Origin of the sequence: Microbacterium sp., from assembly GCF_049650565.1 — a bacterium.
Lineage (GTDB): Bacteria > Actinomycetota > Actinomycetes > Actinomycetales > Microbacteriaceae > Microbacterium.
Genome location: NZ_JBASAK010000022.1, coordinates 1 through 49,926 on the forward strand (window position 1 = coordinate 1; position 49,926 = coordinate 49,926).

At 69.9% G+C, this 49,926-nt stretch carries 50 protein-coding genes; 31 read left to right on the forward strand and 19 right to left on the reverse strand.

Annotated features, from left to right (window positions below; genetic code table 11):
• Window positions 1–321 precede the first annotated feature (321 nt).
• On the forward strand, window positions 322–753 hold the full coding sequence (locus WA967_RS03405) for a DUF1761 domain-containing protein (RefSeq protein ID WP_424419495.1): 432 nt from the start codon (window positions 322–324) through the stop codon (window positions 751–753).
• Between the two features lie 144 nt (window positions 754–897).
• Here WA967_RS03405 and purQ read toward each other — a convergent pair whose 3' ends face one another.
• Window positions 898–1,605 carry a phosphoribosylformylglycinamidine synthase subunit PurQ gene (purQ, locus tag WA967_RS03410; protein ID WP_424419496.1) on the reverse strand — a complete coding sequence of 236 codons (708 nt, stop codon included), beginning with the start codon at window positions 1,603–1,605 and terminating at the stop codon, window positions 898–900.
• A complete protein-coding gene (gene purS / locus WA967_RS03415) occupies window positions 1,602–1,850 on the reverse strand; it encodes a phosphoribosylformylglycinamidine synthase subunit PurS (RefSeq protein ID WP_298863214.1) in 249 nt (82 codons plus the stop codon). The genes purQ and purS overlap by 4 nt, the downstream gene beginning before the upstream one ends.
• Before the next feature lie 288 nt (window positions 1,851–2,138).
• Between purS and WA967_RS03420 the strand changes: the two genes are divergently transcribed.
• Window positions 2,139–2,834, forward strand: a complete 696-nt coding sequence (locus WA967_RS03420) for a MerR family transcriptional regulator (RefSeq protein ID WP_424419497.1) — start codon at window positions 2,139–2,141, stop codon at window positions 2,832–2,834.
• A 9-nt stretch (window positions 2,835–2,843) separates the two neighbouring features.
• On the opposite strand, the gene WA967_RS03425 is transcribed toward WA967_RS03420, so the two are convergent.
• Complete coding sequence (locus WA967_RS03425; protein ID WP_424419498.1) at window positions 2,844–3,362, reverse strand: adenine phosphoribosyltransferase; 519 nt, start codon at window positions 3,360–3,362, stop codon at window positions 2,844–2,846.
• Window positions 3,363–3,439: 77 nt separating this feature from the next.
• On the opposite strand from WA967_RS03425, the gene WA967_RS03430 reads away from it, so the two are divergent.
• Together WA967_RS03430 and WA967_RS03435 are read left to right on the forward strand one after the other, a co-directional pair.
• Complete coding sequence (locus WA967_RS03430) at window positions 3,440–4,861, forward strand: GH1 family beta-glucosidase (RefSeq protein WP_424419499.1); 1,422 nt, start codon at window positions 3,440–3,442, stop codon at window positions 4,859–4,861.
• A gap of 128 nt (window positions 4,862–4,989) precedes the next feature.
• Window positions 4,990–5,991, forward strand: coding sequence for a LacI family DNA-binding transcriptional regulator (locus WA967_RS03435; RefSeq protein ID WP_424419500.1), 1,002 nt, complete (start codon window positions 4,990–4,992; stop codon window positions 5,989–5,991).
• Window positions 5,992–6,091: 100 nt separating this feature from the next.
• Here WA967_RS03435 and WA967_RS03440 read toward each other — a convergent pair whose 3' ends face one another.
• The gene (locus WA967_RS03440) at window positions 6,092–6,730 is read right to left on the reverse strand and encodes a GntR family transcriptional regulator (RefSeq protein WP_424419501.1); all 639 of its coding nucleotides are present in this window, start codon (window positions 6,728–6,730) and stop codon (window positions 6,092–6,094) included.
• A gap of 103 nt (window positions 6,731–6,833) precedes the next feature.
• Between WA967_RS03440 and WA967_RS03445 the strand changes: the two genes are divergently transcribed.
• Genes WA967_RS03445 through WA967_RS03465 form a run of 5 tightly spaced genes read left to right on the forward strand, consistent with a single transcriptional unit; the run spans window position 6,834 to window position 13,142 of the window.
• Window positions 6,834–8,108: an NRAMP family divalent metal transporter gene (locus WA967_RS03445; protein ID WP_424419502.1), complete on the forward strand. Its 1,275-nt coding sequence runs from the start codon at window positions 6,834–6,836 to the stop codon at window positions 8,106–8,108.
• 25 nt (window positions 8,109–8,133) lie between these two features.
• The gene (locus WA967_RS03450; protein WP_424419503.1) at window positions 8,134–8,904 is read left to right on the forward strand and encodes a LamB/YcsF family protein; all 771 of its coding nucleotides are present in this window, start codon (window positions 8,134–8,136) and stop codon (window positions 8,902–8,904) included.
• A gap of 1 nt (window position 8,905) precedes the next feature.
• Window positions 8,906–9,706 carry a putative hydro-lyase gene (locus WA967_RS03455; RefSeq protein WP_424419504.1) on the forward strand — a complete coding sequence of 267 codons (801 nt, stop codon included), beginning with the start codon at window positions 8,906–8,908 and terminating at the stop codon, window positions 9,704–9,706.
• Window positions 9,706–11,430 (forward strand): carboxyltransferase domain-containing protein, encoded by a 1,725-nt coding sequence (locus WA967_RS03460; protein ID WP_424419505.1) that lies wholly within the window; start codon window positions 9,706–9,708, stop codon window positions 11,428–11,430. Before WA967_RS03455 ends, WA967_RS03460 begins: the two co-directional genes overlap by 1 nt.
• Window positions 11,427–13,142 (forward strand): acetyl/propionyl/methylcrotonyl-CoA carboxylase subunit alpha, encoded by a 1,716-nt coding sequence (locus WA967_RS03465; protein ID WP_424419506.1) that lies wholly within the window; start codon window positions 11,427–11,429, stop codon window positions 13,140–13,142. The genes WA967_RS03460 and WA967_RS03465 overlap by 4 nt, the downstream gene beginning before the upstream one ends.
• A 202-nt stretch (window positions 13,143–13,344) precedes the next feature.
• Here WA967_RS03465 and WA967_RS03470 read toward each other — a convergent pair whose 3' ends face one another.
• The 4 genes from WA967_RS03470 to WA967_RS03485 all read right to left on the reverse strand — a co-directional run bounded on the left by WA967_RS03470 (window position 13,345) and on the right by WA967_RS03485 (window position 17,152).
• Window positions 13,345–14,688 (reverse strand): uracil-xanthine permease family protein, encoded by a 1,344-nt coding sequence (locus tag WA967_RS03470; protein ID WP_424419507.1) that lies wholly within the window; start codon window positions 14,686–14,688, stop codon window positions 13,345–13,347.
• Between the two features lie 248 nt (window positions 14,689–14,936).
• Window positions 14,937–15,833 carry a phosphoribosylaminoimidazolesuccinocarboxamide synthase gene (locus WA967_RS03475; RefSeq protein ID WP_424419508.1) on the reverse strand — a complete coding sequence of 299 codons (897 nt, stop codon included), beginning with the start codon at window positions 15,831–15,833 and terminating at the stop codon, window positions 14,937–14,939.
• Window positions 15,834–15,874: 41 nt separating this feature from the next.
• A complete protein-coding gene (locus WA967_RS03480) occupies window positions 15,875–16,246 on the reverse strand; it encodes a PH domain-containing protein (RefSeq protein WP_424419509.1) in 372 nt (123 codons plus the stop codon).
• An 18-nt stretch (window positions 16,247–16,264) separates the two neighbouring features.
• Window positions 16,265–17,152, reverse strand: a complete 888-nt coding sequence (locus tag WA967_RS03485; RefSeq protein WP_424419510.1) for an Ltp family lipoprotein — start codon at window positions 17,150–17,152, stop codon at window positions 16,265–16,267.
• A 238-nt stretch (window positions 17,153–17,390) separates the two neighbouring features.
• Here WA967_RS03485 and WA967_RS03490 point away from each other — a divergent pair, with 238 nt between their 5' ends.
• From WA967_RS03490 to WA967_RS03510, 5 genes are all read left to right on the forward strand, one after another.
• The gene (locus WA967_RS03490; protein WP_424419511.1) at window positions 17,391–18,629 is read left to right on the forward strand and encodes a sensor histidine kinase; all 1,239 of its coding nucleotides are present in this window, start codon (window positions 17,391–17,393) and stop codon (window positions 18,627–18,629) included.
• A gap of 44 nt (window positions 18,630–18,673) precedes the next feature.
• A complete protein-coding gene (locus WA967_RS03495) occupies window positions 18,674–19,357 on the forward strand; it encodes a response regulator (RefSeq protein ID WP_424419512.1) in 684 nt (227 codons plus the stop codon).
• Between the two features lie 72 nt (window positions 19,358–19,429).
• Window positions 19,430–20,095: a PadR family transcriptional regulator gene (locus WA967_RS03500; RefSeq protein ID WP_424419513.1), complete on the forward strand. Its 666-nt coding sequence runs from the start codon at window positions 19,430–19,432 to the stop codon at window positions 20,093–20,095.
• Window positions 20,092–21,621, forward strand: coding sequence for an MFS transporter (locus WA967_RS03505; protein WP_424419514.1), 1,530 nt, complete (start codon window positions 20,092–20,094; stop codon window positions 21,619–21,621). Before WA967_RS03500 ends, WA967_RS03505 begins: the two co-directional genes overlap by 4 nt.
• Before the next feature lie 68 nt (window positions 21,622–21,689).
• A complete protein-coding gene (locus WA967_RS03510; protein ID WP_424419515.1) occupies window positions 21,690–22,220 on the forward strand; it encodes a GNAT family N-acetyltransferase in 531 nt (176 codons plus the stop codon).
• A gap of 98 nt (window positions 22,221–22,318) precedes the next feature.
• Here the strand turns inward: WA967_RS03510 and purD are convergent, their stop codons facing one another.
• A complete protein-coding gene (gene purD / locus WA967_RS03515) occupies window positions 22,319–23,596 on the reverse strand; it encodes a phosphoribosylamine--glycine ligase (protein ID WP_424419516.1) in 1,278 nt (425 codons plus the stop codon).
• A 51-nt stretch (window positions 23,597–23,647) separates the two neighbouring features.
• Window positions 23,648–24,334: an NUDIX hydrolase gene (locus WA967_RS03520; RefSeq protein WP_424419517.1), complete on the reverse strand. Its 687-nt coding sequence runs from the start codon at window positions 24,332–24,334 to the stop codon at window positions 23,648–23,650.
• A gap of 198 nt (window positions 24,335–24,532) precedes the next feature.
• On the opposite strand from WA967_RS03520, the gene WA967_RS03525 reads away from it, so the two are divergent.
• Window positions 24,533–24,889 carry a sterol carrier family protein gene (locus tag WA967_RS03525; protein ID WP_424419518.1) on the forward strand — a complete coding sequence of 119 codons (357 nt, stop codon included), beginning with the start codon at window positions 24,533–24,535 and terminating at the stop codon, window positions 24,887–24,889.
• A gap of 40 nt (window positions 24,890–24,929) precedes the next feature.
• Window positions 24,930–25,247: a potassium transporter Trk gene (locus tag WA967_RS03530; RefSeq protein WP_424419519.1), complete on the forward strand. Its 318-nt coding sequence runs from the start codon at window positions 24,930–24,932 to the stop codon at window positions 25,245–25,247.
• 23 nt (window positions 25,248–25,270) lie between these two features.
• Here the strand turns inward: WA967_RS03530 and WA967_RS03535 are convergent, their stop codons facing one another.
• Genes WA967_RS03535 through WA967_RS03545 form a run of 3 tightly spaced genes read right to left on the reverse strand, consistent with a single transcriptional unit; the run spans window position 25,271 to window position 26,928 of the window.
• Window positions 25,271–25,972, reverse strand: a complete 702-nt coding sequence (locus WA967_RS03535) for a YceI family protein (protein WP_424419520.1) — start codon at window positions 25,970–25,972, stop codon at window positions 25,271–25,273.
• A gap of 11 nt (window positions 25,973–25,983) precedes the next feature.
• On the reverse strand, window positions 25,984–26,583 hold the full coding sequence (locus WA967_RS03540; RefSeq protein WP_424419521.1) for a zinc-binding alcohol dehydrogenase: 600 nt from the start codon (window positions 26,581–26,583) through the stop codon (window positions 25,984–25,986).
• A gap of 45 nt (window positions 26,584–26,628) precedes the next feature.
• Window positions 26,629–26,928 (reverse strand): hypothetical protein, encoded by a 300-nt coding sequence (locus WA967_RS03545; RefSeq protein WP_424419522.1) that lies wholly within the window; start codon window positions 26,926–26,928, stop codon window positions 26,629–26,631.
• Window positions 26,929–27,172: 244 nt separating this feature from the next.
• On the opposite strand from WA967_RS03545, the gene purM reads away from it, so the two are divergent.
• Genes purM through WA967_RS03565 form a run of 4 tightly spaced genes read left to right on the forward strand, consistent with a single transcriptional unit; the run spans window position 27,173 to window position 32,380 of the window.
• Window positions 27,173–28,288: a phosphoribosylformylglycinamidine cyclo-ligase gene (gene purM / locus WA967_RS03550; protein WP_424419523.1), complete on the forward strand. Its 1,116-nt coding sequence runs from the start codon at window positions 27,173–27,175 to the stop codon at window positions 28,286–28,288.
• Between the two features lie 6 nt (window positions 28,289–28,294).
• Window positions 28,295–29,779, forward strand: a complete 1,485-nt coding sequence (purF, locus tag WA967_RS03555) for an amidophosphoribosyltransferase (protein ID WP_424419524.1) — start codon at window positions 28,295–28,297, stop codon at window positions 29,777–29,779.
• A gap of 57 nt (window positions 29,780–29,836) precedes the next feature.
• Window positions 29,837–31,165: an MFS transporter gene (locus WA967_RS03560; protein WP_424419525.1), complete on the forward strand. Its 1,329-nt coding sequence runs from the start codon at window positions 29,837–29,839 to the stop codon at window positions 31,163–31,165.
• A 60-nt stretch (window positions 31,166–31,225) separates the two neighbouring features.
• A complete protein-coding gene (locus WA967_RS03565) occupies window positions 31,226–32,380 on the forward strand; it encodes an ATP-binding protein (RefSeq protein ID WP_424419526.1) in 1,155 nt (384 codons plus the stop codon).
• 33 nt (window positions 32,381–32,413) lie between these two features.
• Here the strand turns inward: WA967_RS03565 and WA967_RS03570 are convergent, their stop codons facing one another.
• Window positions 32,414–33,238, reverse strand: a complete 825-nt coding sequence (locus tag WA967_RS03570; RefSeq protein WP_424419527.1) for an MOSC domain-containing protein — start codon at window positions 33,236–33,238, stop codon at window positions 32,414–32,416.
• Between the two features lie 95 nt (window positions 33,239–33,333).
• The gene (locus tag WA967_RS03575) at window positions 33,334–33,522 is read right to left on the reverse strand and encodes a DUF3073 domain-containing protein (RefSeq protein ID WP_298863132.1); all 189 of its coding nucleotides are present in this window, start codon (window positions 33,520–33,522) and stop codon (window positions 33,334–33,336) included.
• A gap of 154 nt (window positions 33,523–33,676) precedes the next feature.
• On the opposite strand from WA967_RS03575, the gene WA967_RS03580 reads away from it, so the two are divergent.
• The gene (locus WA967_RS03580; RefSeq protein ID WP_424419528.1) at window positions 33,677–34,216 is read left to right on the forward strand and encodes a universal stress protein; all 540 of its coding nucleotides are present in this window, start codon (window positions 33,677–33,679) and stop codon (window positions 34,214–34,216) included.
• Between the two features lie 109 nt (window positions 34,217–34,325).
• Here WA967_RS03580 and WA967_RS03585 read toward each other — a convergent pair whose 3' ends face one another.
• Window positions 34,326–34,955 carry a PadR family transcriptional regulator gene (locus WA967_RS03585; protein ID WP_424419529.1) on the reverse strand — a complete coding sequence of 210 codons (630 nt, stop codon included), beginning with the start codon at window positions 34,953–34,955 and terminating at the stop codon, window positions 34,326–34,328.
• Window positions 34,952–35,794 (reverse strand): DUF4097 family beta strand repeat-containing protein, encoded by an 843-nt coding sequence (locus WA967_RS03590; RefSeq protein ID WP_424419530.1) that lies wholly within the window; start codon window positions 35,792–35,794, stop codon window positions 34,952–34,954. The genes WA967_RS03585 and WA967_RS03590 overlap by 4 nt, the downstream gene beginning before the upstream one ends.
• A 197-nt stretch (window positions 35,795–35,991) precedes the next feature.
• Between WA967_RS03590 and WA967_RS03595 the strand changes: the two genes are divergently transcribed.
• The 4 genes from WA967_RS03595 (at window position 35,992) to WA967_RS03610 (ending at window position 40,631) form a co-directional block, all read left to right on the forward strand.
• Window positions 35,992–36,768, forward strand: coding sequence for a MerR family transcriptional regulator (locus WA967_RS03595; protein WP_424419531.1), 777 nt, complete (start codon window positions 35,992–35,994; stop codon window positions 36,766–36,768).
• Window positions 36,769–36,842: 74 nt separating this feature from the next.
• On the forward strand, window positions 36,843–37,631 hold the full coding sequence (locus WA967_RS03600) for an ABC transporter ATP-binding protein (RefSeq protein ID WP_424419532.1): 789 nt from the start codon (window positions 36,843–36,845) through the stop codon (window positions 37,629–37,631).
• A gap of 47 nt (window positions 37,632–37,678) precedes the next feature.
• Window positions 37,679–39,196, forward strand: a complete 1,518-nt coding sequence (locus WA967_RS03605; protein WP_424419542.1) for a hypothetical protein — start codon at window positions 37,679–37,681, stop codon at window positions 39,194–39,196.
• A 55-nt stretch (window positions 39,197–39,251) separates the two neighbouring features.
• A complete protein-coding gene (locus WA967_RS03610; RefSeq protein ID WP_424419533.1) occupies window positions 39,252–40,631 on the forward strand; it encodes an FAD-dependent oxidoreductase in 1,380 nt (459 codons plus the stop codon).
• On the opposite strand, the gene WA967_RS03615 is transcribed toward WA967_RS03610, so the two are convergent.
• Complete coding sequence (locus WA967_RS03615) at window positions 40,555–41,271, reverse strand: Pr6Pr family membrane protein (protein ID WP_424419534.1); 717 nt, start codon at window positions 41,269–41,271, stop codon at window positions 40,555–40,557. The two genes, WA967_RS03610 and WA967_RS03615, sit on opposite strands and share 77 nt — an antisense overlap.
• Window positions 41,272–41,381: 110 nt before the next feature.
• On the opposite strand from WA967_RS03615, the gene WA967_RS03620 reads away from it, so the two are divergent.
• The 4 genes from WA967_RS03620 to WA967_RS03635 all read left to right on the forward strand — a co-directional run bounded on the left by WA967_RS03620 (window position 41,382) and on the right by WA967_RS03635 (window position 46,061).
• A complete protein-coding gene (locus tag WA967_RS03620; RefSeq protein WP_424419535.1) occupies window positions 41,382–41,762 on the forward strand; it encodes a fluoride efflux transporter FluC in 381 nt (126 codons plus the stop codon).
• Entirely contained in the window at window positions 41,759–42,118 is a 360-nt protein-coding gene (locus WA967_RS03625; RefSeq protein WP_424419536.1) for a fluoride efflux transporter FluC, read from the forward strand. The genes WA967_RS03620 and WA967_RS03625 overlap by 4 nt, the downstream gene beginning before the upstream one ends.
• Window positions 42,119–42,181: 63 nt before the next feature.
• Window positions 42,182–42,763 carry a TetR/AcrR family transcriptional regulator gene (locus WA967_RS03630; protein WP_424419537.1) on the forward strand — a complete coding sequence of 194 codons (582 nt, stop codon included), beginning with the start codon at window positions 42,182–42,184 and terminating at the stop codon, window positions 42,761–42,763.
• A 10-nt stretch (window positions 42,764–42,773) separates the two neighbouring features.
• Window positions 42,774–46,061 carry an efflux RND transporter permease subunit gene (locus tag WA967_RS03635; protein WP_424419538.1) on the forward strand — a complete coding sequence of 1,096 codons (3,288 nt, stop codon included), beginning with the start codon at window positions 42,774–42,776 and terminating at the stop codon, window positions 46,059–46,061.
• A gap of 48 nt (window positions 46,062–46,109) precedes the next feature.
• On the opposite strand, the gene WA967_RS03640 is transcribed toward WA967_RS03635, so the two are convergent.
• Window positions 46,110–47,012, reverse strand: coding sequence for an aldose 1-epimerase family protein (locus tag WA967_RS03640; protein ID WP_424419539.1), 903 nt, complete (start codon window positions 47,010–47,012; stop codon window positions 46,110–46,112).
• A gap of 36 nt (window positions 47,013–47,048) precedes the next feature.
• Between WA967_RS03640 and WA967_RS03645 the strand changes: the two genes are divergently transcribed.
• Window positions 47,049–47,363, forward strand: a complete 315-nt coding sequence (locus tag WA967_RS03645) for a hypothetical protein (protein ID WP_424419540.1) — start codon at window positions 47,049–47,051, stop codon at window positions 47,361–47,363.
• A gap of 232 nt (window positions 47,364–47,595) precedes the next feature.
• Window positions 47,596–49,875 carry a DEAD/DEAH box helicase gene (locus WA967_RS03650; protein WP_424419541.1) on the forward strand — a complete coding sequence of 760 codons (2,280 nt, stop codon included), beginning with the start codon at window positions 47,596–47,598 and terminating at the stop codon, window positions 49,873–49,875.
• Window positions 49,876–49,926: the final 51 nt, after the last annotated feature.

Here is a 49,926-nt window from a genome sequence, read left to right on the forward strand (position 1 = left end):
ACCCGTCGAGCGCGTCCAGCGACCCGGACGCGCCCATGTAGGGCGGCACGACGATGTCGATGCGCCTGGCGGGAGCGGGAGACCTCATATCCCACACCCGGATCTCCACCCCGTCCGGCGGTGTGCCAATGTTCGCGGCGAGACGGTCGGTGGGGACGGTGACGAAGAGCGGCATGGTTCGAGGTTAGCGCCGGTCGACACCCGCGCCGCCCTCGTGGCGGCGGCGCCTGACGGACGCGCGGCCCCCGATTCGTAACGTTGCGACGGACTGGTCCGCGCCCCGACGGGCCGCTAGCCTGAGCGCAGGGCAAGGAGGCTCTCATGACGGTTCCCGAGATCAATTACTGGGCTGTGCTGCTGGCGACGCTCTCGAGCATGATCGTGGGGGCGATCTGGTACGCCCGCGGAGTTCTGGGCGTCCGGTGGGCGCGGCTCGCCGGCGTCGACCTCGAAAAGCCGTCACGCGGCCCGCTGTGGCCCATGATCACCACGGTGATCGTCAGCTTCATCACCGCCTGGGTGCTGGCGGGTGCGGCCACCATCGCGCAGAACTTCTACACGGGCTCGTACTTCTGGGCATCCCTGGTCACGGCGGTCACGCTGTGGGCGGGCTTCACCGCGGCGCGGTTCATCACACACGACGCCTTCGAGGGCCGCTCCACGCAGCTCACGACCCTGAACATCGCGCACGAGCTGATCACCATCGTCGTGATGGCGATCATCATCGGCGTCTGGCCGCCCGCCGGCATCTGACTCCCGAGGTGCGCGCAGCGCAGCATCCATTATCGGACTCGTCGACTGCGCGCGAGATCGCCGAGCAGACGGACTGTTCGCGCGAATGAGCAGGGCCGGCGGGTGGGCCCGTGCCCTCGAGATCAGGGGGTGCCGGCGGCGGCGCTACGCGGCGACGGCGGCCACGGCGGCGATGGCGCTGTGGAAGAAGCCCAGGCCGTCGACGCCGGACCGCATGGCGGCGGCGGTGTCGGGGCCGAAGCCCGGCTCGGTGGCGTGCTCGGGGTGCGGCATGAGACCGACCACGTTGCCGCGCTCGTTGGTGAGCCCGGCGATGTCGCGCAACGACCCGTTCGGGTTCACGCCGGCATAGCGGAAGGCCACCAGGCCCTCGCCCTCCAGCCGGTCCAGCGTCTCGTCGGCGGCGATGTAGCCGCCCTCGCCGTTCTTCAGCGGGATGACGATCTCCTGCCCCTGCGTGAACGCGCTGGTCCATGCCGTGGAGGCGTTCTCGACCGTGAGCCGCTGGTCGCGACGCACGAAGTGCTGGTGATCGTTGCGGATCAGGCCGCCGGGCAGCAGGTGCGCCTCGACGAGCATCTGGAATCCGTTGCAGATGCCCAGGATCGGCATGCCGTGGGTCGCAGCATCCTTGACCTCCGACATGATCGGCGAGAGCGCGGCGATGGCGCCGGAGCGCAGGTAGTCTCCGTAGCTGAAGCCGCCGGGCAGCACGAGGGCGTCGACGCCCTCGAGATCGTGCGAACCATGCCACAGGGCGACGGGCTCGGCCCCGGCGAGGCGGATGGCGCGCTGCGCGTCGCGGTCGTCCAGTGAGCCGGGGAAGGTGATGACCCCGATGCGGACCGTCATTCGGCGACCTCGACGCCTACGACGTCCTCGATCACGGAGTTGGACAGCACGTCCTCGGCCACGCGACGCGCCTCGGCGAGCAGCTCGTCGGTGACCTCCCCGTCGACGGTGAGCTCGAAGCGCTTGCCGATGCGCACCTGGCTGAAGCCTGCGACGCCGAGGCGGGCGAACGCGCCGGAGACGGCTTTCCCCTGGGGGTCGAGCAGTTCGGCCTTGGGCATGACGTCGACGACGATGGTGGGCACAACTGCCTCCAGAAACGCGCGGGCGGGAACAGGGAGAGTCTACCGCGCGGCCGCGGTCGTTCCGGCCCGGAAGACGGGGCGGATGCCGGTCGGCCCGGGCGGACGCGCACCCCTCGTTGTCCAGCCCGGGCACCGGCGAGGCGCCCCCCGCACCTCGACAGCCCACGGAACCCCCGTTCCGAGAGCTTTCCCTACACGTGAGAGGTTAGAGTCTTCGCACGGACTGCGCACCGTGGAGAGCTTGATGAGGGTCTGCTCTCCAACCTGCGCCGCACGGGGAGGACGAACATGAAGCTGAGCAGGCTCGCGGAGCTCAGCGGTGTCAGCACCACGACGATCAAGCACTGGATCCGGGTGGGGATCATGCCCGCCGGCCGTCTGCGTAACGCCACGACCGCTGTCTACGAGCAGCGGCATGTGGACCGCGCCCGGCTCATCGTCGTGCTGCGCGACGTGTACGGCGCATCCACCGCATCCATCCGCTCCCTGACCGACCTCATCGACACCCCCGGCGTGCTGACCCTGGACGTCATGAACGCGTGCCAGGCCTTCGCCCTCGGAGTGCCGGAGGACATCGCGTCCGATCCCGCCTATGACGAGTTCCGCGAGCGCACCCACGAGCTGATGCGCCGTCGCGACTGGCGCGGGTACCCGGGGGCGGCTGAGCGCGGCCTCACATCCGCGCTCGCGCAGGCCGCGGAGGTGGGGCTGGACTACGACGTGGACGAGCTGATGGAGTACGCCGACGCCCTGGAGCCGCTGACCAGCCGCAACGTCGAGGCCCTGGGGCTGGAGGGCTCGGCGGACGAGGTCGCGCGGCGGATGCTGCTGGCCGTGAACGCCCGCGCGCGGCAGCTGGTGGCTGTCAGCAGCCTTGCGCACGCCGCCTCGGCCGTCCGCTCCGCGATCGACGCGGGCCGCGCCCCCGCCGACATCGCCAAGCCGCCTGCGCGCTCAGCCGCTCCAGCTCCGTCGAGAGCGTGACGGAGAGGGTCAGGCGGAGCGGAAGACGGTGTGCAGATCGCCGATCACGTCGCGGCCGCCGAGGCCGTCGATCTCGAACAGCACGCTGATGCCGGCGACCGTGCAGCCCACTCTCTCGACGATCTGGCGGCCGGCGTTCAGGGTGCCGCCGGTGGCCAGCACGTCGTCGATGAGCAGGATGCGGGTGCCGGCGGGCAGGTCGTCGTGCATCTCGACCGCCGCGGTGCCGTACTCGAGGGCGTAGTCGACGGATGCCGCAGGGCGGGGCAGCTTGCCGGCCTTGCGGATGGGCACGAAGCCGACACCGGCGGTGATCGCGGCTGCTCCCGCCAGGATGAAGCCGCGGGCCTCGACGCCTGCGACCACGTCGAAGGAACCGGCGAACGGCTCGACGAGCGCCTCGGTGGTGGCGCGCAGCGCCTCGGCATCCGCCAGCAGCGGAGTGATGTCCCGGAACAGGATCCCGGGATGCGGGTAGTCGGGGATCGATCGGATCAGTGACTCGGCACGCGCCAGTTCGGGACTCACCTGGCAAGAATACCGGTCGTGCTCGTGCCCGACCGGATGTGGGAGCGCTCCCAGGCAGTCGTGCCATGATTGTCAGCATGACCCGCTCCTTCCCAGACGGCTTCCTGTTCGGCGCCGCCACGGCCGCGTATCAGATCGAGGGCGCCGCCTTCGAGGACGGCCGCACGGCCTCGATCTGGGACGCGTTCTCGCGCGTGCCAGGCGCCGTGGTGAACGGCGACAACGGCGATGTCGCCTGCGATCACTACCACCGCTGGCGCGAGGACGTGGCGCTGATGAAGGAGCTCGGTCTGCAGACGTACCGGTTCTCCACCTCGTGGTCGCGCGTGCGCCCCGACGGCGGCCCCGTGAACGCCCAGGGCGTCGACTTCTACAGCCGGCTCGTCGACGAGCTGCTGTCCGCCGGCATCGTGCCCTGGCTGACCCTGCACCACTGGGACATGCCGCAGGCGCTCGAGGAGCAGGGCGGGTGGACCAGCCGCGACACGGCGGAGCGCTTCGCCGACTACGCGCTCAGCGTGCACGACGCCCTCGGCGACCGCGTGCAGCACTGGACCACCATGAACGAGCCGTGGTGCTCGTCGTTCCTCTCGTACACCGCCGGCGTGCACGCGCCGGGGCGCACCAGCATCCGCGACGGCCTGCTGGCCTCTCATCACCTGCTGCTGGCCCACGGGACGGCAGTGCGGGCGCTGCGCGAGCATGACGCGACCCTCGAGGCGGGCATCACCCTCAACCTCACCGTCGCCGACCCCGCCGACGAGAAGGACTCGCTGGACCTCGACGCGGCCCGTCGCATCGACGGGCAGTTCAACCGCTGGTTCCTCGATCCGCTGTTCCTCGGCGAATATCCGAGCGACATCGTCCGTGACATCCGGGACGTGGATCCCGCCGCAGTCTCCGACTGGCAGGATGCCGTGCACGACGGCGACCTGCAGATCATCTCCGCGCCGCTGGATGCGCTGGGCATCAACTACTACCACGGCGAGCTGCTGAGCGGGCATCCGCAGTCTGGGGCCGAGGGAAACCCGCACGAGACCGACGGGCAGCAGCGGCCCACGGCCTCGCCGTTCCCGTCCCACGACGGCATCCACTGGGTCGAGCGCGGTCTGCCCCGCACCGGCATGGGCTGGGAGGTGCAGCCGGAGGGCCTCACACGCCTGCTGCAGCGCGTGGCCGCCGACTACGCGGGCTCGGTGCCGCTGTACGTCACCGAGAACGGCGTCGCCTACGACGACGTGGTGAGCGAGGACGGCGAGGTCGCGGATGCCGATCGCACCGCGTTCCTGCGCGAGCATGTCTCCGCGACACTGGACGCCATCGAGAGCGGCGTGGACGTGCGCGGCTACTTCTACTGGTCGCTGCTGGACAACTTCGAGTGGGCCTGGGGATACGCCAAGCGCTTCGGAATCGTGCGCGTCGACTACGAGACCCAGGAGCGCACCATCAAGCAGAGCGGTCGGGAGTACGCTCGCATCATCGCCGCCCGCGCGGTCTGACCCGCCACCGGGTCCTCGGCACCTGGGTCGCTGAGCCCCCACCTGGGTCGCTGAGCCCCCACTGGGTCGCTGAGCCCCCACCTGGGTCGCTGAGCCCGTCGAAGCGCGGCCCGCACCGAAACGAGACGATGATGCCCCGCCCCACGATCGAAGAGGTCGCCGCCCTCGCCGGCGTCTCGCGCTCGACCGTGTCCCGGGTCGTCAACGGCTCGCCCGCGGTCAGTCCCGAGGCGCTCGCCGCAGTGCAGCGCGCCATCGCCGAGCTCAACTATGCGCCCAACCGCGCCGCGCGGTCGCTGGCCAGCAGGCAGACCCATGCCATCGGCCTGGTCGTCCCGGAGGACACCACGCGCTTCTTCGGAGACCCGTACCTGGCATCCGTCGTCGCCGGGATCAGCGCCCGGCTGGCGGACTCCGACTACATCCTCAACCTGCTCATCGCCAGCGACGATCCGGGCGGGAAGATGGTGCGGTTCGTGCGCAACGGCGGGGTGGACGGCGCGCTGATCGTCTCGCACCACGCCAGCGACGCCTTCGTGGACAGCATCGCGGACGCGGTGCCGGTGGTCTTCGGCGGACGCCCGACCACGGTGCGCGAGAGCGACATCATCATCGACGTGGACAATGCGGCCGCGGCGCGCAGCGCGGTCGCGCACCTGATCGCCCTGGGCCGGCGTCACATCGCCACCATCACGGGGACGATGACCATGGCCGTCAGCGTGGACCGTCGCGACGGATTCCTCGCCGGGCTCGCGGATGCCGGCCTGCAGTCCTGCGGAGAGATCGACGGGGACTTCAGCGAGCAGGGCGGAGCGGATGCCGCGGCGCGGCTGCTGGCGCAGCCTGAGCGTCCGGATGCCATCTTCGCCGCGAGCGACCTGATGGCCCGCGGTGCGATCGGCGTGCTGCGCTCGGCAGGTCTGCGCGTGCCCGAGGACGTCGCGGTGATCGGATTCGACGACTCGGCCCTGGCCGCGGCATCCGATCTGACCAGCGTCCACCAGCCGATGTTCCGGCAGGGCGAGATGCTGGCGGGCATGATGATCGGCGTGCTGGCGGGCCGGCGTCAGGAGCCGCTGACCATCCTGCCGACAGAGCTCGTCGTGCGGGGCTCCGCGCCGGCGGCCTGACGGAGTGTCAATCAGTTAGTACACGTCTGTCAATTTGTTAGTTGGAGAGTCGTCCATCTGTGAGACAGGGCTCGTCCGATTCTCGGGCAGGCGGTCGCTCCTATGCCCTGCCCATGCGGGTGAAGGCTCCCAGCACTGTGCGCTCGGAGGCCATCAGATAGCGCTCGAGCTCGTCCGCCGCCGCGGCCGGACCCTGCTCGAGCAGTGCGGTCAGCACTGCACGGTTCTTGCGCACGAACGGCTCGTGGAGCGCCCGGGGGTCGTCGATCTCGAGGAACACCAGGCGCAGCTCCGCAGCCACATCGCGGTAGGTGCGTGCCAGGCGCGGGCTGTCCGACAGTGCGACGATCGCGTCGTGGAATGCCATGTTGGCGCTGCCCACGCGGATCCAGTCCCCGGTGGGGAGATGCTCCTCGGCATCCGTCAGCGAATCCCGCATCAGCTGCACTGCGGGGTGCTCGGGCTCGGAGTACCGCAGCGCCGTGCACTCGATCACGCGGCGCGCGCGGTAGATGTCGATGACGTCGGCGATGGTCGGGGAGGCCACGGAGACGCCGCGGTGCGGCACGTGCTCGATCAGGCCCTGCTCTGCCAGCACGCGGAACGCCTCGCGCAGTGTGTTGCGGGAGACGTCCAGCTGCTCGGCCAGGGTCGCCTCCGACAGTCGCGATCCCGGCGCGAAGTCGCCTGCGATGATGCGCGTGCGCAGCTCGTCGGCCAGCGGGACGTGGGAGGGCATGGCTCCAGAGTAAGGGACAACAGATTGTTGAACAATCAATACTGATATGTTCTACACTCAGTGTCATATGACACCCACCAACGACGATGGGACTTCCCCCCTCATGTCTGATCAGACACACTCCCTCTCGGCCGAAGACGAAGCACGCCTGGCCAACACGAAGAAGCGCGTGGGCCGCAGTGCGGTCATCGGCGCGATCTTCCTCATGGCGACCTCCGCCATCGGCCCCGGCTTCATCACGCAGACGGCCACCTTCACGCAGACGATGGGCGCCTCGTTCGCCTTCGCCATCCTGCTCTCGGTGATCATCGACATCTGCGTGCAGCTGAACATCTGGCGCATGATCACCTCGTCCGGCAAGCGCGCCGGCGAGCTCGCCAACAGCGCCATCCCGTTCTCGGGCCACGTGATCGCCGTGCTGGTGATCATCGGCGGTCTGGCCTTCAACATCGGCAACATCGCCGGTGGCGGGCTGGGTCTGAACGCCCTGCTGGGCGTCGACCCCAAACTCGGCGGCCTGATCACCGGAGCCCTGGCCATCGTCATCTTCCTCATCAAGAAGGCCGGCCGCGTGATGGACATCGTCCTGATCGTGCTCGGCGTCGGCATGATCGTCATGACCGTCATCGTCGCCATCGTCTCCGGGCCGCCCATCGGCGACGCGCTGAGGCAGACGATCGTCCCCGACAGCATCAACTTCGCCACCATCACCACGATCGTCGGCGGCACCGTCGGCGGCTACATCACCTACTCGGGCGCCCACCGCTACCTGGACTCGGGGCACACCGGTCCCGAGTACGCGGGACCCGTCATGCGAGCGGCATCCAACGGCGTGTTCGTCACCGGCATCATGCGGTACGTACTGTTCCTCGCGATCCTCGGCGTGGTGGCCTCCGGCGTGACCCTGGATCTGTCCGGCCAGGCCGCCAACCCCGCCGGCCAGGCGTTCGGCGCCGTGCTGGGAGCCGCGGGTCTGCGCATCTTCGGCGCGATCTTCTGGGCCGCCGCGCTCAGCTCCGTGATCGGTGCGGCGTACACGTCGGCGACCTTCCTCTCCACCTTCCACCGACGCTTCCTCGGCGGCTGGTCGCTGCAGTGGGCCACAGTGATCTTCATCGTGGTGTCGTGGATCATCTACCTGTCCATCGGCACGGCCCCAGCGGCGATCCTGGTGTTCGTCGGCGGTTTCAACGGGCTCATCCTGCCGATCGGCCTGACGGTGTTCATGTACATCGGCTGGTTCCGCCGCGACCTGCTCGGCACCAGGAAGTACCCGCTGTGGCTGCTGATCGCCGGCACCCTGGTCACGCTGCTGACCTGGTACATGGGCATCACCTCAGTCGGCCCGATCTTCGCCTTCCTCGGCGTCGGCGCCTGAATACTCATATGAAACGGAGCACGATATGGCATCCATCGATCTGAACTCGGACCTCGGCGAGAACACGCCCGACCGCATGGTCGGCGATGACGCAGCCATGCTCGGCATCGTCACCAGCGCCAACGTGGCCTGCGGGTTCCACGCGGGCAGCCCGGAGGGCATCCGAGAGACGCTCGACGCCGCCGTGCGCAACGGCGTCGTGATCGGTGCGCACCCCGGCTACCGCGACTACGAGAACTTCGGACGCACCAACGTGCAGATCGACTCGGCCACGCTGCAGGCGCATGTCGAGTACCAGCTGGGTGCCCTGATCGGCCTGGCGAAAGCCGTCGGCGGCGCGGTGGAGTACGTCAAACCGCACGGTGCGCTGTACAACACCATCGCCCGCGACGAGCGCCAGGCCGCGGATGTCGCTGCGGCCATCAGGGCCGTCGATCCGAACTTGGTGATGCTCGGTCTGGCCGGTGGCGTCGCTCTCGAGGTCGCCTCGAAGGCCGGGTTGCAGGTCGCGGCCGAGGCGTTCGCCGACCGTGCCTACCAGCCCGATGGCCAGCTGGTCTCGCGCACGCAGGAGGGCGCCGTGCTGCATGACGCCGTCGCCGTCGCCGAGCGCATGGTGCGCTTCGCGGAGACCGGGCTGATCCGCGCCATCGACGGCACGGACGTGCGCGTGGACGCATCCTCCATCTGCGTGCACGGCGACAGCGCCGGGGCGATCGCGATGGCGACCGAGACCAGGCGGATGCTGCAGGAGGCCGGCGTCACCATCGCACCCTTCGCACGCAGGGCGGCCTGAGATGTCCGTACTCGCCACACCGGACCAACTGGCGGATGCCCGTGCCGCGCGCCGCGCGTACCGTGAGGGTCTCGCCGAGCCGACCAGCGGTGTTGCTGCCGGTCTCACGCAGGCCAACCTCATCGCCGTGCCCGCCGATTGGGCGTTCGAGACCCTGCTGTTCGCACAGCGCAACCCCAAGCCGTGTCCTGTGCTCGAGGTCATCGAGCAGGGCCGGGTGGAGTCCGCGCTGGCGCCCGGTAGCGACATCCGCACCGACATCGGCCAGTACCGCATCTGGCGCGACGGCAAGCTCGCCGAGGAGGTGACGGATGCCACGGATGCCTGGGACGAGCATCCCGACCTCGTCGCCTTCCTGATCGGCTGCAGCTTCACCTTCGAGGCGGGCCTGGTCGAGGCCGGGATCCCGATCCGCCACCAGGAGCTGGGCCGCAACGTGCCCATGTACCGCACGAATGTCTCCTGCGCGCCGGCCGGGCGGCTGAGCGGCGAGCTGGTCGTCTCGATGAGGCCGATCCCCGCATCCCGGGTCGCGGATGCCGTGCAGATCTCCGGCCGCACTCCCGCGGTGCACGGCGCGCCCGTGCACATCGGCGATCCCGCGTCGCTGGGAATCCTCGACCTGGCTGCCCCCGACTTCGGCGACGCCCCCGAGATGCGCGACGGCGAGATCCCCGTCTTCTGGGCGTGCGGCGTCACCCCGCAGGCGGCGATCATGGCGTCCAGGCCGCCGTTCGCCGTGACGCATTCCCCTGGTTACATGTTCATCACCGACGTGCCCGACGCGGAGTACATCGTCTGATGCGCATCCTCACCGCCTCCGATCACGCACTGCTGGTCGAAGCCGCAGACCTCGACCAGGCCATGCGGTTGAACCTCGCCTGGGACGGCGTGCCCGGCATCGTCGAGCGCATCCCCGGTGCCCGCACCGTGCTGGTGCGCTTCGATCCGCTGCGGGTGTCCGCCGCGGAGCTGGCGGCGGCGCTCGAGGCGACGCCGGTGGATGCCGAGCACGTGCGCCACGCCCGCGAGGTCACCATCCCCGTGCAGTACGACGGCGAGGACCTCGACGAGGTCGCGGCCCTGCTGGGCGTCTCGACCGAGGAGGTCGTGAACCGGCACCTGGCCGCCGAGTGGCAGGTGGCGTTCTCGGGCTTCGCCCCCGGCTTCGGATACACGGTGGGCAGCGACCCGCTGTTCGACGTGCCGCGCCGGTCGTCGCCCCGCACCCGCGTGCCAGCGGGATCGGTGGGGCTCGCCGGGCAGTTCACGGGCGTGTATCCGCGGGAGAGCCCGGGCGGCTGGCAGCTGATCGGGCGGACGGGTGCCGAGATGTGGGACATCGAGAGGGACCCGCCGGCGCTGATGTCGCCGGGGACTCTGGTGCGGTTCGTTCGTGCTGCTGCTTCTTCGGTTCTGGGCGGGTCGGGTCGCTCCGCGACGGCGCTCGGCGGGCCGGGTCACCGTGCGGGGGCGGGCTCCGGCGCTTCGTTCGGATCCGTCGAGGTCGTCCGGCCCTCCCTGCAGCTGCTGGTGCAGGACCGGGGACGGTTCGGGCACGCCGCGCTCGGCGTCTCGGCATCCGGCGCCGCCGACCGCACGGCGCTGCGCGACGCGAACAGGGCAGTCGGGAATCCGACCGGAGCGGCCGTGCTGGAGAGCGTGGGCGGGTGCGTTCTGCGCTTCCGCGGCGACGGGGTCGCATCGGTCGCCGGCGCGGTCGGCGAGATCTCGCTGGAGGATGCTGCAGGACGGACCCGCACGATTCGGCACGGCGCCCCATTCGCGGTCGTCGACGGCGATGAGCTCGCCCTCGGGCATCCGACGCACGGGCTGCGGTACGTCATCGCGGTACGCGGCGGCGTCCGGGTGCGCGAGGCGCTCGGCAGCACGGCATCCGACACCCTCGCCGGGCTCGGCCCCGCACCGCTGAAGGCGGGCGACGTCGTCGACATCGGTGCGGGTGCCCCGTACGCGGTCGACCCGCATCCGCAGCCGCGCGCGCTGCCGGCATCCGGCGATGGGGTCGAACTCGAGATCACGCTCGGCCCGCGCGACGACTGGTTCACGGCATCCGCTCTGCAGGCCCTCACCGGACAGGACTGGACGGTCACCCCGCGTTCCGACCGGGTCGGCATCCGGCTGCACGGCGAGACCCCGCTGGAACGCGCAACTGCGGGGGAGCTGTCCAGCGAGGGTGCCGTCACCGGCGCCATCCAGGTGCCGCCGGACGGGCAGCCCGTGCTGTTCCTGCCCGATCACCCGCTCACCGGCGGGTACCCGATCATCGGAGCGCTCACCGATCGCTGCCTGGACCTCGCCGGCCAGCTGCCGCCCGGCGTCCGCATCCGCTTCCGCGTCGCCGATGCCGCCGACGGTGCAGACGCGGATCCTGCTGACGGTGCAGACGCGGATCCCGTGACGGATCACGGGCACTCCGGGGCGAGCCGGCCGGCGTCCGGCGCAGACACGCCGCAGGCATCCGCGCGACCACACGCCGAATCAACCGAGAAGGGCACCTCATGACGAAGATCCTCATCGCCAACCGCGGCGAGATCGCGGTGCGCGTGATCCGCGCCTGCGCCGAGGCGGGATACGCGTCGGTGGCCGTCTACGCCGACCAGGATGCTGACGCCCTGCACGTGCGCCTGGCAGACGAGGCCGTGGGGCTGGGAGGTGCGACCGCTGCCGACACGTACCTGTCGATCAGCGCGCTGCTGGACGCCGCGCGCCGCAGCGGAGCGGATGCCGTGCATCCGGGCTACGGGTTCCTGTCCGAGAGCGCTGCGTTCGCGAGCGCCGTCGAGGATGCCGGACTCATCTGGATCGGCCCGACTCCCGCCAGCATCGAGGCGCTCGGCGACAAGATGACGGCCCGCCGCATCGCCCAGCGCGTCGGGGCCCCGCTGGCCGCCGGCACCGACCATCCGCTGTCCGGTCCGGCCGAAGCCGTGGCGTTCGCCGAGGAGCACGGCGTGCCCATCGCCATCAAGGCCGCGTTCGGCGGCGGTGGGCGAGGCATCAAGGTGGTGCGCGAGCTGAGCGAGGTGGCCGAGGCGTTCGACGCCGCCACCCGCGAGGCCATCGTGGCCTTCGGCCGCGGCGAGTGCTTCGTGGAGCGGTTCCTGGAGAGCCCGCGCCACATCGAGGTGCAGGTGCTCGGTGACGGCGAGGGCAGGGTGATCGCCGTCGGCGACCGCGACTGCTCCATGCAGCGCCGCAACCAGAAGCTCATCGAGGAGGCGCCGGCTCCTGGGCTCACCCCCGAGCAGCGCGAGCAGTTCCACGAGGCCGCACGCCGCATCTGCGCCGAGGTCGACTACCGCGGCGCCGGCACCGTCGAGTTCCTGCTGGCCGCCGACGGCACCATCTCGTTCCTCGAGGTGAACACGCGGCTGCAGGTCGAGCATCCGATCACCGAGCAGGTCACCGGCGTCGACCTGGTGCGCGAGCAGTTCCGCATCGCGTTCGGCGAGGGCCCGTCGTTCTCGGAGACGCCGCAGCCGCACGGCCACGCGTTCGAGTTCCGCATCAATGCCGAGGACCCGGGCCGTGGCTTCCTGCCCAGCCCCGGTGCGGTCACCGCGCTGCGGGTGCCGGGCGGACCCGGCGTGCGGTGGGACAGCGGCATCGAGGCCGGGGATGCCGTGCAGCCGGCGTTCGACTCGATGATCGCCAAGCTCATCGTGCACGCGGACACGCGCGACGCCGCCCTGGTGCGCGCCCGCCGCGCGCTGCGCGAGCTGTCGATCGAGGGCCCCGCCACCGTGGTCGGCTTCGACCTCCTGGCCGTCGAAGCGCCCGAGTTCCAGACCTCGGCCTTCGCCGTGCACACGCAGTGGATCGAGTCGGCGCTGCTGTCGCGTCTGGAGCCGCTGCTGCGTCCTGACCCGGTGGAGGATGCCGGGATGGCGCGCTTCCCCGTGGAGATCGACGGCCGGCGCGTGATGCTCGGCCTGCCGGTCGGGCTGCTGGCCGGATTCGCCGGCTCTGCGGCATCCGCTCCCTCTTCTGCATCGGCGGCCGACCCGGCCGATCTGCACGCGCCCGTGCCCGGCGCGCTGGTGCGCTGGCTGGCCGACGACGGCGCGACGGTGTCGGAGGGCGACACCGTCGCCGTGCTGGATGCCATGAAGATGGAGACTCCGGTGCTCGCGCACCGCGCCGGCACGCTCGCGCACACGGCGGCGGTGGGCGACGTGCTCGCCGCGGACGCCGTGATCGGCCGCATCGGCTGATCCGGCCGCGCCCCGCGGCATCCGTTCTGCTCTACCGGTGTCCGCCCAGAACCGGAGGATCGCCGAGAACCGGACAGTCTCTACTGTTTCCGTCCGGTTCGCGGCTGTTCTCGGGTTCTCGACAGGTCGGATGCCGGGACAGCAAGCCGGATGCAGAGATGCCGAGGGCCCGGATGCGGGCATCCGGGCCCTCGGACCTGGCTCAGGCGGGGTCGCCGCCGGGCGCACCCACGGGCTCGAGGGGCTGGGGGTCGTCGGCGCCGGTCCTGCGCACCCGGGCGATGGCGTTGCCGCCGTGGTAGATGACGATGGCCGCGACGGTCGCGATCACGATGCCGCCCAGCACGAAGCCGCCCTCTCCCTTGATCTCGAAGCCGCCGACGGCCATGATCAGCGCCACGGCTGCCGTGTACTGGTTGACGGGGCGCGAGAAGTCGACCTTGTTGTCGACCCAGATCTTGATGCCGATCACGCCGATCAGGCCGTACAGCGCGGTGGTGATGCCGCCCAGCACACCGGCCGGCACCGAGTTGATCACCTCGCCGAACTTCGGCGACATGCTCAGCAGGATCGCGGTGATGCCCGCCACCCAGTACGCCGCCGTCGAGTAGACGCGGGTGGACGCCATCACGCCGATGTTCTCACCGTAGGTGGTGGTGCCCGAGCCGCCGAAGAAGCCGGCCAGTGTGGTCGAGATGCCGTCGGCGATGAGCGCCTTGCCGGTGTGCTCGTTGATCGCAGGGTCCTCGACCATGGTGGCGACACCGCGCACGTGTCCGACGTTCTCGGCGACCAGCACGAGCACCACCGGCAGGAACATGGCCATCACGGCCCATGTGCCGGGGCTGACGAAGTCGGGCATGTGGAAGGTCGGCAGGCCCACCCACGCGGCCTTGTCGACCTTGCTGAAGTCGAGCTCGCCCCGGAACGCGGCGAAGATGTAGCCCGCGATCACGCCGAGGAAGATCGAGATGCGGCCCAGGAACCCGCGGAACACCACGGCGAACAGGATCGTGACCGTCAGGGTGAAGGTCGCGGTGACGGGCGCCGTGGCGAAGTTGCCGTGCGCTGCGCCGGCCAGGTTGAACCCGATCAGCGCCACGATGGTGCCGGCCAGCACCGGCGGCAGGAAGCGGTCGACCCACTTGACACCTGCGGTGTGCACGACCACGCCGATGATGGTCAGCAGCACGCCGACCGCGATGATGCCGGCCAGGGCTGACCCGATGCCGTCGCTTGCGCCGGTGGCGTTGGCAGCGGTCGCTGCCGTGACCGGGGCGATGAAGGCGAACGACGATCCCAGGTAGCTGGGCAGCTTGTTGCGGGTGACCAGCAGGAACAGGATCGTGCCGACGCCGCTGAACAGCAGGGTGGTCGGCACGGGGAATCCGGTGAGGATCGGCACCAGGAACGTGGCGCCGAACATGGCGACGACGTGCTGCACGCCGATCGCGATCGTGGCGGGCCAGTTCAGGCGCTCATCGGGACGGACGACGGCATCGGGCGCGACAGTGCGACCGTCGCCATGGATCTTCCACTGCGGCATGGGGCTCCTCGGAGTAGGGCGCGTGCGGGATCACGGCCGAGGAAACCTTATCGCTCCGGCGGTGGGCCGCTGTGCGGCATCCGGTGCGACAGCCGTGCGACAGATCGGGGGCCGACACGCCAGAACGCAGAACGGTCTGCGGCGTGTCGGCCCCCGAAGTGGCGTGTCGGCCCCCAAAACGTATCGGGGAGGGGGCGGCGGCCCCCGAAGTGCAACCCGCGGCCAGTGGGCTCCGGCGGCCAGCCGGCTCAGTCCGTCAGGCGGCCGATGAGCTCGCGGTAGCGGGCCGCCGTCTTCTCGACGATCTCCTCGGGCAGCTCGGGCGGCGTGCCCTGCTTGTCCCAGTGCGCGGACAGCCAGTTGCGCACGATCTGCTTGTCGAAGCTGGCCATCCGCTCCTCCGGCGTCGGACCGTTCGCCCAGGCCGACGCATCCCAGTAGCGGGACGAGTCGCTGGTGAGCACCTCGTCGGCCAGGCGCAGGACGCCATCGGCATCCGTCCCGAACTCGAACTTGGTGTCGGCGAGGATCAGGCCCTTCTCCTCCGCGATCGCGGCGGCGCGGGTGTAGACCGAGATCGAGGCGTCGCGCAGCTGAGCCGCGCGCTCCGCGCCGACCAGCTCCTCGACCTTCTCGAAGGTGATGTTCTCGTCATGCTCGCCCATCGGCGCCTTGTAGGCCGGGGTGAACAGCGGCTCGGGCAGGCGGTCGCCGTTCTTCAGCCCGGCCGGCAGCGGGATGCCGCAGACCGTGCCGCTCTCGACATACTCGGCCCAGCCGGACCCGGTGATGTATCCGCGCACGACGCACTCGATGGGCAGCATCTCCAGGGCCATCGCCACCATGGCGCGGCCGGCCACGGCATCCGGGATCTCGCCCTCCACGATGTGGTTGGGCACGTCGGCCAGCTTGTCGAACCACCACAGGCTCAGGGCGGTGAGCAGCTCGCCCTTCCGCGGGATCGCAGGGGAGAGCACGAAGTCGAACGAGCTCACGCGGTCGGATGCGACCATCAGGATGCGCGTGTCGCCAGGGTCTTCCGATGCGTACAGCTCACGGACCTTGCCGGAGTAGATGTGCCGCCAGCCGGGGATGCTCTGTGCTTCGCTCACGAGTACATTGTGGCATCCGCTGCCGTGGGGCATCCGCCCCGAGACGATGAGCCCCGGGGCGGATGGGCCTGCGCTCAGTGCGCGTTGAGCACGGCCCAGGCGATGAGGCTGTCGATGCGCCGCACGTCGGCGCCTTTAGCCAGCTTCACCTTGATGTGCCCGGCCTTGGTCCACAGCTCCAGCTCCGAGTTCCAATCCAGCGTGCCGGCGTTCTCGGACGACCACATCAGGATGGAACTGTACGGCAGCGAGTATATCTCGACCTTCTTGCCGGTGATCCCCTGGGCGTCGCGCACGATCAGCCGCTTCGTGGTGAAGGTGGCGGAGTCGCGGAACGTCTTGAACGAGGTGACGGCCTGCTCGCCCTCCGCGAGTAGCGCCTGCACGTCAGGCGGAACGGGGATCTCCTGCTGCAGGGTCCAGCTGAGGATGGCGGATGTCTCCATGGCGGTTCTCCTCTCGCGTCAGTCGTTCAGGTGGGCGATGGCGTAGTCGGCCTCGGCGGCGGTGAACTTCTCCCCGTACTGACTCGTGAGCTGGTCGTGGATGGCGGCGGGAGACATCGACATCGTCTTCTGGTAGTCCTTCGCCTTTTCGAGGGCGTTGGCGTTCCAATCCGCCTTCATGTTGTCGACGGCGTACTGTCCGGCTTCCGGAGAGAACTTCTCGCCGTATTCGCTGGTCAGCTGGTCGTAGACGCCCTGCTTGCTCATGTGCATCAGATCCGAATACGTCTGCGCCTTGACCAGGGCGGATGCGTACTCGGCCGGCACCGAGGGCTTCTCCGGCTCCTTGGATGGCTCCTCCACCGGCTCCTTCGAGGGTTCCTCCGCTGCGGGTGCCTTGGCCTGCTCGGTCGCCTTCGCCGGTGCGCTGATCGCCGGACGATCGGCCGCGGGTGCGGGCACCGCCGGCTTCGGGCTGACGAGGTTGATCAGCATCCCCAGCACGATGACCGCGCCGGTGACGATCCAGGCGACCTTCTTGTGCTGCTGGTAGCCGGCCAGAGCACGCCCGGAAGAATCCCGGGTGGCGCCGGTGAGAACGAGGATCAGGTCGATGAGCACCCAGATGCCGGCTCCGCCGAGGGTGATGAGCTTGAGGATGCCGGTGCCGATCTTGCCCAGGTAGAACCTGTCCACGCCGAAGAACCCGAGCAGCAGTGCGAGCAGCCAGGTCGTGATGAAGGACTTCTCGCCGGTGGCGACGGGCTGCGGTGAGGGCGCGCCGAGCGTGAACGGCGCGGTGGGAGCCGTCGCGTACCCGGGTGCGGGCGGCGCGGAGCTCGGCATCGGCGGAGGCGTGTATCCGGGGGCCGGGGGAGGTGTCGGGGTGTTGTTGTCGTTGCTCATGATTCCCTCTTGCTGTGTGAATACGCGGATAGCGGCGCCCGATCGGGGGATGGCGCCTTGCATGCGTATGAATATGATCCTGGCAGAACCGGCGCTCCGTTCGTGCTCCTCGATCGTCGCGTGCACAGCATCCGCTCCTCATCCCCTGTTCAGGCACAGTCGCCTCCCCCGAACGGCAGAGGCGGATGCCGCCGGATGACGGGCGTGCGATGTCCCCCCTGCGCTCTAGGCTCGACACGTGGCAGCCCCGAGCACCCTCGTCTCCCCGCGTCTGCGCCGCGTGGCGGCAGCAGCGGGGACCGTCGTGCTGTTCGCGGTCGGCATCATGATCGACGCGATGGGCATCATCAATGTGCCCGGCGCGGCAGAGCTGCCGGCCGGCGAGGGCGGCGACGCCAGGCTCGGCGGTGTCGGCGCGGGACTGTTCCTGCTGGCGATCGCGGCCTGGCTCACCGTGTTCTGGCGACGACGGATTCCCCTGATGACACTGATCGCCGGCGGCGTGCTGGCGGCCGTCGGGCTCTCGTACGTGCTGCTGCTGGTCGGCGCGGTCGCCACCGTCCTGCGACGCCCGGCGTGGACAACACGGGTGGCGATCGGCGTCTCGGTCGGGGCCGTGCTGTTCGCCCTCCGGGAGGTCCTCACCGGCTGGGGTGGCGCGCTGGCCTGGACCTTCACTCAGCGTGCGGATGCACAGCACGAGCCGGCCTGGATCGCGGCATCCCTCGTCTGGGTGGCGATCTCGCTGGGAGTGGCCGCGGGCGTCGTCTTCCTCGTCCGCGCGCGCGAGCGCGTGGCTCGCAGCGATGTGCGCGCGGCGCAGGAGCAGCAGCGCGCCGATACGCTCAACGAGCAGATGGTGCGGCAGAACGAGCGCGAGCGCATCGCCCGCGACATGCACGACCAGCTCACCAGCCGGCTGTCGGTGGTGTCGCTGCACGCGGGTGCCCTGGAATCAGCGTCCGGCGACGGCGAGGCGGCAGAGATGGCGCGCACGGTGCGCGAGCAGACCCACGCGGCGCTGCAGGACCTGCGCGGCCTGCTGGGCGATCTGCGCAGCGGGCCCGGTGCGGCCAGTTCGAGTCCTGCCACGATGCGCGCCCTCGGGCAGCTGTTGGGTGAGCATCGCGCGTCCGGCACGTCGATCACCGCGTACGTCGTGCTCGAGGATCCTGAGCGCGCCTCCACGCAGTTCGACGGCGCCGTGTACCGGATCGTGCAGGAGGCGCTCACGAACGCGCGCAAGCACGCGCCTTCGGTGACTGTCGATGTGCATGTGCAGGCGGGGCCCGCCGAGGGGGCACGAATCCGCATCGTGAACCCGCTGGGCGCTGCGGGAGTGGCCCTGCCGAGCGGAGCCAACGGCACCGTCGGCATCCGCGAGCGCGCTGCCGCCCTGGGCGGCACGGCGTGGATCGGCGCTCACGAGGGGTCCTTCATCGTCGACGTCGCACTGCCGTGGCAGGAGCGCGGTTGACCGGCGCTCGGCGCGTCGTCCCCGGCCCTCGCTAGTCTCGATGCGTGACCACTGATGCTGCCGATGCTCCGCTGCGCGTTCTGATCGTCGATGACGACCAGCTGGTGCGCAGCGGCCTGCGTTTCGTGCTGCGCGCGGATGCCGGGATCGACGTGGTCGGAGAAGCAGCCGACGGCGCGGCGGCCGTCGAGGCCGTACGCGCTCACCACCCCGACGTGGTGCTGATGGATGTGCGGATGCCGGGGATCAGCGGCATCGAGGCGACGGCGACGATCGTCGCCCAGAGCGACTCGAGGGTGCTCGCGATGACCAGCTTCGATTCGGAGGATCAGCTGATGCACATGCTGAAGGCCGGTGCGAGCGGCTACCTGCTCAAGGACGACCCGCCCGGGCTGATCGTGGATGCGGTCCGTCGCACCGCGCTGGGTGAGACCGTGGTCTCCGGGCGCAGCATGGCGCAGCTCGTCCGCAGTGCGGTCGAGAAGGAGGGCGGCTCGGGCCGGCAGGCCGCACTCGAGCGCATCGGAGCGCTGACCGAGCGTGAGCGGGCCGTGGCGCGCGGTGTCGCCTCCGGTGCGACGAACCAGGAGATCGGCGGGGAGCTGCACATTTCGGCGGGCACGGTGAAGACCCACCTGGAGCAGGTGTTCGCCAAGCTCGGTGCGCGCAATCGCGTGCAGGTCGGAGTGATCCTGGAACGCGCGGGGCTGGGGCCTGCGGAGGTGTGAGCGGACTGCCCCTCACTGTTTCGCTCCCGGACGGAGTGCTATAGTCCATCTGGACTAATCGAGGTGGGGCATATGGCTGGGGATGCCGGGAAGCTGACGCCGCTGGCGGCGATGGTGCTCGCGCTGCTCGCCGAGGGAAACATGCATCCGTACGAGATGATCCGCCTGCTGCGGCATCGGCAGGATGACCGCATCGTGCGCGTGACCAACGGCACGTTCTATCACACGGTCGCCCGCCTCGAACGGGACGGGCTGATCTCGGAGGTGGGCGTGGACCGCGAGGGCAATCGCCCCGAGCGCACGACCTACGCACTGCAGCCCGCTGCACGTGACGCGCTGCAGGACTGGGTGCGCGCGGGCCTGGGAACCTCCGACCGCACCGCCGAGTTCCGCGTCGCGCTCGCCGAGTCGCACAACCTGCCACGGGCTGACGTGATCGAACTGCTGACCGCCCGGCTGGCGGCACTGCAGGCCGAGCACGACAGCCTGCACGGCAAGCTGTCCGCGGCCCGCGCGCGCGGCGTGCTCGATCAGTTCCTCATCGAGGCCGATCGGCACGTCACTCTGCTGGGCGCCGAGCTCACCTGGACGGCCGGGACGCTCGAGCGCCTGTCCGATCCGGACTTCGCCTGGTTCGGCGACGCCGCCTCCTCGGCATCCGCTCCCGCCGACCCTGAAGAGACCTCACAGACCCTCCCCGCGGCATCCGCCGTACAGCGAAAGGCATCACGCCGATGACAGAACCCACGGCATCCGCGACTCGCGGACCGTCGACCGGCACGTACGCGACCGGTCACAAGCCGAAGAGCCCCTGGCCCGCCCTGTGGGCGCTGGTCATCGGCTTCTTCATGATCCTCGTCGACACGACGATCGTCTCGGTGGCCAACCCGGCCATCAAGGCGGCGCTCGACCCGGACACCAACAACCTCGACAACGTCGTGTGGGTCACCAGCGCCTACCTGCTGGCGTATGCCGTGCCGCTGCTGATCACCGGCCGCCTCGGTGACCGCTTCGGCCCGAAGAACATCTATCTGATCGGCCTGGTGGTCTTCACCGGCGCCTCGTTGTGGAGCGGCCTGTCCACCACGCTCGTCGGCCTGATCGTCGCCCGCGCGGTGCAGGGTCTGGGCGCGGCTTTCATGACCCCGCAGACCATGGCCGTGATCACGCGCACCTTCCCGCCTGAGCGCCGTGGCGCCGCCATGGGCCTGTGGGGTGCGACAGCCGGCGTTGCCACCCTGGTCGGCCCGCTGATGGGCGGACTGCTCGTGGACGGCCTCGGCTGGGAGTGGATCTTCTACATCAACGTGCCCGTCGGCGTGATCGGCTTCGTGCTGGCCATGATCTACGTTCCCAAGCTGCAGACGCACCCGCACCGCTTCGACTACGTGGGCGTGGTGCTCAGTGCGGCCGCACTTTTCCTCATCGTCTTCGGCCTGCAGGAGGGCCAGAAGTACGACTGGGGCACCATCACCGGGCCCATCTCGGTGTGGGGCATGATCGGCGCCGGCATCGTGCTGCTGGTCGTGTTCGTGCTGCAGCAGTGGAAGACCAAGAGCGAGGCGCTCGTGCCACTGGGGCTGTTCAAGGACCGCAACTTCTCGGCCTCCAACCTCGGCATCGCCGCAGTCGGCTTCACGGTGACCAGCATGTCGCTGCCGTTCATGTTCTTCCTGCAGCTGGCACGGGGCCTGACCCCCACCGAGTCGGCGCTGCTGATGATCCCGATGGCGGTCATCTCGGGTGTGCTGGCGCCGTTCGCCGGCGCCCTGCTGGACCGCATCGACCCGCGGTTCATCCTCGTGCCCGGTCTGCTGTGCGTGGCCGGCGGCGTGCTGTGGAATGCCTCGCTGATGAACATGGACACCCCGACCTGGATGTTCCTGCTGCCCTCCGCCCTGCTGGGAATCGGCAACGCAGGCATGTGGGGGCCGCTGGCGACCGAGGCCACCCGCAACCTGCCTCCGCGCCAGGCCGGCGCCGGCGCGGGCATCTACAACACCACGCGCACCATCGGTTCGGTGGTGGGATCCTCCGCCATCGCCGCATTCATGCAGGCCCGCCTCGAGGCCAACCTGCCCGGACTCGACAAAGCACCTGCCGGCTTCGGTGGGGGTGGAAGCATGCCGTCGTTCGTCGCCGACGGCTTCTCCACCGGCATGGCGCAGTCGATGCTGCTGCCGGCGGCCGTCATGGTCGTCGCACTCATCGCATCCGTCTTCATCGGCCGGTATCAGGGCAAGAGCGCCGACGAGCTGCGCTGATGGTCTCCTGAAAGGGCAGTAGGGTCGCCCGGTCTCCAGCCCGGACGGCCCTGTGATGGAATGGACGGATGCCCATCGCACTCGCCACCCCGTCTCTCGACCTCTTCGACTCATGGGCGGCGACCGTCGCCGAGTTCGGCTGCGTGCACATCGACGGCGCGGGTCTCGAGTTCGGTGTCGTCCCTGATCGCGCAGCCTGCGAGGAGTTCGTCGCGAAGTCTCGGCTGTACGCGGATCTGGATGCCGGGCTGCCGGCCGACAAGGTGCACTGCGACTACTTCTGGATCGCCGATGACGGCGAGGTCGTCGGGTTCATCGCCTTCCGCCGGATGCTCAACGACTGGCTGCGCAGCTATGGCGGCCACATCGGCTACAGTGTGCGCCCGTCCCGCCGCCGCGAGGGCGTCGCCCGCACGGCACTGAACCTCGTGCTCGATCATGCGCGTGCCGCCGGCTATGACCGCGTGATGCTCACCTGCGTCGACGACAACGCCGGTTCGTATCGCACGATCGAGGGCGCCGGCGGCGTGCTCAGCGGCACCATCGATGCGCCCGATGCCGGCGACCCGCTGCTGCGTCAGTACTGGATCGAGCTCTGACGGCATTTCCTGTGGCGCCCGGCCGGCTGCGCGGCGTGTGCTCTGCGTGACAGGCGCGCCTTATTGCGCGACGCGCGTGTTATTGCGCGACGCGCGCCTTATTGCGCGACGCGTGCCGCGATGTCGTGGCGGAAGTGCGCGCCCTCCAGCGAGATGCGGCCGATGGCCTCGTAGGCCCGCGCCCTGGCATCCGCGAAGTCTGCGCCGGTGGCGACGACGTTCAGCACCCGGCCGCCGGTCGCGATGAGCGACCCGCCGGGTGCGTCGGGCGCGCCGGTCGCGGCGTGCACGAGGTGGACGCCGGCGACGGATGCCGCCTCCGCGAGCCCCTCGATCATGCGGCCGGTCTGCGGCGCCTCGGGGTAGCCCTCGCTGGCCAGCACGACCGTGATGGCGACGTCGTCGGAGAACTCCGGTGCCGGCTCATCCTCGAGGTGCCCGGATGCCGCCGACAGCAGCAGCCGTGAGAGCGGGGTGCGCAGCCGCGGCAACACGACCTGGGTCTCGGGGTCGCCGAAGCGCGCGTTGAACTCGATCACGCGTATGCCCGCGGGCGTGAGGATCAGACCCGCGTACAGCAGGCCGATGAACGGCGTGCCCTCGGAATCCAACTGGCGGATGACGGGCAGCGCGACGGTGTCGGTCACCTCGGTGACGAACGCGTCGATGCTGCCGAACTGATCGGCCAGCCACGGCAGCGGCGAGTACGCGCCCATGCCGCCGGTGTTGGGACCGCCGTCGCCGTCCAGCGCGCGCTTGAAGTCCTGCGCAGGGGCGAGCGCGCGCACGGTGTCGCCGTCGCTGAGGAAGAACAGCGAGACCTCGGGGCCGGTGAGGAACTCCTCCACCAGCACGGCGCCCGCCGCGAGGTAGTGCTCGGCGTGCGCGAGGGCCTCGGCGCGGTCGGTCGTGACGATCACGCCCTTTCCCGCCGCCAGGCCGTCGGCCTTCACGACATGGGGTGCGCCGAAGTCGTCGAACGCGGCCTCGACCTCGGCGACGGATGCCGCGCGCACCGCGCGCCCGGTGGGCACGGACGCGGCATCCATGATCCGCTTCGCGAATGCCTTCGACCCCTCCAGCCGCGCGGCCGCCTTGCCGGGACCGAACACGGGGATGCCGCGGTCGCGCAGCACGTCGGCGACGCCCGCCACCAGCGGGGCCTCTGGCCCGATGACGACCAGGTCGACGCCGCGCTCATTGGCGAACGAGGCGACTGCGGCGCCGTCGAGCATGTCGAGCTCGACGATGGCCGCATCCTGCGCGATCCCGGCGTTGCCGGGTGCCGCGAAGATCTCGTGCTCGGCGTCCTCCGAGCGCAGGGAGAGGATGATCGCGTGCTCGCGCGCACCGGAGCCGAGGACCAGGATCTTCATGCCCGCAAGCCTACCGGCGGGGGCATGCGCGGTTACCGTTCCGCGTCGGATTCAGACGGTCACGGGGCGCTCGATGGCCGGGTCCCAGGGCAGCGCCCAGCCGGTCGCATCGAACAGGGCGTTGAGGATGCCGGCGGTGAACCCCCACACGACTGTGCCGTCCACCTCGAACGCCGGGCCCTTGTAGGTCAAGCCGTCGCGGTGCAGCACCGCCGAGTACCGGTTCGCGGGGTCGATCAGCTTGGCCACGGGTATCCGGAACACCTCGACCGTCTCGGCATGATCGACGGCCGCCACGCGCGACGGCGTGCGCCACCAGCCCAGCACCGGGGTCACCAGGAAGCTGCTGACCGCCAGGGGGATCTCGGGAAGCGAAGCCAGCACCTCCACGCCCGCGGGGTCGAGCCCGGTCTCCTCCTGCGCCTCGCGCAGTGCGGTGGCCACGACGTCGGCATCCGCCGGCTCCCGGCCTCCGCCGGGGAAGGACACCTGCCCCGGGTGCGACGACAGCGTGGCTGCGCGGCGCTGCAGCAGCACGTCGAGGTCGGCCGCGACGGTCTGGTCGTCGGTGCGGGCGGGGATGCTGTCCAGCCTGCCGAACAGCACGAGCACGGATGCCGGATGCTGTGTGCTTCCGCTCTGCGGGAACCGCGGCGTCCACTCCGCCCCGCGCGCAGCCGCCTCGAGCAGCTCCGCGCGCGCCCCGTGCAGGGTGCCTGTCTCGCCTGTATTCGTCATCCCTACCGACCCTATGCCCGGGCGACGATCGGTGGCGCGGACGGTGCCACGGCATCGCTGCCCGGTGTGCGGTGCTCCCGCCCCTGCTCAGCTCCCTCGCCCCCGTCCCGCTGCGCAGCTGGACGGGGGCGGCGGCGACCAGCCGGGGCGGCGGCGAGATGGGGCGGGGTGGCGCGTTGCCCGGCGTAGCCTGGAGCCGTGCCCACCACGAGGATCGAGACCGCCGACGGACGCGCCGCGCTCGCGGTGGTCGCGGCCGGGGGTGCGCCGCGCGCGGCCACGGCGACGGCAGTCCGGTACCTGCTGCAGCTGCTCGACGAGAAGGCTCCGGGCAACAGCGTCGAGGTGCGCGTACCGCCTTTCGGGGCCGTTCAGGTCGTGCAGGGCCCGCGGCACACCCGCGGCACCCCGCCCAACGTCGTCGAGATGAACGCCGCGACCTGGATCTCCCTCGCGACCGGCGGGGAGAGCTGGGCGGATGCCGTCGCAGCCGGCCTCGTGTCGGCATCCGGCACCCGGGCCGATCTCTCCCCCCTGCTCCCACTGCGCCCCTGAGCCCGGTCCGCAGCCCGGGTGGGCGTGGGAGAATAGGGGTATGTCGCGTGATGCAGAGCACCAGACGATCGAGGCGCAGATCCGACCGGTCCCGCGCTTCGGCGTGTTCCTCGGCCTCGGCGCCGTGCTGGGCGTCGTCGTCGCCGGCATCCTCACCGCCGTCGGCAGCTACGAGAAGTCCGAGGTCGTTGGCGTCGTCTACCCGCCCGGGCAGGTCTTCGGTTTCGCGCTGCTGTGGACCGTGCCGATCTGCATCGCGCTGGGCGGCGCGGTCGCGCTGATCCTCGAACGGGCGGCGCGCAAGCACACCCGTATCGTGCGCGTCGAGCACGAGCGCGTCCACGACGACGAGGGCTGACGCACGACGAGGAATGCTCGGGGTCAGTTCTTCTCGAGCGTCAGCGAGAACTCCACGAAGCCGGCGTCCTCGACCTTCACGAATCCCAGGTCGGGCGCGTCGACGCCGAAGTCGGCGAACGTGATCGGGATCCTGCCGACCACCTGACCGCGCTCGCCGTCGAACACGGCGTCCAGCTCCACATTGACGCTGCGGGTGACCCCGGCGAGCGTGAGATCGCCGGTGGCCGAGACCTTCTGCGGCTGGCCGGTCACCGGCATCCTGGATGACTTCACCGGGGCGGTCAGCGCGAACGTCGCCGTCGGGAACTTCGCGGCGCGCATCGCGGTGCCGCGGAAGTACGAGTCGCGGCTGCCGGAGTCGGTGGCGATGGAGGCCACGTCGACCTCGATCCGCGCCGCAGTCAGCGTCGCGTCCGCCACGGTCAACGAGCCTGTCACCTTGTCCGTGCGCCCGGTGACGGTGGTGTCGACGTCGTTGAGCACCTCGTTCACCCGGTAGCCGGCATACGAGCCGTCGCCGACCGTCCAGTCGCCCTGAACGTCTTCGCTCGATAGCGGTCCTGCGGCGGCGGATGCGGATGCGGATGCCGGAAGGGTGGGCTCCGCAGCGGCCGGAGCGACGAGGTAGTCGCGGTAGATGTACGGCCCTGCGAAGGCGGCGGCGCCGACGGCGACGACGACCGTGCCGGCGATGACGAGGGCGATGAGGGTGCGCTTCTTCATGAGGGTGGGGGTCAGGCGAGTTCGGCGATCACGGGCCGCATGGCCGCATCGAACGCGACCACGTCGCGGCGCAGGCCATCGGTGACGGCCACGCTCAGCGAGCCGATCCACCATATCCCGCGCTGGCTGAACGGCAGCACCTGCACGCTGAGATCGAAGGAGTGCGCGCGCCGCCCGACCTCGCGCTCGAACTCGGCGATGGCGCTCGCATAGGCGCGGTACGCGCCGCCCGATGAGCTGACCGAATCGACGTAGCGGTTGTGCGCGTCCTGCGCATATCGCAGGGCCGCCGCCGCGTGCGGCACGATCGCGTCGCGCAGGTCCTCCGCACCGGTGGTGGGCAGCGCGACGAGCGTGTCGAAGCCGTCGACCAGATCCAGCGGCACGTCCGAGCGGTGCGCGCGCGGCTCGACGGTCATGTCCCAGTACTCGCGCCACTGGGCCTCGAGCGCTTCGTCGACGTCGGCCGAGTCGGGCCTGCGCACTTCGAGCCCGCGCAGCGCGGGCAGGTCCTCGGGTGTGCGGATGCCGAGCAGCTGGCGCAGCGCGAGCGCCACCAGCACCGAGGTGCCGGCGTCCTCGCGGATCAGCCACTGCGGCTTGTCGCTCATGGCCCCATCGTATGGGCGTTGCTCACGCTATGCGCGGGTTGGCGCTCAGCGTCTGCGCTCGAGGATGCGGCGGCGCAGGCGCTCGCGGCGGCGGGACGGCGGATGCGTGGCATCCACCAGCGCCTGCCGGGCGGCGGCGAGGGTCGGGTAGCTGCCGATGCGGCGGCTGTGGTTGTCGTGCGTGACGTGCGCGTCGTGCTCCACGGTCACGAAGCCGGCGAACTCACCGTCGTTGGTGGCGACGAACACGTCGCGGTCGGCCTGGCGCCAAGCCAGGTCGGGGGTCGGAGGGTCGATGGGTGATTCGGGCGCGCCTGTGCGCGCGGAGATGTCGGTACTGCTCATCATTCTGTGATTCGTGTGCGGGCGGCACGCTGCCGCCTCGGCAATGGCCGGGGAGGGGATCGCATCGGTGCGATCCAGACTGGAGAGAACCCTGGCCGGGGTGTGCGCTGCGCCGGGTGAGAACCGGCCTTGCGATGCGCAACTATTCAGTATAGCAGACCCGGCTTCCCGGCATCCGTGTCCCCGGGATCCGGACATCGTCGCACCGACCTTGGCGAGCCCCTCGGGCCGGTAGGCTGTACCCGTGGCAGCCTCACCCACCAATCCCTATGCTCAGGCCGGTGTCGACACCGCCGCCGGTGATCTCGCCGTCGAACTCATGAAGGCCTCCGTGCGCGCGACGCACGGGCCCGAAGTGCTCGGCGGAGTGGGCGGTTTCGCTGGCATGTTCGACGCCAGCGCGCTGCTCGGCTACACGCGTCCGCTGCTGGCCAGCAGCACAGACGGCGTGGGCACGAAGGTCGCCATCGCTCAGGCCATCGACAAGCACGACACGATCGGGCAGGACCTGGTCGGCATGGTCGTCGACGACATCGTCGTGGTGGGCGCCAGGCCGCTGTTCATGACCGACTACATCGCGTGCGGCAAGGTCGTGCCCGAGCGCATCGCCGACATCGTCCGCGGCATCGCCGACGCATGCTCGGCCACCGGCACCGCGCTGGTCGGCGGAGAGACCGCCGAGCATCCGGGCCTGCTCGGACCGCGCGACTATGACGTCGCCGGCGCCGCGACCGGCGTCGTCGAGGCGGATGCCGTGCTCGGAGCGGATCGCGTGCAGGATGGCGACGCGGTGATCGCGCTGGCCTCCAGCGGCCTGCACTCCAACGGCTACTCGCTGGTGCGCCACATCGTCGCGAACGCGGGGATCGGCTACGGCGACAACGCAGCCGACCTCGGCACCACTTGGGGCGAGGCTCTGCTGGAGCCGACCCGCCTGTACACGACGCCGCTGCTGAAGATGCTCGAGCAGGTGCCGCACGGAGTGCACTCGCTGAGCCATGTGACCGGCGGCGGCATCGCCGCCAACCTGGCCCGCGTGCTGCCGCAGGGCAGCTGGGCCGAGGTGGATCGCTCCACCTGGACGCCGAGCCCGGTGTTCCAGGTGCTGGCCGACATCGCGGGCACCCCGATCGTCGACACCGAGGGCACCTGGAATCTGGGAATCGGGTTCCTCGCCGTGGTCGCCGAGGAGAAGAAGGATGCCGTGATCGCCGCCATCCGTGCGCAGGGCATCGGGGCTTGGCAGGTCGGCACCGTGCACACCGGTGCACGTCCGGCCGGAGAGTTCGAAGAGGGCGCCAAGGGCGTCGATGGTGGAGCCGTGCGCCTGGTCGGCGCCTATCAGAGCGGAACGAAGTAACACCCCATGTGCGGCATCGTCGGAATGGTCGGCAACGGCCCGGTCAACCAGGACATCTACGACGCTCTGCTGCTGCTGCAGCACCGAGGGCAGGATGCCACGGGCATCGCCACGGCCGAGCCCAGTGGTGTGATGCACATGGCCAAGGCCGAGGGCATGGTGCGCGAGGCGTTCCGCACCCGCGACATGCGCTCGCTGCTCGGCAACATCGGCCTGGGGCATGTCCGCTATGCCACGAAGGGCACCGCCTCGAACGAGGAGGAGATGCAGCCGTTCTACGTGAACGCGCCGTACGGCATCGTTCTCATCCACAACGGGAATCTCACCAACACGCGTGAGCTGACCGCCGACATGGCCCAGCGCGACCGTCGCCACCTGAACTCGTCCAGTGACACCGAGTTGCTGCTGAACGTGCTGGCCGGCGAGCTGCAGAGCACCACGTCGACCGTCGATCTCGACCCCGAGCGCATCTTCGAGGCCGTCGCCCGCACGCACAAGCGCATCGAGGGCGCGTACGCGGTCATCGCCATCATCGCCGGGTACGGGATGCTCGCGTTCCGCGACCCGTACGGCATCCGCCCCCTCATCCTCGGACGTCGGGCCGCGTCCTCGGCAGATGGGTCCCCGAGCAGGTCGAAGGGCGACGAATGGGTGGCGACCAGCGAGTCGCTGGTGCTGGAGAACGCCGACTACGAGGTCGTGCGCGAGGTGGAGCCCGGCGAGGCCGTGTTCATCACCAACGACGGCGAGCTGTTCACCCGGCAGTGCGCCGAGGAGACGCAGCTGACGCCGTGCGCGTTCGAGTACGTGTACCTGGCCCGCCCCGACTCCGTGATGAACGGCGTCTCGGTGTACGAGTCGCGACTGCGCATGGGCGAGCGACTGGCGGACACCATCGCCAAGCACGTGCCGCTGGACGAGATCGACGTGGTCATGCCCATCCCCGACTCCTCGCGCCCCTCGGCCATGGAGGTCGCCCGCAAGCTCGGGAAGGAGTACCGCGAGGGCTTCTACAAGAACCGCTACGTGGGCCGCACGTTCATCATGCCCGGGCAGGCGGTGCGCAAGAAGAGCGTGCGCCAGAAGCTCAACGCCATGTCGGCCGAGTTCCAGGGCAAGAACGTGCTGCTCATCGATGACTCCATCGTGCGCGGCACCACCAGCATGCAGATCATCCAGATGGCTCGGGATGCCGGTGCGAAGTCGGTGATCTTCGCCTCGGCCGCGCCGCCGGTGCGCTACGCGCACGTCTACGGCATCAACATGCCGTCGAAGCACGAGCTGGTCGCGCACGGTCGCACGATCCCCGAGATCGCCGAGGTGCTCGGTTGTGACAGGATCGTGTACCAGGAGGTCGAGGACCTGAAGGCCGCGATCATCGAGGGCTCCGAGCTGACCGACCTCGACATGAGCTGCTTCGACGGGCGCTACATCACCGGAACCGTGACCCCCGAGTACCTCGATTGGGTCGAGAAGTCGCAGACCTCGTGACGACATGACGGGGCCCCTGAGCGTGTCGCCTGTGCTGAGCGAGCGAAGCGAGTCGAAGTGAAGGGCCGGCCGCTGTGGCACGGGCGCGCGCTCGCGGTGCTCGGCATCCTGCTGTGCGCGTTCTCGCTGCGCTCGGCGGTGGCGTCGCTGTCGCCGGTGATCGACCACATCGGCGCGGACTTCGCGGTGCCCTCGGCGGTGCTGGGCCTGATCGGGACGCTGCCGCCGATGTGCTTCGCGGTGTTCGGGCTGATCACCCCGATCCTGGAGAGTCGACTGGGCATCGAGCGCCTGACGGTCGTCGCGTTGATCGTCATCGCCGTGGGGCTCGTCGCACGCGGCCTGATCGGCGAGTCGATCGGCCTGGTGCTGGCGACGGCGCTGATCTTCGCCGGGGTGGGGATGGGCAACATCCTCATGCCACCGCTGGTGAAGAAGTACTTCCCCGACCGAATCGGCCTGATGATGGCGCTGTACACGACGGCCATGGCGTGCTCGACGTTCGTGCCGCCACTGGTCGCGGTGCCGGTGGCGGATGCCGTGGGCTGGCGCGTCTCGCTGGCCATGTGGGCCGTGTTCGCGCTGGCCGGTGTCATCCCGTGGGTGCTCATGGTGGCCGGCCGCGGCCGCGCTTCGACTGGCTCAGCGACCCAACCCGAATGGGTCCCTGAGCCTGTCGAAGGGTCGAAGGCCGCGACCCAGGTGACTGCACCGGAATCCACCGCCGGCTTCTCCGTCACCGGCCCGATCGCCACCTCGCCGTCGAGTCGGCGCCTGTTCGCCCGGCTCGCGCGGATCCCCCTGGTATGGGCGCTGTCGGTCACCTTCGGCACCTCGTCGATCATGGCGTACGTCGCTTTCGCCTGGTTGCCGGTGATCGCGATGGACATCGCCGGGGTGGATGCCGGAACCGCCGGGCTGCTGCTGTCGCTGTTCGCTTTCGTGGGACTGCCGTCATCGCTGCTGGTGCCGGTGCTGGTGGTGCGGTTCCATGCCACCCGGCCGCTGTTCCTGTTCGGCGCGATCGCCGGCCTGGTCGGCATCCTCGGGCTGCTGCTGGTTCCGATCGCGGGTCTGCTCTGGCTGTGGACGGCGCTGTTCGGGATGGTCGGCCTGCTGTTCCCGCTGGCGCTGGTGCTGATCAGCATCCGCTCCCGCACACCGGAGAGCGCGGTGCTGCTGTCCAGCTTCGTGCAGAGCGTCGGCTACACGCTGGCCGCGATCTTCCCCATCCTGATGGGAGTGCTGCGCGACGCGACGGGCGGCTGGACCGTGCCGCTGGCAGTGATCGGAGCCGTGCTGCTGGCGAGCATTCCCGCCGGCATGATGGCAGGTCGCCGCCGCACCGTCGAGGACGAGTGGGAGAGCAGGCACGGCGCCTGGTGAAACCTCGATTACCAGGTAATTCCACCACCATCTGGGGGAATTACATGGTAGCGTGAAGTCATGATCGCGAGAGATGCGGCGGAGCGCGAACTCCGCGACGCACTGCGGCGCTCGCCGGTCGTGCTTCTCGTCGGTGCGCGCCAGGTCGGCAAGACGACGCTGGCACGCACGATCGTCCAACCCGGGATGGCGAACTACTTCGACCTCGAGGACCCGATCGATCTCGCGCGCTTGAGCGAGCCGATGCTCGCATTGGAGCCACTTCGCGGCACGATCGTCATCGACGAGGTGCAGCGGCACCCTGACCTGTTCCCCGTGCTGCGTGTGCTCGCCGACCGAACGGATGCACTCGCGACGTTCCTGGTGCTCGGCAGTGCTTCTCCCGATGCTCTTCGCCAGTCTGCCGAATCGCTGGCCGGCCGCGTCGAAGTGATCGAGCTGCCCGGTCTGGGCGCAGCGGACGTCGACGATGACATCGACCGGGTCTGGATCCGCGGGGGGTTCCCCAGGTCGACACTCGCTGCGACAGACGAAGACTCGATGCGCTGGCGACGGTCCTACATTCGCACTCTGGCCAGCCACGACCTGCGCGAATTCGGGTTGGCGCTGCCCGCCGCGAGCATCGAGCGGTTCCTGGCTCAGCTCGCGCACCACCAGGCCAACCTCTGGAACGCCGCTTCAACGGCGCGTGTCCTCGGCATCGGCGAGTCGACGGCTCGCAGGTACGTGGATGGCCTGAACGATGCGATGCTGGTGCGGGTGCTCAAGCCCTGGCTCGCCAACGCAGGGAAGCGTCTGGTGCGCACTCCCAAGATCTTCCTCCGGGACACGGGGCTGCTCCACGCGCTGTGGGGTGTGGAGTCCGAGGACGCCCTCCTGCGGCAGCCCGGGATCGGGGCGTCATGGGAATCCCTGGTGATCGATGAGATCCTCCGCCGGTCCGACGACGCTGAACCGTACTTCTGGCGCACCAGCAACGGTGCGGAGGTGGATCTGGTGCTCGAGCGCTTCGGTGAGCGGACCGGATTCGAGATCAAGCGGGCGGATGCCCCGCGGCTGACATCGTCGATGAGTGCGGCGTTGGAGGATCCGAGCCTGCAGCTGCGGAGGCTCTGGATTCTGTACCCGGGGAGCCGTCGTTATGAGCTGCACCCGCGGGCAACAGTCCTGCCCCTGGCCGATCTGCTGCAGGTCGCGAGCATCGACGGGCTCTGAGCGCACGGCCCTGAATGGGCTCGCCCAGCGGCCTCAGCCGACGGTCACCTCGTCGCCGACGCGGATGACGCCGCCCATCCCGCCCTCGTCGCCCACCGCGCCGGTCACGCCCTGCAGCAGCAGGAGCCGGCCGAGGGTGGGCTCGGGCAGGCCGATGTCGCGGGTCAGGGCGGTCAGGATGCGGGCGTCCCGGATGCCGGTGTCGGGGTTCGCGTGCGGCGCCAGGCATCGCACGATCGGGCCCTCTGCCGTGAATCGCACGTCGCCGATGCGCACTTCGCCGGTCCAGGCCAGCTCGTCCCAGGCATCCGCTCCCTCGATCACGACGTTCGAACGGAACCGGCGGTGGTCCAGCTCCTGCCCGAGCACGACGCTGACGGCGTCGACGCTCGCGGTGCTGTGCAGGGTGACGAAGCCCTTCGACCGATCCTGGAACCGCGCGCGCTCGCCGTCGCCGACCAGCACCAGCGGCAGCCGGCCCTCGCGCTGCAGCAGCTTCCACTCGGGGGAGTCCAGCACGAACGCGGTCATGATCTCGGTGAGCTCTTCGCGCCCGTCGGCATCCAGCACGACATCCACCAGGAGAGTGTCGTCGTAGGCGACCCGTACGCGCCGCGCGACGTGGTCGTACGATACCTGCAGTGCCGCCAGCGTGGGGAAGGCCTCCAGCGCGAGCCCCTTCGACTTCGGCCAGTAGTCCAGGCCGTCGCGCTGCTCCGGTTGCGCGGCATCCGCGAATCGGAATGCCAGCACGCGATCTCCGGCGATGCGCCCGTCGGACTGAACCGCCAGTTCGTCGAGGCGCTCGGGAGTGAACCCCTTGATCGGATGGCGATAGAGGGCTGCGACGCGGGGCATCCGGCCATTCTGCCACCCGCACGGCGGGGACGACGAAACCCTGGTCGACTCAGCGGATGCCGGTCGCCAGGGTGTTGTCGTGCGGAGGAGGAGGGTCAGGCTCGCTCGAGCTCGTCCTCATCCTCGTCTTCGTACTGATCGGCCCACTTGTCGACGTACTGGTCCTCCTCGGAGGACGGATGCCCGAGTTCATTCTCCAGAGCGGAGAAATTCACCGTCGGACTGTACGACTTGAGTTCGCGAGCGATCTTGGTGTGCTTCGCCTTCTGACGGCCACGGCCCATGCGCGAGACCCCCTTTTTACGAGTTCAGCAGCGGGCTGTGCACAGCCGACTGACATTTCACGGCACCGGCCTGGAGCCGGTAAGAGTAGCATTCAGAATAGCACGCACGCCAGAGCAATCGGCCGCGCGACGGCCTTTCCGCGGAAGGATCGACATGTCAGATTCCACGCCCACGGCATCCGAAGAGAGTGTCCAGAACGCCGCACTGCAGAAGGCGGTGATCGTCGGCCTGCAGCCGGGCCAGCCGGCCCAGGTGATGGCCGAGGCCATCCGCTACGCCACCCTGCTGAAGGCCCCGCTGATGGTCGTGCACGTCGATGTGACGCGCTTCGTCACCTACGAGGACCCGGACGGCTACGTGCACTCCGCCCCCATCGACCTGAATCTCGATGCCGGCGCCGCCGAGTTCGAAGACGTGCAGAAGCTCGCCTCCGACGCGCTCGGGAAGTCCGACCTGGTGTGGGCCACGCGCCAGCTGGTCGGCGACCCCGCGCTGGCGATCAAGCAGCTGGCGGACAAGCTCGACGCGCAGCTGATCGTGATCGGCACCCGTAAGCGCGGCATCGGGGAGTCCATCCGCGAGTTCTTCACCGGGTCGGTCGCTGCGCGCCTCGCGCACCGGCAGCACCGCTCCGTGCTGGTCGTTCCGCAGGGCGAGCCCGTGCCCGACGACGAGAAGGTCTGGCCGGAGTAGGCCCCGTCCCCCGTTCGCCGAGAGCACGGGACCTCGCCGAACGCACGGCGAGGTCCCGCGAAGAGGCCGCGCACTCGGCGAGGTCCCGGGCAGTCGAGACCCCGAAGGTTCAGTCGCGCAGGGTCGACAGCGCGCGCGTCACGGCGTGAGCGGCGTCGTCGAGGGCGCGCTCCAGATCCGTGACCACCGTCGCCGGCAGCACGGCGCCACGGGCGACGTGGGTGCGCAGGTCGGTGCGCACCTGCGCACGGAACGCATTGATCGCGGCATCCGCTCGTTGCAGGTTCTCCCGGCTGGTGACGCGCTCGTCGCTCATCCCGTCCGAGCGCAGACGCGTCTTCGCCGCGCGACGCTCCTCCTGCGCGGCCGTCGCGAGGTCGGCGCGCAGGCTCCGCATGGCCTCCTGCACGCTGTGCCGCACCTCGCTGGCGATGAGCCGCACAGAATCAGAGAGGCCCTGTTCGATGCCGATGAGATCGTCCGAACGTGACGACAGCTCGGCGCGACCCGCATCCGTGATGGCGTAGATCGTGGTGCGGCCCTCGACGGTCTTGGTGACCAGGCCCTCCTCCTCCAGCTTCGCCAGGCGCGGATAGATGGTGCCGGCGCTGGGCGTGTACGTGCCGCCGGTGCGATCGCTGAGCGCCTGGATGATGCCGTAGCCGTGCTGCGGCGCCTCGTTCAGCAGCGACAGCAGGTACAGCCGCAGATCACCGTGCGAGAAGACGGCGGGACTCATGACTCCTCCCACTCGGGGTCGTCGGCGACGGTCGGCCGGGCCTGGCGCAGCACCGTGATGCCACCCGAGACCGTATTGGCGCGCAGGTCGACGAAGCTTCCGGCCAGCTCGCCGGTCTGTCCGGAGTAGTTGCTGGGTCCGCCGCCCGAGCGCTTGACGCCGTCGACGGTCAGTCGGCCGCTCATGCTGCGCAGCACGTAGTTGGCGGGCAGTGTCTCGTCGAGGCGCGTGGTGACGGAGCCGGAGACCGTGTTGATGTTGAGCGTGTTCACGTCGCCGATCGCGTCGATCAGCACCGAACCCGAGACCGTGTCGACGACGGCCTTGCGCAGCGAGCCGGTGACGGCGACATCGCCGGACACGCTGTTGGCGGTGACCGACCCCGTCAGGCTGCGCACCTGCACGTCGCCGGAGACGGAGTTCGCGGTGAGATCGCCCACCACCTCGTCGGCGATGATGTCGCCCGAGACGGTGTTGAGCTTGACGTCGTTGCGGATGCCGGAGACCAGCGCCCCCGCGCTGACCACACCCAGCGTCAGCGCGATGCCGCGCGGTACGGCCACGCTGATCTCGGCCTTGGGGCCGCCGGCGCCGAAGTTGCGGAACACCTCGAGGAAGTTGTCCCACCCGATCTGCGGGTGGTCGATCTCGATCTGGGTGCCGTCGGACTCGATGCGAAGGTCCTTGTTGGTGACGCCGTGCACCTCGATGCGGATGCCGGGTTCGTCGTGGGCGATGACGTCGACCTGACCGCCGACCAGCCCGATCTTGAGCCGGGATGCGGAGGCGATGTCGATGACGCGTTCTTCGCCGGGGGCGATGAGCCACTTCTCGGTCATTGTCGTTCTCTTCCTGGTTGGGCGACATCAAGATATATCGCGTATTGCGAGAGTAACACGATATATCTCGATATTGTCAAGGAGTCGCATCGAGAGTCAGGAAAGACTCAGGATGCTTGTGCTTGACCTTGACGCAACGTCAACTTCTACCGTGGTCTCATCGACGAGACGACGGAACGACGGAAGGAGCGGATGCCGTGGACTGGTCCATCCAGGAGATCGCCCGCCTCGCGGGCACCACCAGCAGAACGCTGCGTCACTACGACGGCATCGGGCTGCTGCCGCCCTCGCGCATCGCAGGCAACGGCTACCGGCACTACGACGAGTCGGCGCTGGTGCGCCTGCAGCGCATCCTGCTGCTGCGCGAGCTCGGGCTCGGCCTGCCGCAGATCAAGCAGGTGATCGACGCGCAGGCAGGCTCAGCGAACCAGGCATCCGAGGCATCCGCTCTGCAGGCGCACCTCGAACTGCTCCGGGCGGAGCAGCAGCGCCTGGCCCGCCAGATCGCGTCCGTCGAATCCACCATCACCGCATTGACAGAGAGGAAGGACCTGATGGCCGAGAACATGTTCGACGGCTTCGATCACACCCGGTACAAGGACGAGGTCGAGGAGCGCTGGGGCAAGAAGGCGTACGCCGACAGCGACCGCTGGTGGCGAGGCATGAGCGAAAGCGACCGCGCGGGCTGGAAGCAGCGAGTAGCGGAGCTGGGTCGCGACTGGATCGCCGCCGCCGAAAGCGGCATCGACCCGGCATCTGTCGAGGCGCAGGCCATCGCCGCCCGTCACGTGGAGTGGCTCACCGGCATCCCGGGCACTCCGGCCGCCGCCCCGGGCGGCGACGTGAAGGCGTACGTGATCGGCCTCGGCGAGATGTACGTCGCCGACCCGCGGTTCGGCGCGAACTACGGCGGCGAGCAGGGTGCGGCGTTCGTCCGCGACGCTCTGCGGGTATACGCCGAGGCGCACCTGTAACCCGCCCGCGCCGAGCCCGCGATATCCCTCTGAAGGTGGATGCCGAGGGCTCGGCAGCGTGGTCGGATGGAAGCATGACCGACTCAGCTCCACCGCTCTCCGCCGCTCCTCCCGTGCTCTCCCTGCAGGGGCTGCACAAGCGGTTCGGGCAGAAGGTGGCCGTCGAGAACCTGTGGCTCGACGTACCGGCGGGGTCCATGCTCGGGCTGCTGGGCCCCAACGGTGCGGGCAAGACGACCACGCTCGCGATGACCACCGGGCTTCTGCGCCCGGATGCCGGCACGGCGTGGATACTGGGCGCCGACGTCTGGCGCGATCCTGCGGCCGCCAAGCGGCTGATGGGCGTGCTGCCCGACGGCATCCGCATGCTCGACCGGCTCTCGGGCGCCGAGCTGCTGCGCTACACCGGCCTGCTGCGGAGTATGCCCGAGGCCGACGTCGCGAGCCGCTCGGCCGAGCTGCTGGAGGCGCTGGGACTCGCCGACGCGGCCAGCACACTGGTCGTGGACTATTCCGCGGGCATGCGCAAGAAGATCGCGCTGGCGTGCGCGCTCATCCACGCGCCGCATCTGCTGATCCTCGACGAGCCGCTCGAGGCCGTCGATCCCGTCTCAGGGGAGACGATCAGACAGATCCTGCGCGCGTTCGTCGCCGGTGGCGGCACCGTGGTGATGTCCAGCCACGTGATGGAGTTGGTGGAGTCGATGTGCGACCGCGTCGCCATCATCGCCGAGGGGCGACTGCTGGCGCACGGCGCGCTCGACGAGGTGCGCGCGGGGCAGACCCTGCAGCAGAGGTTCCTGAGCCTGGTCGGCGCGCATGAGCTGGGATCGGAGACGCTGGCGTGGTTGCGCTCCTCGTAAGACTCCGGTGGCGGCAGCTGGTTCACCAGCTCGGACGCAACCCGTGGATGATCGTGTCGCTCGTGATCAGCGGGCTGGTCGCTGTGAGCCTGCTCGGATCGATGCTGATCGGCTTGGTGACCCTGCGTCTCGCCGCACCGGACGCCGCGACCGGCACCCTCGTGATCGCCGGGGCCGGCATCGTGCTGACCTGGTGGATCGGATCGATCGTCGTGAGCGCGGACGACTCCCTCGCGCCGGAGCGGTTCGCGCTGCTGCCGGTCACCGCGCGCTCGCTGCTGCCCGGCCTGGTCGTCGCCGGGGTCACCACGATCGGCGGCATCGGCACCTCCTGCGCGCTGCTGCTCATGCTCGTCGGCTGGTCGGTGCAGCCGCTCGCCATCGTCTCCGCGGTCATCCTCATACCTCTCGCGCTGGCGACCTGCGTACTGGGGGCCCGTGTCGTCAGCGGTCTGCTGGCGAGCTGGCTCGCGGGTCGGCGGATGCGCGACCTGGTCGTCATCGGCGGGACGCTGCTGCTGGCGTGCTCCGGCCTGCTGATCAACCTGCTCATGCGTGCGATCGCCGGAGTGGACGGCCCCATCGCCGTGCTCCCGGTGCTGGCCGACGCGGCGGGGTGGACGCCGCCGGGCGCCGTGTTCGGCGTCTCCGCCTCGCTTGCGTCCGGCGACTTCGCCGCAGCCGTACTGCGGCTGCTGATCGCGCTGGCCACGGCGGCGGTGCTGTGGTTCGCGGCCCGCGCGCTGCTGGCGGCGCGGCTGGTCGCGCCGATCCAGGGTCGCGGCGGCGGCCGCATCCGTTCCGGAGGGATGCTGGATCGCATGCTTCCGGCGACGCCGACCGGTGCCATCGCCGCCCGTACGCTGCGGTACTCGCGCCGCGACCCGCGGCACGTGATCAACATCGTCATGCTGCTGGTGCTGCCCGTCCTGCTGATCGGGATGAGCCTGATGAACGGGCGCGACGGCGGCTTCAGCTCCGCGTCGATCCTCATCCCCGCGATCAGCGCGGTGATGATCGGGACCATGGTGCAGATGACTCTGGCCTACGACAACGACGCGATCGCGCTGCACATCCACGCCGGCGTCCCGGGCGGGGCGGATCGCGCCGGCCGGCTGCTCGGGCTCGGGGTGATCGCCGTGCCGCTGCTCGTGGTGGTGTGCGTGGCGGCGAGCTTGCTGGCCGGCCGTCCGGATCTGCTGCCGGCAAGCCTCGGGGTGACGCTGGGGCTGGGCGCCGCTGCGGCCGGAGCCGGCATCTGGGTGGGAGCCTTCCTGCCCGGCCGGGCCCCCGCGCCGGAGGCGAGCCCGTTCGGTCGGGGTTCCTCGGGGGGCGCCCAGTCGCTGCTGGGGCTGCTCATCATCGGGCCGGTCTCGCTCGTCATCGGAGGGCCCGCGTTCGGCTTCGCGATCGCCGCGATCTGGACGCCGTGGCTGGGCTGGGTGAGCCTGGCGCTCGGGCTCATCCTGGGCGCGGGCGCCGTCTGGGCGGGAGTGGTGCTGGGCGGCCGCGTTCTCGACCGCCGCTGGCCCGAGGTGCTCGCCGAGGTCTCCAGCGAGTCGTGACCGGCACTGTCGCCGATCGCCGCCACGTGCCGGCCCGGGATAGTCTGTCTGAACGATGAGCATCACTCGCCGCACCCTGCTGCTCGGCGCCGGAACCGGCGCCGTCGCGGTGCTCCTGGCCGCGTGCACGCCCGAGCCGCAGCCGAAGCCGACGCGCACCACCCCGGTGCCCAGACCCACCGCGCCGCCCGCGGTTCCCGCACCTGCCGCATGGGCGCGCAGCACCTGGTCGACAGATCCGTACTCCTTCGGATCCATCAGCTACCTGCCGGCCGGCGCCGACCCGCAGCAGCGCGCGACCCTCGCGGAGCCGATCGGCGACCGGCTGTACTTCGCCGGCGAGGCACTGGATCCCGATCACCCCGGCACCGTGCTGGGAGCCGTCGACTCCGGTCGCTCTGCCGCCCTCGCGCTGATCGTCGCGGCGGGAGAGAAGGAGCGTGTGGCGGTCGTCGGTGCGGGCGCGGCGGGCGTCGTGGCGGCGCGGATGCTGGCCGATGCCAACCACGACGTGACCATCTTCGAGGCCCGCGACCGCTCGGGCGGGCGCATCCTCAGCAAGTCGGGCGACGACTGGCCGATCCCCGCGCAGCTGGGCGCGTGGCTCATCTCCGACGAGCAGCTCACAGCCCTGCACGACCGCATCACGACGCTCGGCGAGAAGCAGATCGTGCTGGACACCGCGACCGGCTGGTCGAAGGACGGCGCGGTCGACACGGTCGCGGGGCAGTCCATCGCCCAGGCCATCGACAAGGCGAAGAGCCTGCCGTCCGACCTGCCGCTCGACAAGGCCCTCACGCAGAACGGGGCCGATCCCGATGACCCGGCGCTCGCTGCGGCCCTCGCCTGGCAGACCGCCATCACCGGTGCTGACCCCGCCAAGGCATCCAGCTGGTACCCGCCGGCCTTCCCCGCCGACACACTGACGGGCATGGGGGAGGACCTCGGCGGGTTCTTCGACAAGCACCTGAAGGATCAGGAGATCACGCTGGCCTCACCGGTCGTGCGCATCGCCTACGACGACAGCGGGGTCAGCCTGCGGCTGGGCACCGGCGAGGCCCTGTCGTTCGACCGCGTGGTGGTCACCGTACCTCTGGGAGTGCTGCAGCAGCAGGGCATCGAGTTCGCCCCCGCGCTGCCGTTCTCGCACCGTGGAGCGATCGCCGCACTGGCATCCGGTTTCGTGGAGACCGTATGGATGCGGTTCGACAAGCTGTTCTGGGATGCCGAGCAGGCCATCTGGCACGTCGTCGGCGGCGCCGGTCTGATCCGCACCTGGCTGAACCTGATGCCGGTCACCGGGGAGCCGGTGCTGGTCGGGATCGTCGGCGGGCCGGAGGCCGAGCAGTTCGCGGCGCTCAGCGACCGCGACGCGCGGGCGGCCGCCAGAGCGGCACTCGAGTTCTTCGCACCCACCCCGCAGGGCGGGAGCTGATCTCGCCCCACGGGGGCAGCCTCACGCGCACGTGGCTCAGCAGCACCAGCAGGGCGGCGACCACGGCGAAGATCGACAGCGCGGCCAGGCAGGAGACGCCCATCTCCGGCAGCCCGGACACCTGTCGAGGATCGAGGAAGTAGTACGGGTACCAGCCGATGATGCCGCCGCGCCAGATCGTGAAGACTCCCCAGATCAGCGGGTACAGCAGCACGAACGGCAGCACCCGCCACGACGCCGGCTGCCGTCCCGGTCCGATCAGCCAGGCGATCACCGCCAGTGCGGGCAGCACGTAGTGCAGCACGACGTCCGACCACGGGACGGTGATCGGGATGCCGCGCACCCCCGCCTGCCAGACGATGATCGAGAACGCCAGTCCGGCCGTGGTCGTCCAGCTGAGCACCAGCACACGCGCCGAGGTCAGCCAGGCGGGATCCTGCAGGCTCCGCAGCGCGATGATCCCGGCGGCGATCGTCACCGCGGCGAACGCGATGTTCGACTGGATGGTCAGGTAGGCGAAGAAGTTGTCGCTGGCGAGCGTCTGCGAACCCATGCCCCACAGCATCCGGTGCGTGAGGGACACGACGCACATGGCTGCGGCGAGCAGACGCAGCCATCCGAAGATCCTTCTCGTCAGCACGCGGGCGTCGTCCTCCTGATGACCGGTTCCCTCGGGCGGGGCCCGGTCGTCTCCCGAGTCTACGTAACGGCGCCGCCGGGCGGTCCGGGCATCGTGGCTAGAGTTGGCGGGTGACCTCACCCTCGCCCACGCGCACCATCCTGCGGCCTGCGGTGCTGGTCGCCGTCGGCGGGATGCTGGGTACGGCCGCCCGGATGGCGCTGGGGATGCTGATCCCGAACGCCGCTCTGGGCGTGCTGGCGGCCAATCTCACCGGCGCCCTGGTGCTGGGCATCCTGACCGCGCGGCTGCCGGCATCCGATCTGCGGGTGTTCCTCGGCACCGGTCTGCTGGGCGGGTTCACGACCTACAGCTCGTTCATGGTCGACGCCGTGCAGCTGTGGGGGTCGTCTCCGCTGCTGGCTGCGGGCTATGCCGCTCTCACCCTGTCCGGCGGCATCGCGCTGGCCGTGCTCGGACTGCATCTCGGGCGCAGACGGGCCGCCGCATGAACCCGTTGATCTTCCTGCTGGCCGCCGCCTGCGGCGGACTGGGCGCTGCGACCCGGTACCTCGTCGACATCGGCATCGCGCGGGCGACCGGCACCCGGTTCCCCTGGGGAGTGATGGTCATCAATGTGACGGGATCGCTGGTCCTCGGGCTCGTGGTGGGGATGCTGCCGGGGGCGGCGTTCGTCGTGGGCGCGGGGTTCCTCGGCGGGTACACGACCTTCAGCACCGCGATGATCGACACGGTCGCGCTGTGGCGCGAAGGCGGGCGACGGGCATCCGTCGCGTACGCGGGCGGGATGCTGCTCGCCGGGTTTGCCGCCGCCGCCGCCGGCCTCGCCCTCGCCCAAGCCCTCTGACCCCCGTTCTCTCAGGTGGCTCCTAGCCGGAGTCATGTACATATGTACATGAAGGGGGTGGGGATGTCGGATGCTGTGCTGCGCCGCAGGCGCGACCCGCAGGGCCGACGGCAGGAGATCGTCGCCGCCGCTGCCGAGCTGATCGTCGAGGTCGGCGTCAGTGCGCTCACCCACCGCATGATCGCCGCCCGTGCGGGTGTGCCACTGGGGGCGACCACGCAGTACTTCACCACCCTCGACGAGCTGCGCACCGCCGCCCTCGGGCATCTGGCGTCCGAGGTGGACGTCCGGATGGGCAGCATCCGATCCGCCTTCCTCACCCGGGGAACCAGCCCCGAGGTCATCACCGAGCTGATCCTGCAGGGACTCGCTGACGCTCGGGCGCTGGAAGCGGATCGGGCGGTCGTCACCGCCGCGGTCAACGACCCGCAGCTGCGCGAACTGGCCAGGCGCTGGTCGGCTGAGCTGGCCGGATTCCTGACCGCCGACTACGGTCAGGAGCGCGCGAAGGCGGCATCCATCTTCATCGACGGCGTGCTCTGGCACGCCCGCATCCACGACGAGCAGCTGGACGGCTCGCTCATCGCATCCGCGCTCGCCGGCATCCTCGGCGCGCCCGAACGTCCTTCGCCCGTGAGCCACTGAATCGAGCACCGTGTCGAATCTCTCCGTCTTCAGCCTGCGCAACCGCGCACTGATCGCCCTCATCACGATCGTGGCCGCCGTGTTCGGCGGGCTCGCGCTGACCAACCTCAAGCAGGAGCTCATCCCCTCGCTCGAGCTGCCCGCGCTGATCGTCATGACGCAGTACCCGGGCGCCTCGCCCGAAGTGGTCGAGCACGACGTGTCCACGCCCGTCGAGACCGCCATCCAGGGCGTGCCGGGGCTGGAGTCGACCACGGCCACCAGCACGACCAACGCGTCCATGGTGCAGGCGACCTTCACATACGGCACCAACCTCGCCACGGCCGAGCAGAAGATGCAGCAGGCCATCAGCCGCATCTCCCAGCAGCTGCCGAAGGATGTCACGCCGCAGGTGCTGAGCGTCTCCATCGACGACTTCCCCGTCATCCAGGTCGCCGTCACCGGCTTCAGCGATGCCCAGGCCGCGCAGAACGACCTGGAGACCACTGTCATCCCGGATCTCGAGGACGTGAAGGGCGTCAACGCCGCGACCATCGTCGGCGGCACAGGGCAGCGCATCACCATCACGCCGGATGCCGCGAAGCTGGCCGCCGCGCGCCAGACCACGCAGTCGCTGAGCCAGGCGCTGCAGCAGAACGGCATCCTGCTGCCGGGCGGCGACATCACCGAGGGCTCGCAGACCCTCACCGTGCAGACCGGCTCCAAGATCACCTCGGCGCAGCAGCTGGCCGAGCTTCCGCTGGTAGGCACGACACTGACCATCGGCGACGTCGCGAGCGTCGAGCAGACCACCGACCCGGTCACCTCGATCTCGCGCGTCGACGGCAAGGACGCGCTGTCGATCGCCGTCACCAAGCTGCCCTCGGCCAACACCGTCGACGTGTCCAAGGGCGTGCTGAGCAAGCTCGACGACCTTCAGAAGACGTTCCCCGACACGACGTTCACTGTGGTGTTCGACCAGGCGCCGTTCATCGAGCAGTCCATCGAGACACTGGCCACCGAGGGCCTGCTGGGCCTGGCGTTCGCGGTGGTCGTCATCCTGATCTTCCTGCTGTCGATCCGCTCCACGCTGGTCACCGCCATCTCGATCCCGACATCGGTGCTGATCACGTTCATCGGGCTGCAGGCGTTCGGCTACTCGCTGAACCTGCTGACCCTGGGCGCGCTCACCATCGCCATCGGGCGCGTGGTGGACGACTCCATCGTCGTGATCGAGAACATCAAACGTCACTACGTGCAGGGAGCGGACAAGGCCACGGCCATCAAGCTGGCCGTGCGCGAGGTGGCGGCCGCGGTGACGGCGTCCACCATCACCACGGTCGCGGTGTTCCTGCCCATCGTGTTCGTCGGCGACATGGTCGGCGAGCTGTTCCGGCCGTTCGCCATGACCGTCACGATCGCCATGGCGGCCTCGCTGCTGGTGGCGCTGACCATCGTTCCGGTGCTGGCGTACTGGTTCCTCAAGCCCGGCAAGCCGCTGGCCGCGGCCGACGGCACGCACATCGATCCCGAGCATCCGGATGCCCCGCCCACCCGCCTGCAGAAGGCGTACCGCCCGATCCTGGGCTGGACGCTCAAGCACTCCGCGACCACCGTCGTGATCGCGCTGATGGTGCTCGGCGGCACGCTGGCCGCCGCCCCGCTGATGAAGATCAACTTCCTCAGCGACTCCGGCCAGAACACCATGACCGTCACGCAGGACATCGGCGGCACCGCCAGCCTGCAGGCCAAGTCGGATGCCGCGAAGCAGGTCGAGAAGGCGCTGAACGGCATCGACGGCATCACGCACGTGCAGGCCTCCATCGGCTCCAGCGGCTCGGCGCTGCGTGACGCGTTCTCGGGCGGTGCGGGCATCACCTACTCGATAATGACCTCTGACTCGGCTGATCAGGAGAAGCTGCGCGCCACCGTGCAGAAGCGGATCGACGAGCTGAAGGATGCCGGGGATGTGAGCGTCGCCGCGTCGGGCGGCGGTTTCGGCTCCAGCGACATCACGATCACCGTCACCGCACCCGACGCGAACGCGCTGCAGAACGGCACCGACGCGCTGGTGAAGGATCTGAAGGGCCGCGACGGCGTCGGCCAGGTCACCACCAACCTCTCGGCCTCGCTGCCGTACATCTCGGTGAACGTGGATCGCGCGAAGGCCGCCGAGCGCGGGCTCAGCGAGGTGGCCGTCGGGTCGATGGTCTCGGGCACCATGCGCCCCGACCAGATCGGCTCCATCGAGGTCGACGGCACCGGCATGAACGTCTTCATCGTGAACCCCGATCCGCCGGCATCCGTCGATGCGCTGAAGGATCTCGAGATCCTGACGCCCACCGGCTCGGTGAAGCTCTCCGACATCGCGAGCATCGAGGAGCAGAACGGACCCACCGCGATCACCACCGAGAAGGGCCGCCGCACGGCGACCATCACGGTGCCGCCCTCTTCGGACAATCTGGCGGTGGCGACCGCCTCGGTGAACGCGGCGATGGATCACGTGACGCTGCCCGAGGGCGCACGCGCCGAGATCGGCGGCGTGGCCCAGCAGCAGGCCGATTCGTTCTCGCAGCTGGGGCTGGCCATGCTGGCCGCCATCCTGATCGTCTACGTGGTGATGGTCGCGACGTTCAAGTCGCTGCGCCAGCCGCTGCTGCTGCTGGTGTCGGTGCCGTTCGCGGCCACCGGCGCGATCCTGCTGCAGATCGCCACGGGGGTGCCGCTGGGCGTCGCCTCGCTGATCGGCGTGCTGATGCTGATCGGCATCGTGGTCACCAACGCCATCGTGCTGGTCGACCTGGTCAACCAGTACCGGGCGAAGGGACTCAGCACAGCGGATGCCGTGATGGCCGGCGGCGAGAAGCGTCTGCGGCCCATTCTGATGACGGCTCTGGCGACGATCTTCGCGCTCACGCCGATGGCGCTGGGAATCACCGGGCATGGCGGGTTCATCTCGCAGCCGCTGGCCATCGTCGTGATCGGCGGCCTGGTGTCCTCCACCGTGCTGACGCTGATCGTGCTGCCGACGCTGTACAACCTCGTCGAGGGGGCGAAGGAGCGTCGGGCCACGAGGCGCGCCGCGCGCGGTTCGGGTCCCCACGGCTCGGGCTCAGGGCCAGACGACGGCGGCCACGGTCCGGTCGGCCCGCGCACACCCATCGCCCCCGAGATCATGTACCGCAGCGATGTCGAGGCGCACCTCGCGGGCGAGTCGGTGGGGGATGCCCCGGCCTCAGCAACCGACCCGGCCGCGCAGCCTCCGACCCGCCGAGCCCTGCGTTCCCGGGGACTGCCCTCCGCCGGCCCGGGGGAATGAGTGCTGCCGTGAGGGTGCCGTGCAGGGCATGCCAGGGGCGGCTGCGGTTCAGCGGGTGAAGCGGATGCCCCACTCCAGCGACCATGATTCATCGCGGGCCAGCCTGCGAAGGCCTCGCCCGGAGTTGAAGGCGTCGGCGGGAGCGGTCATGGGCTCAACGGCCACGACGAGCTCCTGACCGGGGTACGACGTCGACGTGTACGCCTGCACGTAGGTGAACCCCGCCCCCTGCTGCAGCGTCACGGTGCGGCCATCCGGTGCGGTCAGCGTGGTGCGCACGAAGCCGTCGGCATCGCGGTGCAGCGCGGCGTAGCCGGTGTCCAGCTGCACCTCGCCCAGCCGCCGTCCCTCGCGCAGGTCGGTGCCGGCCGAGACCGGGGACTCGCCGATGGGCAGCATCCGATCGTCGGTCTCGAAGTACGTCTCCGCAGGCAGCCGCAGCACCAGCATCTGCGGGTCGGTGTCGCCGATCGTCAGGTACGGATGCGTGCCCAGCGCGACCGGGGCGGGAGACGCCGAGCGGTTGATGAGCGTGTGCGTGACGTCGATGCCGGCATCCGTCAGCGCGTAGCGCACGGTGGTCTCGACCAGGTACGGGTAGCCGGTCTGGGGCACGATGGTGGCGGCGAGGGTGACGGCATCCTCGGCCTGCGCCGTGATCTCGTACGCCGTGAATCGCAGCAGCCCGTGGCTGGCGTTGTGGAACTTCGGCTCGGTGATCGCCAGCTGCCTGGTCTCGTCGCCGTCGTTCCAGACGCCGTCGCGGATGCGGTTCGGCCACGGCACCAGCACCACGCCCGACGCACCCGGCGTCGGCACGTCCTCGGGGTACGGCGGCACGACATCCACCCCGCCGACGCTGAGGTGCCGCAGTGAGGCGCCGACCTGCGCGATCTGCGCAGTCACCTCACCGCGTCGGAGGGAGAACTGGATGCCGGTCGGAGAGGTCATCCCGCCATCGTATGACGGCAGGTGCAGGATGGTCGGGTGGAATCGGATGGAGGAGCGATGGCGGATGCTGTGGAGCTGTGCTGCCTGCTGTGGGCGCGCGAGGGCGAGCGAGCGGGCCTGTCGGAGTACGAGGATCGCGTGCTGGCGCTGGTCGCCGAGCACCATGGTGAGGTCGTGCAGCGCGCGATCGGCGGTGGAGCCGGTGACGGCCCCGACGAGGTGCAGCTGTACCGGTTCCTCGACGATGCCGCGCTGCGGGGATATCTCGCCGACCCGCGGCGCACCGCGCTGGCCGAGGAGCGCGATCGCGTGATCGCGCGCACCGAGCTGTTCCCGGTGACGATCCGCTAGGCAGGCGGTTTCCCAGGAGGCTCCGGTAGACTCGTCCGGTCGGCTTCGGGCATCCGCTTCACTGCGGAGTTTTTCGAGGGTCACCTCTTTGTGAGCCCAGGGGCCGATGGTTCATCAACCATCACATGAATGGCCCCGGCCGACGGATGCCCGGGTATGTCTGCCGTGCGCTGATCTCTGTGCGCACGGAGCGGACGCTGTTCTCGTGTCAGAGACAGTGAGGAAACAACCCATGCCGAAGAACGGCAAGCCCAAGGGCGGTCGCCCGTCCCGCAACTTCGAGCCGCGCTACGCCAAGAAGACGGCGTTCCACGATCGCCACGCCGGAGGCCGCCCCGGCCGCGACGATGATCGGCGGACGGATGCCGGTGAGCGCCGCTCCTTCTCGTCCGATGCGCGTGCCGACCGTCGCCCGGGCAGCATCAGCCCCAAGCACCGCGGATACCGCGCCGCCGAGACCGGATCCGCGCCCAAGCGCCGCTGGACCGACTCGGAGCGCGCCGGCCGCGACGAGGCCCGCTCCATCCGGGGTCGCGCAGAGTCGGGGCGCCATGAGGCCCCGCACCGCGGCTCGGAGCACGGGTCGTCGAGCTGGTCGAAGCGCGAGCGCCCGTTCGAGCAGCGCGGCGAGCGCCGCTTCGGCGACGATCACCGCGGTGGCCGCGGCTTCGACCGCACCGGCAACGGTTCGCGTGACAGCCGCTTCGGGCGTGAGGATCGTCAGCGCAGTGACCGCTTCGGACGTGACGAGCGCGGCGGGCGAGGATTCGAGCGCCGTGACGAGCGCCCGCGGTTCGACCGCGACGACCGCGGCTCCCGCGGGTTCGAGCGCCGCGACGATCGCGGTGGACGGGGCAACGATCGCCGTGACGAGCACCTGCGCGACGACCGGGGCGCCCGAGGCGGCGTCGACAGGAACAGCCGCGGGCCTCGCGGCTACGAGCGTCGCGATGACCGCTTCTCGCGCGATGACCGCCCGCGCTTCGAGCGGAAGGATGACCGTCGCGGCGGGCACGACGGCTCTCGGGACCGCTTCGCGCGCAGCGATCGACCGGCCTTCGACCGTTCGCACGGGCAGCGCGACGACCGCCCGCAGAGCCGCTTCTCGCGGGATGACCGCCCGCGCTTCGAGGACCGGGGCGACCGCTTCGGCCACGACCGTTCGCGCCGCGAGGACCGCCCCAGCCGCAGCGACTGGAACCGTGCTTCGACAGGCTCAGCAACCCATGCTCTGCACGAGGAGCACGTCGACGTCGTGCACGAGCGCCTCGAGGCGCAGGCGGTCCAGGCCACCGAGGTCGCCGATGTGACGTTCGGCGACTTGGGGCTGGGCTCGAACATCGTCGAGGTGCTGCGCAACATGGGCGCCGCGACGCCGTTCCCGATTCAGGCCGCGACGATCCCCTCGATCCTCGAGGGGCGCGATGTGCTGGGCCGTGGTCGCACCGGCTCCGGCAAGACCATCGCCTTCGGCGCGCCGCTGGTCGAGAGCATCCTGCTGTCGCAGAAGGGCAAGCGCCGCGAGATCGGCCGCAAGCCCCGCGCGCTGATCCTCGCCCCGACCCGCGAGCTGGCGCTGCAGATCGACCGCACCGTGCAGCCGATCGCGCGCAGCGTGGGGCTGTTCACCACGCAGATCTACGGCGGTGTGCCGCAGGCGCGCCAGGTCGGTGCGCTGAAGAAGGGCGTCGACATCATCATCGGCACACCCGGCCGCATCGAGGACCTCATCGAGCAGCACAAGCTCGACCTCGCCGAGGTGCGCATCGCCGTGCTCGACGAGGCAGACCACATGGCCGAGCTCGGTTTCGCGGAGCCCGTGCAGCGCATCCTGCGCAAGACCGGCACCGCGCTGGACGATGGCGAGACCAGTCAGAAGCTGCTGTTCTCGGCCACGCTCGACCGGGAGGTCGCCGCGATCGTCGACGAGTTCCTCGTGGACCCGGCCGTGTACGAGGTCGCCGGCGAGGATCAGGATCACAGCAGCATCGAGCACCGCGTGCTGGTGATCGAGCACCGCGACAAGGCTGAGGTGCTGAACCTGCTGGTCGACCGCGAGGGCCAGACCCTGGTGTTCGCCCGCACCCGCGCCTATGCGGAGATGCTGGCCGAGCAGTTCGAGGATGCCGGCATCCCCGCCGTCTCGCTGCACGGCGACCTGAACCAGGCCAAGCGCACCCGCAACCTGCAGAAGCTCACCTCGGGCAAGGTGCAGGTGCTGGTGGCCACGGATGTCGCGGCCCGCGGCATCCACGTGGACGACATCGGCCTGGTCGTTCAGGCCGACGCACCCGACGAGTACAAGACCTACCTGCACCGCTCCGGCCGCACCGGCCGCGCGGGCAACTCGGGTCGTGTCGTGACGCTCATCACGCGTCAGCGCCGTCGCCGCATGGAGGAGCTGCTGTCGCGCGCCGAGATCCACGCGCCGTTCGAGCAGGCCGCTCCCGGCGACGACGTGATCGAGGAGATCGCCGGTCGCATGCCGACCGACGCCGAGCTCACCGCCTGACGCGCGTTCACAACTCCGGAGAAGCGCCTCCGCGAAGCCCCATTCGGGCTC

Coding starts and splice junctions, on each gene's coding strand:
- WA967_RS03405 (WP_424419495.1), top strand. CDS start 322: ATGACGGTTCCCGAGATCAATTACTGGGCTGTGCTGCTGGCGACGCTC.
- purQ (WP_424419496.1), bottom strand. CDS start 1,605: ATGACGGTCCGCATCGGGGTCATCACCTTCCCCGGCTCACTGGACGAC.
- WA967_RS03420 (WP_424419497.1), top strand. CDS start 2,139: ATGAAGCTGAGCAGGCTCGCGGAGCTCAGCGGTGTCAGCACCACGACG.
- WA967_RS03430 (WP_424419499.1), top strand. CDS start 3,440: ATGACCCGCTCCTTCCCAGACGGCTTCCTGTTCGGCGCCGCCACGGCC.
- WA967_RS03435 (WP_424419500.1), top strand. CDS start 4,990: ATGATGCCCCGCCCCACGATCGAAGAGGTCGCCGCCCTCGCCGGCGTC.
- WA967_RS03440 (WP_424419501.1), bottom strand. CDS start 6,730: ATGCCCTCCCACGTCCCGCTGGCCGACGAGCTGCGCACGCGCATCATC.
- WA967_RS03445 (WP_424419502.1), top strand. CDS start 6,834: ATGTCTGATCAGACACACTCCCTCTCGGCCGAAGACGAAGCACGCCTG.
- WA967_RS03450 (WP_424419503.1), top strand. CDS start 8,134: ATGGCATCCATCGATCTGAACTCGGACCTCGGCGAGAACACGCCCGAC.
- WA967_RS03455 (WP_424419504.1), top strand. CDS start 8,906: ATGTCCGTACTCGCCACACCGGACCAACTGGCGGATGCCCGTGCCGCG.
- WA967_RS03460 (WP_424419505.1), top strand. CDS start 9,706: ATGCGCATCCTCACCGCCTCCGATCACGCACTGCTGGTCGAAGCCGCA.
- WA967_RS03465 (WP_424419506.1), top strand. CDS start 11,427: ATGACGAAGATCCTCATCGCCAACCGCGGCGAGATCGCGGTGCGCGTG.
- WA967_RS03470 (WP_424419507.1), bottom strand. CDS start 14,688: ATGCCGCAGTGGAAGATCCATGGCGACGGTCGCACTGTCGCGCCCGAT.
- WA967_RS03475 (WP_424419508.1), bottom strand. CDS start 15,833: ATGCCCCACGGCAGCGGATGCCACAATGTACTCGTGAGCGAAGCACAG.
- WA967_RS03480 (WP_424419509.1), bottom strand. CDS start 16,246: ATGGAGACATCCGCCATCCTCAGCTGGACCCTGCAGCAGGAGATCCCC.
- WA967_RS03485 (WP_424419510.1), bottom strand. CDS start 17,152: ATGAGCAACGACAACAACACCCCGACACCTCCCCCGGCCCCCGGATAC.
- WA967_RS03500 (WP_424419513.1), top strand. CDS start 19,430: ATGGCTGGGGATGCCGGGAAGCTGACGCCGCTGGCGGCGATGGTGCTC.
- WA967_RS03505 (WP_424419514.1), top strand. CDS start 20,092: ATGACAGAACCCACGGCATCCGCGACTCGCGGACCGTCGACCGGCACG.
- WA967_RS03510 (WP_424419515.1), top strand. CDS start 21,690: ATGCCCATCGCACTCGCCACCCCGTCTCTCGACCTCTTCGACTCATGG.
- purD (WP_424419516.1), bottom strand. CDS start 23,596: ATGAAGATCCTGGTCCTCGGCTCCGGTGCGCGCGAGCACGCGATCATC.
- WA967_RS03520 (WP_424419517.1), bottom strand. CDS start 24,334: ATGACGAATACAGGCGAGACAGGCACCCTGCACGGGGCGCGCGCGGAG.
- WA967_RS03530 (WP_424419519.1), top strand. CDS start 24,930: ATGTCGCGTGATGCAGAGCACCAGACGATCGAGGCGCAGATCCGACCG.
- WA967_RS03535 (WP_424419520.1), bottom strand. CDS start 25,972: ATGAAGAAGCGCACCCTCATCGCCCTCGTCATCGCCGGCACGGTCGTC.
- WA967_RS03540 (WP_424419521.1), bottom strand. CDS start 26,583: ATGAGCGACAAGCCGCAGTGGCTGATCCGCGAGGACGCCGGCACCTCG.
- WA967_RS03545 (WP_424419522.1), bottom strand. CDS start 26,928: ATGAGCAGTACCGACATCTCCGCGCGCACAGGCGCGCCCGAATCACCC.
- purF (WP_424419524.1), top strand. CDS start 28,295: ATGTGCGGCATCGTCGGAATGGTCGGCAACGGCCCGGTCAACCAGGAC.
- WA967_RS03565 (WP_424419526.1), top strand. CDS start 31,226: ATGATCGCGAGAGATGCGGCGGAGCGCGAACTCCGCGACGCACTGCGG.
- WA967_RS03570 (WP_424419527.1), bottom strand. CDS start 33,238: ATGCCCCGCGTCGCAGCCCTCTATCGCCATCCGATCAAGGGGTTCACT.
- WA967_RS03575 (WP_298863132.1), bottom strand. CDS start 33,522: ATGGGCCGTGGCCGTCAGAAGGCGAAGCACACCAAGATCGCTCGCGAA.
- WA967_RS03580 (WP_424419528.1), top strand. CDS start 33,677: ATGTCAGATTCCACGCCCACGGCATCCGAAGAGAGTGTCCAGAACGCC.
- WA967_RS03585 (WP_424419529.1), bottom strand. CDS start 34,955: ATGAGTCCCGCCGTCTTCTCGCACGGTGATCTGCGGCTGTACCTGCTG.
- WA967_RS03590 (WP_424419530.1), bottom strand. CDS start 35,794: ATGACCGAGAAGTGGCTCATCGCCCCCGGCGAAGAACGCGTCATCGAC.
- WA967_RS03600 (WP_424419532.1), top strand. CDS start 36,843: ATGACCGACTCAGCTCCACCGCTCTCCGCCGCTCCTCCCGTGCTCTCC.
- WA967_RS03605 (WP_424419542.1), top strand. CDS start 37,679: ATGATCGTGTCGCTCGTGATCAGCGGGCTGGTCGCTGTGAGCCTGCTC.
- WA967_RS03610 (WP_424419533.1), top strand. CDS start 39,252: ATGAGCATCACTCGCCGCACCCTGCTGCTCGGCGCCGGAACCGGCGCC.
- WA967_RS03625 (WP_424419536.1), top strand. CDS start 41,759: ATGAACCCGTTGATCTTCCTGCTGGCCGCCGCCTGCGGCGGACTGGGC.
- WA967_RS03630 (WP_424419537.1), top strand. CDS start 42,182: ATGTCGGATGCTGTGCTGCGCCGCAGGCGCGACCCGCAGGGCCGACGG.
- WA967_RS03640 (WP_424419539.1), bottom strand. CDS start 47,012: ATGACCTCTCCGACCGGCATCCAGTTCTCCCTCCGACGCGGTGAGGTG.
- WA967_RS03650 (WP_424419541.1), top strand. CDS start 47,596: ATGCCGAAGAACGGCAAGCCCAAGGGCGGTCGCCCGTCCCGCAACTTC.